This is a genomic window from Renibacterium salmoninarum ATCC 33209 (genome assembly GCF_000018885.1).
Lineage (GTDB): Bacteria > Actinomycetota > Actinomycetes > Actinomycetales > Micrococcaceae > Renibacterium > Renibacterium salmoninarum.
On record NC_010168.1, the window covers coordinates 2,679,117 to 2,734,912 of the forward strand.

Sequence of the window (55,796 nt, forward strand, 5' to 3'; positions counted from 1 at the left end):
AGGCAGCGAAATGTCGCGGATCGCCGGTATCGGCGCCGGAGCGGTCGTGCTAGCTCTTTTAATTGCCTTAGTAACGCCTGGATTCAGCTCCGGCACGTTTCCCCAAGGTTCAAGATTGACTCCGTTCGGTCAGGTTGCGGGCCTTAGCCCGTTCCTGTCGCTGGGCAATGACTTGCGCAATCCGAGTGGTACCGGTGAGATCAACTACGCAACGACCGCAGCCAATCCGCCCTATTTACGCACGCTCACCATTGAGAGCTTTGAAGGCGACAGCTGGCAGCCAACGGATCGAAATGCGGAATACCAGTTGAATCCGGACATGATCCAAAATGACTTCATCGCGAGCGGAACCCAGTCGCAGAGCGTTCTTACCCAGATCAATCCGCTCAATTTTTCTGGCGATTGGCTTCCGGCGCCCTATGCACCGCAGCGAGTCACCGGGCTCAGCGGACGTTGGGTGTGGGACCCGAAGACCCTGGTGATTAAGGCACTTGAGCAAGGCGCGCTCGGCCAAAACTACCAAGTTCAAAGCATTGAACCAGTTCTGACCCCAGCAGTCCTTGAAACTGCAATCACGCCACCACGACCAAGTTTGGACCCAATCTTCATGGCGCTGCCGGCTAACACGCCGTCGATCATCCGTGAGACCGCACTCGATGTCACTGGGCGCTCGCCTACTTACTACGACAAAGCAATGTCGATCCAGCAATATTTGCGCGGCACTGACTTCAGCTACTCATTACAAGCTCCCGTTTCTGGCGGCTATGACGGCAGTAGCATGGACGCCTTGGCCAAATTCTTGCAGGTCAAGAGCGGCTATTGCGTGCATTTCTCGGCAGCGATGGCTGTTATGGCCCGCGAAGCAGGAATACCGAGTCGAATCGCAGTCGGCTTTGCGCCAGGTACGCCTACCGGTCAGACGGTGGAGGTAAATGGCGAGAAACTCACGCAATATCAGGTCGATGGCCGTTCCGCCCATGCCTGGCCCGAGCTCTACTTCGAAGGTATGGGCTGGGTTCCCTTCGAGCCCACGCCTTCTCGCGGCCAAGTACCCAGTTACGCTCAGTCTCCCCTCACACCCGACCCTGCCGATGCGCCGGAGCCAGAGCTCAGCAAGAAGCCGACAGCCACACCGCAGCCCAGTAATCTGCGCGTGCCGGCACCGCAGAGCGGCTCTGGGAATGCCGGGGGCACAGGCTTCAATGTTTTCTGGCTAGTTATTCCGTTGCTGGTCTTGGCAGTATTGGCGGCGCCAAGCCTCAGCCGGAACGCAGTCCGTAGGCGTCGGCTTTCCGCAATGGCAACCGCACATTCTGCTTGGTCAGAAATGCGTGATACCGCCTTCGACTTTGGCCTAGAACCGATGCGCAGCGATACGCCCAGGCGCTTTGCAGCACGCTTAGATCATTCGGGCTTGGCCGGAACCCCAGGCCCAGACGTGCATGCATTGGTCCAAAGCTTTGAACGTGCCATTTATGGACCGCCCGCGACGAAATCGCCGTTAGCAATTGACAGCGCGGAACTCGCAGAAGCGCGCTCCGCAATTTCGGCGCTTCACAAGAACGCGCCGTTCTGGGTTCGCCTCCGCGTTGCGCTCTTCCCCAGAACGTCAATTCGCCGACTGGCGAATTTGCTGTCCAAACCACTGAAATCGCAACCGGTCCGCCGTTTCAAAGCGTGGTTGGCTCGGGTGGGTGCCCGGTTGCGAAATCCGTTCCAAAAAACCTGAGCTACTTGACGCCTAGGCCTGGTTCTTGATTAGAGCTGAGCTGGGTCTGCGATGCCGATGTACTGGGTGTAGAGGTATTCTTCGATGCCCTCAAGCCCGCCTTCACGGCCCAGGCCGGACTGCTTAATTCCGCCGAACGGCGCTGCCGCGTTGGAAACTACCCCAGCGTTCAGACCGAGCATTCCGGTTTCTAGCTTCTCGCCGATCCGCAGACCTCGATTCAGATTCTGCGTAAAGACGTAAGCGACCAGACCGTATTCAGTGTTGTTCGCCAAACGAACTGCTTCATCCTCATCGCGGAAGGTCACGATAGGAGCTACCGGGCCGAAGATCTCTTCGGCCAAAATTCGCGACGACGCCGAAACATTGCTGAGCACTGTGGGCTGGTAGAAGTAGCCAGCACCAGACTCTGGTTCCCCACCCGTCAGGGCAACCGCGCCCTGCGAAACGGCGTCGCTGACCAGTTCATGAACTTTATCGCGGCTCTTCTGATCAATCAGTGGGCCAATTTTGGTGCTGTCTTCGATGCCTGGACCAGTTGTCATTTCGGCAACTTTAGCGGCGAACTTCCGGCCGAATTCTTCAGCGACCGATTCATGCACAATGAAACGGTTTGCGGCAGTGCAGGCTTCGCCCATATTACGGAGTTTCGCAATCATGGCACCGGCAACGGCGGCGTCCAAATCAGCGTCGTCGAAGACCACGAATGGTGCGTTTCCGCCCAATTCCATCGACGTGCGCAGCACGTTCTCCGAAGCATCAGCCAGCAGACGTCGACCAACTTCAGTCGAACCAGTGAAGGAGAGTTTACGTAGCCGGGAATCCTTGATGAGCGCACCCGTAGTGGCTCCGGCCGTCGTGGTGGGAATGACATTGAGCACGCCGGCCGGCAGCCCAGCCTCTTGCATGACCTGCGCAAAAAGCAACGAGGTTAGCGGCGTGAGATTGGCAGGCTTAAGCACCATCGTGCAACCAGCAGCAACTGCGGGCGCAATCTTGCGGGTGGCCATCGCTAGCGGGAAGTTCCACGGCGTAATCAGCAAACACGGTCCCACCGCCTTCTTGGTCACCAACAGCCGCGACTTACCATCGGGAGAAATCGAATAGCGGCCGAAGGCCCGGACGGACTCTTCAGAGAACCAGCGTAGGAACTCGGAACCATAGGTTACTTCGCCACGGGCCTCAGCCAGCGGTTTGCCCATTTCCAAGGTCATCAGTAGCGCGAAATCGTCGGCGCGCGCAGTCACAGCGTCAAAGGCGCGACGCAGAATTTCGCCGCGTTCGCGCGGCGCGGTCGCTGCCCAGGATTCTTGCGCGGCAACTGCGGAGTCAAGCGCCGCTGCGGCATCTTCAGCGCCTGCGTCCGCAATGTGCAACAAGATTTCACCTGTTGCCGGGTTCTCAACCCCAAAAGTCTTACCGCTGGCTGCCGGACGCCATTGCCCGTCGATGAGCAAGCCGGTAGGTACCGAGCCGAGAATTTGTGCAATCCGTTCAGCGGAAACAGCCATGGGACTTCCTTGTCTAAAGTGACTCATACTCAATGGCTTCACGCTATTGCGCTGCGTGGGCAGTGTCTATGCACTAAATGCAGCAGAACCTGTCTAGGTAATGTGCATTCGCACAATAGGTCAACGAGCTGTCCGCGCTGCAAGCACTGCTTCATACAATTCGCGTTTACTCACTGACGACGTTTCAGCCACCGCAGCAACGGCATCTTTGAGCCGCATCCCCTGGTCCGCGAGCGCTAATACGGCCAGTACTTGCTCTTCAGCGGAGCGAACAACACCGGTGCTTCCGCCAACGACGACGGCGATCTCGCCGCGGACTTCGTTCGCACCTGCCCATTGGTGTAGCTCACCAACGGTTCCCCGAAGCACTTCTTCATAGGTCTTAGTCAGCTCCCGAGCTACCGCGGCTTTGCGCTCGGCGCCAAAGCCTTCAACGAGCGCGGCCAACATCGTTTCCAGCCGGTGCGGGGCCTCAAAAAACACCAAAGTACGTGGATCAGCGGAAAGCTCGCGCAATTTGCTGGCGCGCTCCCCCGCCTTTCGCGGCAAGAACCCTTCGAAAGCGAATCGGTCAGTTGGTAAACCGGAGAGCGCGAGCGCGGTGAGTACCGCGGAGGGGCCAGGCGCCGCTGTCACTCGGACACCGGCAGCAATTGCAGTTTCCACCAGACGATAGCCAGGATCGGAGACGGCCGGCATACCGGCATCAGAAACCATCAAGAGATTTGCGCCCGCACGAACCTGCTCAATTAGTTCGGCCGTTCGGGAGGCTTCATTGTGCTCGTGATAGCTGAGAATCCGGCCTGGTACTGAGATTCCTAAAGCGGAGGCCAGCTTGAGCAGCCGCCGGGTGTCCTCCGCAGCAACTAGATCTGCCGTGGTTAGCCATTCAATCAACCTCGCCGAAGCATCAGCGTGATTGCCAATTGGCGTAGCGCCCAAAATAATCTGGCCGGCTGAATCGGCTTCCCTCGAGGATTGCATGCAACTAGCCTACGGGCAGCAAGGCTGCGATGCCGACGTCGAATGTCATTCTGTTGCACCGCGCACCAAGCGACCCCCGGTAGCATGGGCAGAATGAGCCAGCATCTCGACGACCGCGTGCCAGCAGCGCAACCAGCTGAAGCCCGGCCAGTCACCCGCGGCAGCTGGCTTGCCCGCCCGAGCACGGTCTACGGTTTCCGTGCCCTGCAAAGGCGTCTACAGGGGCCACGCTGGCGCTTCCTTGAGACTCCGCTTTCACTGCGGCTCTGGTACTGGTTGGCGCCCGCGCTGATGGCTGCGATTGGCGGAGTGCTCCGGTTCGTCCGATTGGGTGAGCCAAAGAGTTTGGTCTTTGACGAAACGTACTACGTCAAAGATGCCTATTCCTATCTGATCAGCGGTTATGAGCGCTCCTGGGATAAAGACCCGAACCCGCGTTTCAACGTTGGCGATTTCTCTGGGCTGCAGAGCGGACCAGAATTCGTTGTGCATCCACCAGTAGGCAAATGGTTGATTGCCGCTGGCATGCAACTTTTTGGCCCAGACAGCACCTTCGGCTGGCGCTTTAGCAGCGCCGTCGTCGGTACGCTGTCCATCTTCATCGTTGCCTTATTGGCGCAAAAGCTGTTCCGGTCCACCATTCTCGGCGCTGTCGCGGGGCTCTTTATGGCGGTAGACGGCCACGCAATTGTGCAATCGCGGACCTCGCTATTAGACAACTTCGTGATGTTCTTCGCGCTGCTGGCCTTCGGTGCGTTGGTGATGGACCGCGACGACGGTCGAAAACGACTCGCGCGCCGCCTCGCCCGAAAAATGGCCGATGAACCGGACAAGGCTGGCTCACGGCATCTGCTCTATGGGCCTTGGCTCGGCATCCGCTGGTGGCGGATCGCCGCCGGCGTGGCGCTAGGTCTCTGCCTGGGTAGCAAATGGTCCGGATTGTTCTTTATTGCCGGTTTTGGTCTGCTTACCGTGTTTTGGGACATCAGCGCGCGACGAATCGCTGGCATTCGCTACTGGTTCACCGGCGCCTTGCTCAAAGACACTCCGATTGCCTTTGTGACGATTATTCCGGTGGCTTTGGCAACGTATGTGGCGAGTTGGACCGGCTGGTTGCTCTCCAGCGATGCGTACAACCGAAACTGGGCAGATTCCAATTCCACACCCGGTTGGGACTGGGTACCGGGGCCGCTACGTTCGCTCTGGAACTATCACCAAGCGATGTACTCCTCAGGGCTCAGTATTGACTCAGACCATCCTTATAAAGCGAATGCTTGGTCGTGGTTTGTGATGGGCAGACCCACCTCTTTTTTCGCCGAATATCCCGATAATCAATGCGGTGCGGCCAAATGTGCCCAGGTGGTAACTTCGCTCGGTAACCCCTTGATCTGGTGGGGTGGTGCGGCTGCTTTGGTGTTCCTCATCGGTTACTGGATCCTGCGCCGGGATTGGCGTGCGGGCGCAATCCTTTGCGGATGGGCCGTTGGCTACTTGCCTTGGATGATGTACCCCAGCCGGACGATTTTCTTCTTTTACGCGATTGCCTATGAGCCTTACATGATCTTGGCATTGGTGTTCTGCCTCGGACTCGTCCTTGGCAAGGCCGAAGATCCGCCCTGGCGAAGGCAACAGGGCATGGTGTTAGTCGGATTCTTCGTGGTCTTAGTAGTCCTTGTCAGCGCCTTTTTCCTGCCGTTGTGGACCGCTCAGACCATTAGCTACGACGACTGGCGCTCGCATATGTGGATGCCAAGCTGGATCTAACTGTTGAATAGAAACATGCACGCAACAAACCGTGAAGCCAGTACCGAGCTCCTCATCGATCTGCCCGCTGAGTCTAATGTGACAGATCTGCTCCTAGAGCGGGTTGCGGCAGATGCCGATGCCATTTTGTACGAACGAAAAGTCGACGGCGTCTGGACTCCGGTGAGCGCTGGCGAGTTCAGCGACCAGGTTCGCGGGTTGGTCATAAGGACTAATTGCTTCGGGCATTGCCCCCGGCGACTCCGTCGCGGTGATGTCCAGCACCCGTTATGAATGGACGGTGCTGGACTTCGCGATCTGGTTCGCTGGTACCATTACCGTGCCGATTTATGAGACGTCTTCCGCGAGCCAAGTGGAATGGATCTTAGTTGATTCTGGCGCGCGCCTCGTGGTGGTTGAAAATGCTGAAAAACTTGAACTCGTCCGCACGGTTGTGGGCGAATCGGCCCTTTTGGTCCAGGGCCCTGTTTCGCTGTGGTGCATTGACGACGACGGCGACTCCCCGCACCTGGGCGGCCTGACCGCCGTCGGCCGTGGCGTCTCCGACGCCGAGCTGGAAAGCCAGCGTAGCGTCGCTGAGCTCGGTTCTGTGGCGTCGATGGTCTATACCTCTGGCACTACCGGTCGGCCGAAAGGCTGCCAAATTACGCACGGCAATTTCGCTTTGGTAGCTAAAAATGTGATTCCGTTCTTGCCGGAGGTTCTGGCTGCGGGGCCCTCGCGAACTTTAATGTTTCTGCCGCTAGCCCATTTATTGGCGCGCGGTTCAGTTGGTTTGTCTGACCGCTGGCACAACGTTAGGTCATACCGCCAGTGTGAAGGAGTTGCTCGTTGACCTGAGCAGCTTCCAACCCACCTTCTTGCTTTGCGTGCCACGGATCTACGAAAAGGTCTTAGAAGGTGCAGAACAAAAAGCTCAAGATTCCGGTCGAGGCAAGGTATTCGAGGTTGCCTTGCGCACCGCCATCGACTACTCCCAGGCGCTCGATGCGCAGGCTCGTCAAGCAGGCAGTGGCCCCGGGCTGGTGCTGCGCCTGAAACACAAGGTTTTTGACAAGCTGGTCTACGCGAAGCTTCGGCAAGCTTTTGGTGGAAAAGTGCACTACACCGTCTCCGGTGCCAGTGCGTTGGGACTACGCCAGGCGCACTTTTTCCGAGGTGCTGGCGTGATGGTGCTTGAAGGCTACGGGCTGACCGAATCAACGGCGCTGTGCACCGCTAACACCCCAGAACACACCAAAATTGGCACCGTGGGAATTCCGTTACCCGGCACCACTATCCGCATCGCGGACGATGGTGAAGTACTCATCAAAGGAATCGGCGTATTCGCTGGCTACCACGCTAACGAGGCAGCAACGGCTGAGGCTTTTGTGGACGGATTCTTCCGCACCGGCGACCTTGGCACACTTGATGAGGATGGTTTCCTCACTATTACGGGAAGGAAAAAGGACCTCATTGTTACCGCCGGCGGTAAGAACGTCTACCCGGCTCCGCTCGAGGATGCCCTGCGCGAATCGCTGCTGATCTCGCAAGCCGTTGTGGTGGGCGAGGGTCGGCCGTTCATCTCGGCACTGCTCACACTCGATCCGGACGCGCTGGATCGCTGGAATGCACAGCACGGCAGCTCGGTATCAGCCCAGGCCGCGATGGATTCTGCCGAGCTATGTGCTGAGCTTCAACTCGCCGTAGACAAGGCAAACCAATCCGTATCAAGGGCGGAATCGATTCGAAAGTTCAGCATACTGCCAGAAGATTTCAGCGTCGAGTCCGGGCAGCTGACGCCTTCACTAAAAGTTAAGCGCAATGCCGTCATCAGCGATTATGACGGACTGATTGACGAGCTATACCGCTGAGACAGCACTGAACCGAACCCTTAGAGGGCGGCGCGGCGGCCTTGCGGACGACGCTTGGCCGCGGCGGCCAGCTCACGACGGCGTTTGGTTGGCCAACTAAAGGCGAACGTCAACGAAGCCACCAACAAGACTAGGACTCCGATGGTGCCGCCGGAATCTGTCCAGAATTGTTCTGGAAAGAGTCTGATCAAAGTATCTGATAGCCGGAACGTCCAAGTGCCATTGGCGAAGAACAACTGGTGGAAGTCGGTAAAGAAACGCTCCCAGCCGAGAAGCGCGAAGACTCCTAGGCCAATAATGATGACTAAAGTCGCCGCGGATCCGGCAAACAAGCTCCGGCGTACCCCACCGACGCTGCGTTTCGCGAGATAAATAATGCCGACGATCATGGCAATCAGCAGCACCAGGCCGGCAAGCATCGCAATCATGTAGACGCCTTTGACATCCACCATATGGCTGACTTCGCCGGAGCCGAAGAGCGGACGACCATCGCTGCCTACTAAACCGGCCAAATACTTAGGGCCGGTAAAATTGTTGAGGTAATCAACTGCGTAAGAACCGTAAGTAACTCGTTCTTCGGTGTTAAAGCCAAAACTGTCCGCAGGGAATCCGGGGCGGTTGTATTCAATCCAGGCGAAAAGCGGCATCGCAATAACGCGGATGGCTAGCAACAACAAAACAAATGGAAAAAATACCGCGACCAGAATCTGCCAGAATCTCGGCAAAATCGCCTTGGTTTCAGCAGCTTGCGCCCGTTCCGCGTGCCGACGATCAACCTCGTCCTCGGGCGGTCGAACCGCCAACATCGTTGTCTCGGTAGGGACTTCCGTTTTTAGCGCCGCCGGTAAAGTGCTTGCCGGGCGCATCGGTTCCACGGGCTGGCCCGGCACTGGCGGTTTCATCTTGACTGGCTCAGCAGGAGCGACTGGCTCAGTGAGCTGATTTGAAGCAGGTACTTCCGCTGGTTTGGCGGCCTTTGACAGGCCAGCGCTCATCCAGTCAAAAGCCGGCTCCGGCTTTTGTGCAGTATTTTCCGCGGCCAGATCTCGCGCCAGTTCTTCGGCCGAAGGCACTGCGGCTTTCGACTTTTCAGGCTGGTCGGATGTCGGCTTTGCTTTTTCACTCACACTGCGAGGTTACCGCCAGGCGGCTTAACGACCTGGTTGCCACCCCGCAAAGAGCCAGATTCCCTACCGAGTGGGCAGCACTGCTCCAACGTCTTGCTGCGCCAAATCGCCGCGAACGCCCGCTCTGAAGGCTCGTCTGCCCAGAATCAGCGTATAGCACCAATACCCGGCCAACACTAACGCTCCGATAGTGATTTTCGCCCAAACTGGCAATGACGACGGCGTCACGAAGCCTTCCACAATGCCCGAGACCAGGAGCACCAATACCAGGCCGAAAGCCACGGTCATAAGCGACCGTCCTTCTTGGGCAAGCGCGGTCAGCCTGCGCTGCGGGCCAGGGGCAACCCACGACCAGAAGATCCGCAACCCCGCCGCAGCAGCAATGAAAATCGCGGTAAGTTCCATCAGACCATGCGGCAGAATGTAGCTGAAAAAGACGTCTCCCCGGCCGTAGCTGAACATCACGGCCGCGGCCATACCGGCGCTTTCGGCGTTGCCGTAAATCGCATAAGGCACCCAAAGCCCCGTGACACCAAAGGCAACACATTGCGCAGCAATCCAAGCATTATTAGTCCACACTTGTCCGGCAAATGATGCCGCCGGGTTATTTGAGTAGTAGTCTACAAAGTTCTTTTCGGCGTATTGTCGCCACTGCGCATCGCTGCCCATGGCACGCAACACATCGGGATTACTACCCGCCCAAATGCCGTAGAAGGTCGCAATCAAGAGGAAAACAGCAGCTACCACAAGCGTGAGCCAGCGAATCCGATAAAAGGCTGCGGGAAGGGTTGCCACAAAGAACACAGCAAGGTCTTCCAGCGCGTTGGAGTGCGCTCCGGTGAACTTAGTCCGCGCGCTGGCCAGTAGCGTCGACAGCGACGCAGAGAGCGCACCCTCGGGTGCCACTGAGCGCACCAGCGAGAGCTGGCTCGAAACGGATTGGTAAAGCCGTAACAATTCATCGGCTTCTTCGCCGTTCAGCCGTCGCTTGGCACTGAGCTGTCTAAGCCGCTCCCACTCTTGGCGGTGTACTGCGGTGAAGGCATCAAGATCCACACCCCTACCCTACTGGCAGAGTCCCAGCTCGCTCCATCATGGAATGCGGCACGCTGTTCACATAGGCTGGTGCTCATGACATCAATCGTCACGGGCGAGGCCGTGGTTCTAGAACTACGGCCAGCGTCTTTTGCTGCGCGCGCGTTGGGCACCATTATTGACATGATTGGCTCGATTATCGCACTGTTGTTGACCGTGTATCTGGTTTTCTGGGCGTTTCGAAACATCGATCGGGCCGCGGCAACCGCGATTGTGCTGAGCTTAATGGTGTTATTCATGGTGGTAGTGCCAGCAAGCGTCGAGACCATCACGCGCGGAAAGTCATTGGGCAAGTATGCAATGGGGCTGCGGGTTGTGCGCGACGACGGCGGCGCTATCCGATTCCGGCACGCATTTATTCGCAGCATCGTAGGTTATTTGGAGCTGTACCTCACGATTGGTTCAGTCGCGTTTTTATGCTCACTATTCAACGAGCGGTCGAAACGCCTCGGTGACATGTTGGCGGGCACCTACGCAATGCGCGAACGAGTCCCCTCGGCGCCAGTGTTGCAACTCAGTACGCCAGGCTATTTGCTCACCTGGGCAGAGCACGCTGATATCGGCCGCCTTCCGGACGGTCTTGCGCGGAGGATCTCTCAGTTCATGTATCAAGCGGCAAAAATGGCACCCGCATCGCGAGAGCTGCTTGCGCGGAACCTGGCCCAGGAGGCCTCAGCCTTTGTTTCGCCGCCACCGCCGGCCGGCACGATGCCGGATGCTTTTTAGCCGCGCTCAGCGTGCAGCGGCGGGATCGAGACTATCGCCGAATGATGACGTCAAAGGCGCGTGCCCAAGTTCTGAGCACGCGCCTCAACAGATTGCCTTTTGATTCCTAAACCCGTTTCTGGGCTGGCGAGATTATTGGTTTAGCCGCGGAAGGCGTACTGCGCCCACGGGATATTCCAGTCACCAAAGCCGTCATCCAGATCAGTCTGAGGGCCTTCGGTATTTATTACCTGAACCGGGTCACCGGTTGTCATGGTGTCAAAGAGCCAGGCTGCGTCATCTGGGCCCAACCCAACGCAACCATGTGAAATATTAGCCACGCCCAAACTGGCGTAACCACCAGGTGCCGTCTGATGCACGAATTCACCACTGTTGCTGATGCGAATTGCATTAGAGACGTTCAGCGTGCCGTAGTAGGCCGGGTTACCGGGCTTCAAGCCGATGGTGTCAGCTTTGAATACTGCTTCTTTCTGCTTGTCCATCATCACCAAATAACCTGCAGCAGAGGGGAAGCGAGTGTCGCCCATAGTCACTGGCATGGTTCGTACCAATTGGTCATTGATGAAAAGGTTTGCCACATGGTTGGTGGCGTCGGCAACGAGAACGCGCTTATCGCCAACATTCATGATCATCGTCTTATTAAAATTGCCAATTTGACCGTTGCCAAAGTCCACCCCGAGCAGCTTAATATCGATCGTGACTACGCTATTTGCGGTCCAAAACGCCTCAGGGCGGAATCTCACCACCTTGTCACCGATCCAACGGAACGCGCCAACCTGCCCTGCCGAGGTGGTGATCTTAATGGCATTCTCGACGGCGACTTTATTGAGCACCGGTTCGCTGAAGGTCAATTGGACAGGCTGGCCCGCCCCGATGTTGCCTCCGTCGCGGACGTAACTCACCGCGTCTGCCTCATTCGCGGCCGGCACTGTGCTGAAAGACTGGGTTTTGGAAGTCTCTCGGTCCGCGGCGTCAACACCGGTAAAGGTGTAGTTGTAACTAGTGTCGAAATTCAGCGGACCGGTGGCGGTCCAGGTGGACTTATCTGCACTGAGCGTGCCAGGTACTGCGAGACCGGTCTTATTGTCGATCAAGCTAACTGTTTTGATCGTGCCATTGATCGCTTTGATCACGGCAGGAGTTACTGGATTAACTTGAACTGCACCGTTAGTCGGCGTGGTACCCCACTCAATCGGTTTCGCGTCTGCCGTTGGCTTTGCCGATGTGTTCGCGGAAGAGTTTTGCTCGCTGGCATTGATTTTCGCATTAGCCCACGGCACAGCAGCCACGGCACCAATGCCACCTGCACCTACAACGGCGCAGATCGCTACGATGACACCGATCTTCCAGCCCTTGCGGCTCTTTTTGCCTTGTTCAGTGTTACTCGAATTCCCTGAACTTTCCGACATCCTGGCTCCCAGCTTTTCCCACCTCGATTGCCCGACTAGCGCGTCGCACAAGTACCTAACTCAGTCGATACGACTATTTGAGCAGCCGAACGATGCAACTATTTTATCCTGCAGATGGATCTAATAGTGACAACAGCAGGCTCAGACCGGCAACGAATTCCTGTGCATCCGCTGTGAAGCTTGAGCTACGGCTTAGTAGCGGTACTGGTCCGCTTTGTATGGTCCGGCAACATCAACGTCAAGGTATTCAGCCTGATCCTTGGTCAGCTCACTCAGCTCGACGCCGAGCGCGGCCAAATGTAGTCGAGCGACTTTCTCGTCCAAAATCTTCGGCAGGACGTAGACCTGTTTTTCATACTCGCCGTCGCCATGTTTAGTGAAAAGCTCAATTTGCGCAATCGTCTGGTTTGCGAAGGAGTTACTCATAACAAAGGATGGGTGCCCCGTAGCGTTACCCAGATTAAGCAAACGACCTTCCGACAGCACAATGATTGAGCGCTCGTTCTCGCTACCTTGCTCAAACACCCATTCGTGCACTTGAGGTTTGATCTCAACCTTCTGCACGTTGGCAACCCGGGCTAGGCCGGCCATATCGATCTCGTTGTCGAAGTGGCCGATGTTGCCAACAATTGCTTTGTTCTTCATCGCTAACATCTGATCCGCCATAATGACGTCCTTGTTCCCGGTAGTGGTGATGAAAATATCGCCCACCGTGAGAACCGAATCGAGTTTCGCCACTTGGTAGCCGTCCATCGCCGCCTGGAGTGCGCAAATCGGATCGATTTCAGTGACTATTACCCGAGCCCCTTGGCCCCGGAGCGCCTCAGCAGCACCCTTTCCGACGTCGCCATAACCGCAAATGACCGCAACCTTGCCGCCGATCAAAACATCCGTTGCGCGGTTGAGGCCATCCGGAAGCGAATGCCGGATACCGTATTTGTTGTCGAATTTGCTTTTGGTCACGGAGTCATTGACATTGATCGCCGGAAAAAGAAGTTTGCCTTGCTCCGCGAGCTGGTACAAGCGATGTACGCCAGTGGTGGTTTCTTCGGTGACGCCTTGGATTTCTGCCGCCAACCGGGTCCACTTCTGCGAATCTTCTACCTGTGCTGCCCGCAGAACATCCAGAACGATGCGCCACTCTTCGTTATCGTCCTCGGTTGCCGACGGAACTCCACCGACTGCCTCGTATTCAACGCCTTTATGCAGCAGCATCGTTGCATCGCCGCCGTCGTCCAGAATCAAGTTCGGGCCAAGCTCCGGATTCTCCGCCGCGCCCGGCCAGCTCAGAATCTGCTGAGCAGTCCACCAGTATTCTTCGAGCGTTTCACCTTTCCAGGCAAAAACTGGCACTCCAGCCGGAGCGTCAATGGTTCCGCTTCCCACCACGGTGGCTGCTGCAGCCTCATCTTGGGTGGAAAAAATATTACAAGAAGCCCAACGAACTTCAGCTCCGAGAGCCACTAGCGTTTCAATGAGCACTGCGGTCTGCACAGTCATATGCAGTGAGCCAGCAATCCTGGCACCCTTGAGCGGCTGGCTCTCGCCAAACTCGGTGCGCAATGACATCAAGCCAGGCATTTCGTGCTCAGCAAGCCGAATCTGATGCCTGCCGGCTTCGGCAAGTGAAATATCGGCAATCTTGTAATCGAAAGACATGTTCTTCCTTAGGCCTTGATGTTGCTGGTCTGTTGACTCGGAGCGTCGTTTTCCGGGAGCTGTCCCGGGAGTAGGATCGCGATGCCGTCTTCAATCCGATAATGCAAAGGAACCCCCTCTGGGCCCGGGGAATCGCTAACCAGCTCATGCTGCCCCTGCTGCAACCGGGATCCGGTCACCGGGCAGCGCAAGATGCTCAACAACTCTTTTTGCAGGTGGGACATCTGGCTCCTCGGGGCGCGACTAACTCTTCGTCGTTTACAGCCTACTGCGCGCGTGCTGGTGGCTCAGAATCGAGACGGTCAGAGTCGAGTCTGCCGAAATATTGCCGCGCCAGCTCAGTCGCGCAAAATCCGTAAATGACCGCGTCGGTTCGCGTGGCTCGGCCGCTCTTGACCCGCTACCGGCGGTTCAAGCGGAGCACGATTGGCACGTTGAAATGAGGCTTGCTCATCTTCAGTTGGCTTTGCCGCTTCACGGACGGCATCTGCCAAGGCCAGTAAATCATCAGTATTTGGCGGCGGCGGAGTATCCGGCATAGCTAGTCGGAGAACTTCCCATCCCCTTGGCACGGTAAGCCGGCCAGCGTGCTCGGCGCAAAGGTCGTAGCTATGCGGCTCGGCGAAGGTGGCTAATGGACCCAGAACCGCAGTTGAATCGGCATACACGTACGTCAAAGTAGCTACCGCTGATTGCTGGCAGCCGGACCGTGAACACTGACGCATCTTTCCCACGAATAGGTAGCCTACCGCCCCGCACCGACACCTGGCGTCATCAAGCCGCTTTACACACAATGTCGCCTTCACCGGCACCAAAGGACTAGCATCGAATTATGCAGCAAGGATGGCAGTTCAGGCTCTCTGAAGAAGCCGGTAAGGCCGCGGTCGGAAAGAGCTTCAGGTCTCGACGGCGAGACCGGCACGGGCGCGGACTTCGCGGCCGACTGGTGTTGCCGCCATTACCTGGTGCGCGCACCCGTTCCGAACGATTCGACGACCTTGTGGTCGAATCTGCCGATCGGCTGCAGGACATTTGGGGTGGCACGCTGGATCGGGTTCAGTTTGCGGTCGATGAGATTCCGGGTGGTTTAGAGGAGCTTTTAGCTTTGCGACAGCCAGCGCCGATGGCATCGCTTCGCTCCGCAGACAAAGACAGTCCAGTAACGATCACCGTTTACCGCAGACCAATAATGCAAGCCACTGAAGGCGATGAGGAGCTGCGCGAAGCGGTTCACGATTCCGTTGTTGAACAAGTAGCCGTGCTGTTGAACCTCACGCCTGAATCAGTGGATCCCGCCTACGGCCGAACACGCCGATTCTGAATCCAGCTTGGACCTCAATAACCCAGCGCAACCTTAAGGCTTTGCGCGCTGGGCGCGCTGCGTGGCAGCCCTAAGATCGCTAAACCGTTGCCGTCAGTCTGGCTCAGTACCTGTGCACCGTAAACCGGATCTCCACTAGCGGAGACTAAGAATCCAAGCACGGGTCCACCGCTAAGCTGCGCCGGATCTACCACCACGGTGCTGCCACCAGGAACATCTAGGCTCTTTGCTGGCTGAAACGTTCCATCGGTGCCGATCGGGGTCAGCGAAAGCTGACCTTTACCGGCTGGAGCACCAAAGCTGATTTTGCTCGGCGCGCCAGCTGGGAGCACCAATAATTGGTTATCTGTCAGCTTCAACGATGCGCCGGCATTCGCAATATCAACAGGGTCGGCAGCTTTCGAGCCGCGAACACTACGAACCGTCGCGGTAATCGCCGTTTGCGCGCTGACTTGCACCGTATAAGTGCCAGCGGGCAGTCCACTCAACGGCAGTTCAGTCACTGAACCTGCCTTTGCGGTAAATACGCCACCATTGGGTAGGTTTGCTTGCCCGCCCTGACTAAATACCTGCACTTGAACAACTGAGTCGCTGGCACCGGGGACTGCTACTTGGAGCGCCGTCTGGGCATCTTGATAACCTGCTTGCCCGGCGATATCGCTAGCCACCGTCGGGTCCAAAGTCTGCACTCCGGTAATGACTTGGGCTTGGTTCGGTGCGGCCACCGGCGTCAAATAATCCACGCCGCCAGGCGTTAGCCCGCGCAAGACAGATTGCTGGATTACTGCCGAAACCGGCCCACCATTAGATTTCGCATGAACCGCCAGATCTTTTTGCCCCGCGGCTAGACCAGCAAGGACTATTGAACGTGAGCTGCCCGCCGGTACCAATAAGCCCTTGCCGCCGGCCGCCTGCACCACGCCGTTGCTGCCAAACAGGTCTAAATTGACGGTAGCCGCCGTTGCGGAAGAATTTGCCAAGGTCAGAATCGCGGTACGGCCAATATCAGTGCTGGTACCGACCAACCACAAGTCATTTGCCGGAACCTGACAACTGGCCGCAGCAAGGCCGCGCAAGTCGCCGTCGTTCGAGGTGTAAACCTGCACCGCGGCGGCAGGGGTTCGCTGCTTAGCGACCGGATCTGCCCGAAGCACTGTAGGCCCGGAAACATCAAAAGAGCCCAGTATCGCTGCCTTGCCAGGGCTTGGTGCCGAGCCCGGCTCCGGAGTTGGAACCTCAGCAGGCTGTTGCGAGATCGAACTCAACATTGTCGATCCAGGATCAAGCTGAGTCAGGGCGCTATTGGGCAGTATCGCTTGTGGGTTCGCACTTACCAATGCGCTGATCTGAGTTTTCGCGGTGGTTGATGCCGGCGAGAATTGCGGGTCGGTGCCGTCACTGCTGCCTTGCGGAAGTTGTGCTGGTCCTGGGCAGTGGGAGATTGACTGACCGGCTGGCAGGTTCGCGGATTGAGGTTCAATGGCCACACTTGCCGAATTCCCGGGCGCAATGGTTCCAGCCGCTACTACCGCGCCGGCGACAACAACAATGCCAACTCCGGAAAGCACCCCGAATACGGTCCGCAGGCCAGAGCGCTTGCCAGATTTTACTTTGCTTCGGTCAGCGCGCCTTTCGGTTTTCGCTTCAGAGGCGGATTTAAGTGGTTCTTCTGGAGTTTCAATCGGAGCGTTACTCGGCTCAGTCATCGTCTTCATTCCCATCAAAGGCTCTGCGACCTTTTCGCGATTTCGAGCTGGACTGGTTCGCGGACCGTTGGACGGTGGCGCTCTGAGCCGCTGATTCCCGCTTATTGGCGTTTTGCACTACGGCAGCCCGACTGACAGCAGCGCGTGAGACGCCACTACGACCCGCGGGCAAGGGAATCGCCAACAACAAGGTCAGCGCTAGCAGCGCTATTTGCACGACTGCCCACAACGGTGCCCAGGGTTGTTCATAGCGCACCTCAAGTTGGCCGCCCTCGGCAGGAAGTTGGAACGCTTGTGCCCAGCTACCAGCGATTTCCGGCGCCGCAGCGGAGGAAAGTTTGCGTCCGTTGAGCCACGCTGTCCAGCCAACATCAGCACGCTCGGCGAGGATTAACAGCCGCCCTTGTTGCCCAGCCGCTATCGTCGTATCGATGCTGGTAAGCCCAGACGGAACGAAACTTAGTGTGCCGCCCTTGCCGTCATCTATCCGAACTCGGGCAATCGTTTCGGCCGCTGGCGCACCACTCAGCAGTGTGGGAGTAACTCGCCATAACCAGCCTTGATCGGTTGGACCTACGGTAGCCAGTCCTGGAACCCCATCTATCTGGCTAGCGAGGAGCTCGGCTTGAGTGTCGCCACGGTGCAAGACGATAAAGCCCACGTCTAGGCTAGTCAATATTGGCCTCGGATCGACCCCAGTCCCGGCCACAATTGTTGCTACCGCAGCCCGAATTGATGCGTTTACCGGATCATCACCGGAAATCTTTTCAGCCCCGGGCAGCCCGCTAATCCCTTGCGCGGCGGCAATGCTAGACAGCGAATCCATTGAAGTGCCTGCGCCGCGAACCAACGCCGCGTCCACGCTGCCGTCTTGATTCGCATCGATTACCAATGACCGGCTTCGATCCGGGCCCAAGCCACGATCAGTCGCCGTGGCTGGCAAGCTGCGCACAGTAGAACTTTGTAGCTCGGTACCGCCATTCAGATTCTGATAAACCCACATGCTCAGCGAAGCTATCGGCGAAATGATGAGCAAAACTGTCAAGATGCCAGCAACAGTCCGAGGCAATGCCCGGCCCTTAGTGGGGTTACCGGAGACGCTTGCCGATCGCCAGCCTTGCACGGCATCGAGCGCAATTGTTGCCGAACCGAGCAAAGCGAAGGCCAGCACTGACAACGCTGGCCCGCTAAACGGGGTGACTAGCGCGTCTTTTCCGGTCGACGTGCCAATATGGCCTACTAGATAGCCCAGCACAAGCGCAAAGATGCCAACCAGCCAAAGCACTCTGACCGTGGCGGAACGCTTATTTGGCCAGACCAACGCGCCAACCGCAAGCAAGACCAGCGGCGCGCCAATAATCAGCACGGCCAACCAAGCCCACGGAATACCCGCTGGCAACCAACTCATTCCCGGCAAAGCCGCATCTGAGCCGATCACCAGTGGTTGACCCAAGAGCTGCTGCCAACTAGGTGCAATGTTGAAGGCCAACGGCACACCAGGATCTGCCAAAATCGCTCTGGGCCTGTCCAAAGTGGAAATAATGAACGGCACAAATAGCGCCGCGGTGGGCAACAGCGTCCACCACAACGTTCTAGCCCGCCGTCCGCCAAAGACCATGAAGAGCACAACTAAGATGATGGCCAGCGGCAAGAGGCTTGGCGCACTGGCCGTCAACACGGCCAAACCCAGACCGGCTGCAGCGGCCGCGGTCCAAGAGATCCGGCCAGCAATACCGGGTTTGCCAGTAGGTAGTGCCGCAGTTAGCGCTGGATCAGCGCCCCGGCGGCTTTGCGCGGCACCCATTGCACGAATGAAGCCGAAAAATACCCACGGAATAATGACATGGGCGATTAAAGCGCCAAGCCGCCCCTGACCGAGCGCCAGCAGAAACATCGGCGCACCAGCCCAGACAAACGCGGCCAAAACTCGTGGCCAACGACTGCGAATCAACGCGCCGGTGCAAAACCAAGCGCCTAGGCCGGCCAGTGGCAGAGCTAAGAGAATCAGCCAGCCAACCGCGGCTGAGCCGTTGCCCAAGCCCAGCACACCGAGTACGCCAAGTACGGCGTCGAAGGGCTCGCCATGGCCGGGCCAACCGCCACCTAGACCAATCCACCAACTCACGGCGTTATGCCAAATATCGCTCAGCGCACTCGACAGTGGGAGCAGTCCGCCACCGCTGATCGCTTCAGCTCCGATAAATCGGAACATTGACACAACGGAAATTGCGGCCAAAACGATGACTACCAATACAGCGCCAGCGCCCGCCCACAATCTGCGCGAAGTTGCTATTGCGACAAAATCATCGTTTGCATCACCGCTGGGCACGTACTCGCCCGCGCTATCCAGCAGATCCTCGTCACGGCTTTGACCAGCGCCGGTGAGCGCTTCGAAGAGCGAACGCCGATAACTTCGTACGTCTCGACTATCGATCTGCAGGCTTTGAATAACTGATCGGGAGACTCTGCGGGTGCGGTTAGCACTGGAGCGTCCGCGAATGATCGCTCCTGGCCGCAGCAGCGCGGCAAGGGTAGCGACAAACTGTCTGCCGCCGTGGCCAGGATCTTTGAAGAGAATCCCGGCGAATAGCCGATACAAACCGCCTAATAATGCGCCAATCCAGAGGAAAGGCACCTTCCACCAGCTGGCATGTTTTAGCCGTAGGTGTACTTCTGCTTTACGCGCGGCAATATCAGTACTCAGACTTGCTGGCCGATTCCGCACGTGCGACATCACGGCGCCAGGAACTACTACCACTCGATGCCCGGCAAGCCGGTTGCGCAAGCAAAGGTCAACGTCGTCGCCAAGGCCAGGTAACGCTGGATCGAAGCCAGCCAATTCTTCCCAAACATCACGCCGCACCAACATGCCGGCGGAATTTACCGCGAAAACGTCGCTACGCGCGTCGTATTGGCCCTGATCTTGCTCGTCCAGCTCGATCATGGTGAGGCGTTCGCCCCAGCGGCTAGTGCTGAGGCCAACGTCAATAAGGCTGCGGGAATCATCCCAATCAACTTGCTTACAACCCGCAATAGTTACCGACGGCGCTCGTTCGACGGCGTGCAATAGCTCCGCGAGCGCCTCAGGGGCCGGTGCTGAATCATCATGGAGAAACCAGAGAAATTCGGTTTCCGCGGCCGGGTTAGCTGTCCGATCGCGAGCGGTGGCTCCAGCTAAAGCAGCACGAACCGCTGCGCCGAAACCGCCTCTAGCTTCAGTCGAAATTGTGTTCTCAGTGCCAAGCGAGCCGCTCAGAAGCTGTACCGAATTATCTGAAGAGCCTGCGTCCACACCGATCAGCCGATCAGCTGGCCGAGTTTGGCCCTGCAAAGCAGCTAAGGTCCTGGGTAAATACGCCGAGCCGTCGTGGCTTACCACGACGGCTGTGACGCGCATTGCTTCAGAAATCAGACTGCTCGCTTCCGCAACCGACGACGCTCTCGCTCGGACAGGCCGCCCCAGATACCGAATCGTTCGTCATTGGACAGAGCGTACTCGAGGCACTGCGCCCGAACGTTGCACGAGACGCAAACTTTCTTCGCGTCGCGAGTCGAACCACCCTTTTCTGGGAAAAATGCTTCAGGGTCAGTCTGCGCGCATAGCGCGTCAGTCTGCCAGGAAAGTTCCCCCTCATCGGCCGGGTCAACCATGGGTATGCCAGGAAGGCCGATCCAAACGGCCTGATTTGCGGTCCCGGTAACTTCGGCTGGTCGATCAAAGCTCAGCTCGGTCTCTAGGGCCTGCGAATCAAGTGCCTCGTGCGCGGCAAGAAAAGCCGTTGCGGTGTCCTCGAGGGACTCAGCCTCGGCGCTTCGATAGCTTTCGGCAGCCTGCGGATCCGCTGGATCAACGTACCAGTCCCCCGGTACGCCACGGGAGCGATACAGAGATGCTGCCTGCGCTTCCAGCGCAGATTCTTCCTCGAAGGCTCCGGATAGCCCATTCGGAGAGGTATTACTACGCTCCGCTTGTCCCATGATGGTCCTCCTGGTTTCGCCACGGCTGTGTTGCTTGGTGATGCTTTTGGTATGGCTTCGGTGCTATTTGCTGAAGTTCTCTACCGTGGCTTTCGTACTCTAATTACAACGGTGTAATACACTGCCCGTCAAGCGGAACTGGGAATTTTATCCATAACTCGGAGCTTTTCGCTTTCACGCCACGCCCGGGAATTTCTCAGCTAAGCGGCGTGTTGCCAGTGGCTCGGAACCTCAGTTCGGCGCAATATCCTTGATCAAGACCCCATAAAAACTCTGCTGCAGATGACGAAAGAGTCAGCCATGAACAACATTGATACCTTGCTGCATGCTTTCCGGAGCCAGGATCCAGGATCCCCCCGACTGACTTGGTACGGGCCAGATAGTGAGCGAATCGAGCTTTCGGGCAAGGTATTGGACAACTGGGTTGCAAAAACGGCGAACTTCCTCACCGAGGAATTCGACGTCGGCCCAGGGACCAGTTCCGCCCTAGAGCTGCCAGCGCATTGGAAGTCATTAGTCATCGCGCTGGCCGCCTTGGCTTGTGGCAGCACTGCTCAGTTCATCGCCCCCGCCAATGAGGGTGCACGAACTGGCTCATCAGAGACTTCAGTGTGGTTCGTCACCGAAGAAGCCCAGCTCGCTAACGCACAGGATCAGGCCGACGTCGTCGCCGTCGCACTGCCGGCCCTCGCGATGGCATGGCCGAGCGATTTACCGGATGGGGTTTACGACTTTGCCGCCGAGGTCCGGATGTTTGCGGACGCCTTCAACCGGTTCGACGACCCGGGACCTGGCCAGCCGGCGCTCCGAAGCGAGGCCGAGACCTATAGCTTTGCGGAACTGTCTGGTTTCGCTAGCACGGCCGAAAAGCTCGCTGGAAACAGAATCGCGCTCTTTGCTTCCGCGGGTCTGGCAAAGACTGCAGTCGCGGCGCTCGGTATCTGGCTGGCCGGCGGATCAATTGTGTTGTTCTCGGATGAAACCTTGGCAACTGAGAAAACACTGGCCAGCGAACAAGTAACCAATCAAAAATAACGCTGTAGCTACACCGCAGCTACACCGCACCAGTAAGGCGCTGCTGGTTAACTGGTTTTTCGAGGTGTCGGGCTATTTTTTGGAGTTGTTAGGGCTGGCGGTAGTTGAGCCGGAGACTTCGGCGTGGTGCCCTTCGATCAGTTCATGATCATTCGCGAACTCGGGATCTTCGTCGAGCTCGGCAGTAAAGACCCAGAATCGATAGGCGAAGAATCGAAAGATTGTGCCCAAGATCAAACCGACCACGCTACCGGCGATAAACAGGCCGACTTTACTATCAACGCCAAGCCAGTATTTGGCCACGAAAACGCACCCGGAGGCAATCAGCAGCCCAACGCCGTTCATAATCGCGAACAGCACCGCTTCGCGAACAACATTCGCTTGTTTTCGGTGCCGGAAAGTCCAGTAACGATTGGCAACCCAGGAGAAGACACTGGCGACAATTGTTGCGATTGCTTTGGCCCAAACTTCGCTGCCATGCAGCGGTCCAGAAAAAAGCCAAATAAAGATTGCCGAGTCAATGACAAAAGCTATGCCGCCGACGACGCCAAACTTAGCAACTTCGCGCCAGAATAGGCCTACTAGACCACGTAAGAGCTGCATTATTGATTGAAGCATGACCCTCCACGGTCGAGCGAAAAACAGCCCGACTTCTTGGGCCAACCTCCTATTCTACCTTGAATCCGTGCCAACCCGACCTGGAGTAAGAGGTTCTAGCCCGTCGTTCGTGGCATTTCCTTCGATCAGTTCTCGGTCTTTGGCATACCCAGGTCCCTGATCAAGTTCCTCTTTGAAGACGAAGAATCGATAAGCGATGAACCTAAAATGGTGCCTAAAATCAGTCCGATCACGCCACCGGAAATCAAATCTGCAGAATAGGTCTGAAACCCTAAAACGTAACGGGAAATAAACTGGCAGGCCACCGCGATACCCATCCCAATGAGGCTCATCAAGATGAAGACTGCGAACTCTCGCCAAGGCTGCTGCCCACGTCGGTGCCGAAACGTCCAGTACCGATTAGCAAACCAGGAAAAAGTATCGCGATTGAGCTGGAGATGACTCGCGCCTTGATCGTGCTGCCATTCATCGGGCCAAAATGCAGCCAAGTTAAAGATGCCGTTGTCGACGACCCAACCAAGTCCACCGACAACGCCGAATTTCGCAACTTCACGCCAAAGCAGCGCAACGAGGGCGGCGCCCCGTTGGAAGATGGAACTTTTCATGACCCTCCATGGATCTACAGTCCGAACCGTTGAACTGTTCGGACTCCCCAGGATCCGCCCGACATACTAAACGCCAATATTACTCGCGAACCCTTGTCCAAACTGTGTAAAGACTGTTGAACTTGAAGCAAATCAGCTACATCGACGCGCCGAAAAACGTCTCCGCCGAACATACTCGGTACTCTTTACCTTGTGACTTTTCCAGTAATCGGTGTTGTTGGCGGTGGCCAATTAGCCCGAATGATGGCCCCAGCGGCAATAGAACTCGGTATTGAACTTCGAGTGCTCGCCGAGGCTTCAGACGTCTCTGCAGTGCCAGCAGTCAAGCAGACCCCCATTGGCGATTACCTAGATATCGAACAACTTCGAGCCTTCGCGCAGGGTCTTGATGTACTTACTTTCGATCATGAGCATGTGCCTACTGAGCATTTGGCCACCCTTATCGCCGAGGGCGTCAACGTCCAGCCCGGCCCTGAATCTCTCATCCACGCACAGGACAAGCTCGTCATGCGCGCCGCAATCGACAAGTTGGGCTTGCCCAATCCGGCTTGGGCCGCCGTCGAATCAGTACAAGAAATCGTCGACTTCGCTGAGCTGCACAGTTGGCCCGTCGTGCTGAAAATGCCGCGCGGCGGTTACGACGGAAAAGGCGTCAAAATCCTTGATTCGGCTGCGGACGCAAGTGGCTCGGCAACGTGGTTTGACGCGATGAGTCCGTTGTTAGTTGAAACCAAGGTGGCCTTCAGCCGAGAACTATCTGCGATGGTCGCTCGCCGGCCCAGCGGCGAAGCTGCCGCTTGGCCAATCGTTGAATCGATTCAGGTCGATGGCGTCTGCGATGAGGTAATCGCCCCCGCCCAGGATCTGGACCCAGAAATTGCCGAACGCGCCCAGCACACTGCGCTTCGGCTTGCCGACGAACTCGGGGTCACCGGAGCAATGGCGGTTGAACTTTTTGAGACCCCTGGCGAAGGCCCCGGCTTTGTCATCAACGAATTGGCCATGCGACCGCATAATTCTGGCCACTGGAGCATGGACGGAGCTCTGACCGGTCAATTTGAGCAGCATCTACGTGCAGTAGCCGATCTTCCGCTGGGCGATCCTCGACCACTCGCTGAGCTCACGGTCATGAAAAATATCCTCGGAGGAGCGAATCTGGACTCTTTCAGCGCTTATCCTGCGGCGATGGCCGCGCAACCGGGCGTCAAAGTGCATCATTATGGCAAGGCGGTAAGACCGGGTCGCAAAATTGCGCATGTCAACGCGCTGGCCTTACCCGGGGAATCATTAGCATCCGTGCGGGCACGAGCAGAATCAACCGCATTAGCGATTAGAGATGGTCACGAGTCAAGGAAAGCGAGTTCCTAAATGGGCCAGATTGAGCAGGCCAATTCGGCAGCTTTGGTAGGACTCGTTATGGGTTCAGATTCAGATTGGCCGGTGATGGAAGCAGCGGCAGCGGCGTTAGATGAGTTTGGGATTCCCTTTGAAGCTGACGTCGTCTCAGCTCACCGAATGCCGTTAGAAATGATCGAATACGGCCGTTTAGCGCAAGAACGGGGGTTGCGAGTGATCATCGCAGGTGCAGGTGGGGCGGCTCACCTGCCCGGGATGCTTGCCTCTGTGACTACTTTGCCCGTCATTGGGGTACCGGTGCCGTTGAAAACCTTAGATGGTATGGATTCACTGCTATCAATCGTGCAGATGCCGACCGGAGTGCCAGTTGCCACTGTATCGATCGGTGGTGCCAGGAACGCGGGTCTGCTTGCGGTCCGAATTTTAGCTAGCGGACGAGACGCACTTGCTCAGCGCTTGCAGCCGAAATTAGCTGATTTCGCCCTGGATCTGAACCAGCAGGCAACTGCAAAGGGCGCCGCTTTACGGGGACGGGTTGCGCAAGCATCTCCGTCCGCTAGGTCCGCGGCGGAAGGTACCGAATGAGTTTTTCCTCACCAGGAGTCAACAAGAGCTCCAAACGCCCGCCGGTACTGACTAATCCGGTTCGCTACCCGCAATCGGCCAACGCTCCGATGCGTGCCAAGCGGGCATTTTTACTCTTGATATTGAGTCTGTTTATTCCGGGCAGTGCTCAAGTTGTTGCCGGAAACCGAAACCTCGGTCGGCTCGCCCTGCGCGTGACCTTCACGGTATGGACGTTGGTCATAGTGGCCATCATCCTTGCCTTGACCAATCGCGCGCTGGTTTTTAGCATTCTGACCAACCCCTTTGGCTCGCTATTGCTGATCGCCATTTTGGCGCTCCTTGCCATTGGCTGGGCTTACGTCTTTGTCGATAATCTTCGGGTCATTCGACCGGTGCTTCTTGCCCCCGGTATGCGGATCGTTGTCGCGGGCGCCGTCGCGGTCCTCATGGTGGTAACTTCTGGCAGCCTGGGCTACGCCGTCTGGCTGGTGAATTCTGGTCGAAGCGCAATTGGCAATATCTTCTCGGCCTCGGGCCCAGATATGTCTCCGGTTGATGGCCGTTACAACTTCCTCGTGATGGGCGGCGACGCTGGCGCGGATCGCGAAGGTCGCCGTCCAGACAGCATCATCGTGCTGAGCATAGATGCGCAAAGCGGCAAGACCGTAACCATCTCGATTCCGCGAAATCTACAAAATGCGCAGTTCAGCCCCAATTCCCCCATGCGTTCGGTCTACCCGAATGGCTACGACTGCGGAAATGACTGCATCATTAACTCGCTCTACACCGAGGTCGCACAGAAATATCAAAAACTCTATCCGGGTAAAAAAGATCCTGGTGCCCAGGCCATGATGGATGCGTCTGGCGGCACTCTTGGCCTCACCATTCAGGGTTATGTACTGATTGATATGGACGGGTTCTCGGAACTTGTTGACGCGCTGGGTGGCGTCAAAATTAACGCCGGTGGTTGGGTGCCAATCAGCGGCGCGGCAACAGATGACAACGGCGGCCATTTGCCGCCAGAAGGTTGGATTGCGCCGGGATTACAAACACTCAATGGCAAGCAAGCGCTCTGGTACGCCAGGTCTCGACAATGGGTAACTGATTACGCACGAAGCCAACGTCAACAATGCATTCAGCAAGCAATTCTGAAGCAAATGAACCCGGCAACCGTGTTGACTAAGTTCAACGACATTGCAAATGCTGGCGCTCAAGTGATCGAGTCAGATCTGCCCCAGCAACAACTGGGTAGCTTCTTGGACCTTGCGATCAAAGCCAAGAACTTCCCGCTCGATCGCCTGACAATTGGCCCGCCTGACTTCGACACTAATTTCCCGACCTACCCGGATTTCCCGGCGTTGCAGAAGCGAGTAAAAGACTTGATCGGGGGCAAAGCCGCTGAATCCGTTTCTAGCGACGTCAATGCACCACCGGCCGCACCTGATCCCGGATCAGCGCAACCTACGGCACAGCAGCCGCCAGCGCAGCAGACCCCTGCCGGGCCAACCTTGACGGAAGATTATCTACAACGTCTAGCTAAAGCGGGAGCCGAAGACACCCTGGTCTCGCTGCTGTCTAATAATGGCAATTGCTCACCCGGATAGGGAGCCTTCATGTATAAATTGGACAATGTGCTCCGACCCTATGCTTGGGGTTCGACGACGGCGATTGCTGAGTTGCTTGGCCGCCCGGCCTCTGGCGGGCCTGAGGCAGAACTCTGGTTCGGCGCTCATCCAGGAGCGCCGTCCATTGCGAAAACTCCGCAGGGCGATATTAGTTTGGGCGAGCTCATCAATGCCGACCCAGCCGGCACCTTAGGGGCCCAGTCGCGTGCAGCATTTGGCGATCGACTGCCCTATTTGATGAAACTCCTTGCTGCGGGCCAGGCATTATCTCTGCAGGTTCACCCGAGTTTGGCGCAAGCCCGACTGGGGTTTGCCGCTGAAGAAGCTGCTGGCGTGCCGCGCGACGCTGAAAATCGCAATTATCGCGACGACAACCACAAACCTGAGATGATCTTTGCCCTCACGCCGTTCGATGCGCTCTGTGGCTTTCGGCCCGCCGCCGAATCGGCGTCGAAATTTGACTTACTCGCCAAGGCAACGGCGAACTCAACGCTGGCGGAAATTGCCTCGATTCTGGACTCCTCGGCCGCGGATGCCTTGCACCAGGCTTTTGAACTGCTGATCAACGGTGGGCTGGCTGTTACCGAAGCCTTGGCGGCCGCGCTAGCTTGGCTTTCGGACCGGGACGACCTCGATCCCGCGCTGCGTACTGTCGTCAAACTTTCCGCTGGCTACCCGGGCGACCCCGGAGCACTTATCTCGTTGCTGCTCAATTTGGTTCATTTAGAACCCGGCGAGTGCTTTGCAATGCCGGCCGGCAATGTGCACGCGTATCTGCATGGCCTAGGTGTTGAGGTGATGGCCGCTTCGGATAACGTGTTGCGCGGCGGACTCACTTCCAAGCACATCGACGTCGCAGAGCTACTGCGCACTATCGATTTTCGCGCTTTGCCCGTGCCGCTTGTTGAAGCAACAGAGACCTCGTTGGGCCAGCAAATCTTTGCGGCTAATTTTGCCGAGTTCCAATTGCAAAGGATCTCGATGGCCGCCGGTGCAGCACCGGTGCCACTCGCTCAAAACGGACCATTATTAGTTTTGCTTGTGGACGGCTCCGCACTACTAGATTCGCAGCGCGGCGACCTTGCCTTAGGGCGGGGCGAAAGTGCTTTCGTTTCAGCCGTCGAGGAACCGGCGATATTGCATTCCAGCGAGGGCTGTTTGGCCTTTGCTGTCAGCACAAGTTTGCGGGGATAGTTCGCGGTGGAATTCTTTGTACAAAGTCCGGCTTGGGTCGTCTTTCAGCGCAGCTTGGGCAGATCCGTGCACGAGCTACACGGCGAGGGCTGGCGCTTCCTGGCTATTGAGGAGAGCAATCCCGCGGGTAAAGTGCTCTACCTGCCTTATGGGCCAGTGGCGGAGCGTCTCGACGCCCTGGACGCCGCACTAGCGGCGCTGCGACCACTTGCCAAAAAAGTCGGAGCTGTTTTCATCAGGCTTGAACCAGCAACGTTGACCTTACTGCCGGAGCAGGCGCGAGCGGCTTTACGCGCGCGCGGAATGGTGCCGGCACCGGCCAATCAACAACCTGAGCTGACCAGCATTATCAAGCTTGGCTCCGATTTATCGCCAACGTTGGCGCAGATGAAACCTACCAATCGCAATTTGTATCGAAACATTGCCAAAAAAGGTGTGACTTTCAGGTCCTCGCAGGACCCAGCGGAGATCTCAATCCTGCTCGGCTTCCTCCATGAGACAGCACAGCGCAATGGCTTCAAGCCACAAAGCGATAGCTATCTCACCCAGGTTGCGGCAACTCTGATGCCCCTTGGTGCGGTCACTCTCTATTTGGCAGAGCTCGACGGCGCGCCAATCGGGGCCGCGCTGGTTTACGATTCGGCAGACACCAGAGTGTATGCGCACGCCGCCCTGGCCCATGAACACCGTAAGCTCAGCGCAGGAATCCCTCTGGTGGTGACTCTTATCGCGGAAGCACAGGCAAAGGGGCTTAGCCAGGTCGATCTCTCCGGCGTGGCTCCTGAAGGGCAGCCTGAGCATAAATGGGCGGGCTTCACCGCGTTCAAAAATTCCTTTGGCGGGGAGCTCGTTGAATTCCCCGGAACCTGGGATTTACCGGTAAATAGACTGCGTTACAAGGGTTACCAGCTTGCCAGAAAAGCTCGCAACAAGATCAAAAAGCTGCGCGGCTAACCCAGCCAATCTGGCGCTCTTGATGCTGTTTAGCCGCGGGCGTAGGCGTCCCATTTGCTAGCGTGGTGCTCGGCATCGACAAATCGAACCGTGCCCGATTTCGAGCGCATCACAATTGACTGGGTAACTACCCGGTCTTTGGTGTAGCGCACGCCGCGGAGCAAATCGCCGTCGGTAATGCCAGTAGCTGCGAAGTAGCAGTTATCACTGGTCACCAAATCATTAGTGGAGAGCACTCGGTCCAAATCATGCCCGGCGTCGAGAGCTTTCTGCTTCTCATCGTCCGAGGTCGGCCATAGCCGGCCCTGAATTACGCCGCCGAGCGCCTTGATAGCGCACGCGGCCACAATTCCTTCCGGGGTGCCACCGATGCCCATGAGCGCGTCGACGCCGGTGCCGGAGCGGGCCGCAGCGATTGCACCGGCCACGTCACCATCCATGATGAAACGCGTGCGTGCCCCAGCTTCGCGGATCTCCTCAACAAGCGGCTGGTGCCGGTCTCGGTCCAGAACCATCACGTTGAGTTGGTTGACCTTGACGCCTTTAGCTTTGGCAATCAGATGCAGGTTTTGTTTGACCGGCAAACGCAGGTCGACCATGTCTGCGGCTTCCGGACCGGTGACCAATTTCTCCATGTAGAAGACCGCGGAAGGATCAAACATCGTGCCGCGCTCAGCAACTGCTAATACCGCCAGCGCGTTGTTAATACCCAGGGCCGTCAGCCGGGTGCCGTCGATCGGGTCAACTGCAACATCGCATTCAGGACCGGTGCCGTCGCCAACTCGTTCGCCGTTGAAAAGCATCGGAGCTTCGTCTTTTTCACCTTCGCCAATGACCACGACGCCGTTGAAGTGCACGGTATCTAGGAAGGAACGCATCGCGTCAACCGCGGCGCCGTCAGCTTTGTTTTTGTCGCCGAATCCGACCCAATGACCGCCGGCGATCGCCGCGGCTTCGGTCACCCGGACTAGTTCCAAAGCGAGATTGCGATCCGGCTCATCTTCGCCCACGGCCAATGAACGGGAAAGTGTCGAGTACTGGGCTTCTTCGGGCAGAACAGTCACGGTGCATCCTCATCGTTGAGCTCATCGTTGAGCAGGTTCATCGTCAAGTCGATACCTACAGCATATTTTGCTAAAGCTGCTACGGCTAACTGAAGTGACGAGCGATACCTCACACTCTGGTCGAAAAACTTGCTGAGACGGCCACAAACGAGGACCGAGCTAGACCAAGGTTAAATGGTGTTTCACCGCATCAATGCGCGACTATAGAAGAATGAACCAAGCAGGCCAGCAAAGCGACACTCCGGAAACCGACGTTCCTGCCCCGGACGGCGCCCCGGATCCGGCCTTTAAAACCGTGCTCAAACCGGCTGCGGCAAAGCGCGCAAATGCCACCGTAATCGGCATGCTGATGGCGCTTGGCGTGAGCTTGGCAATTGCCCTGCTGCTGCCCCTGCTCAGCCCACCCCCGAATACCCAGTTCAAGCCCCAGACCGACGTCAGTGGCGCCGCAACTGAGGCCGCCGGCATTGCAGGTTTCGCCCCGGTTGCACCGGCCTTACCTGCTGGCTGGAGTGCAAATTACGCGCTTTGGAACGCGGCCGGAAGTGACGGCGTCGCCTTCTGGGAAATCGGCTTTGTCACCCCGGCTCAGCAGTTCATCTCAGTAACCCAAACCGCGCAGGCGAACCCCACCTGGCTTGCTGGCCGCACGGATAACGCCCCGGTGACTGGCGACCGCCCAGTGGCTGGCACCAGTTGGCAGCTTCGGGACAAACCCGGCACCTCGACGTCGTACATCTCGAATCCGGTTAGCCCCACCGCGCCGACTAGTCCGGGCAGCACTAGCATTGTGATCAAGGGCGAAACCAAAAGCGGTAGCTTCAGCCTCAATGATCTAGACACCGTTGCCGCAGCAATCGTTGCTTCACGAACCAATTCGCAAAGTTCAGCTACGCCTTCCGGGAGTGGAAAATGAGCAATATCAAGGCAACTGGACCGCATAACGCTTGGCTCAAACTGCAAGAAGGCAACGAGCGGTTTATTCACGGCACTTCGATGCATCCAAACCAGGATTCGGCGCATCGAGAGTCCTTGGTGGATCAGCAAAATCCGTTTGCGGTAATTTTCGGTTGCTCTGATTCACGGCTTGCCGCTGAAATCATCTTCGATCTCGGCTTAGGCGACGCCTTTGTGGTGCGGACTGCGGGGCAGGTCATCGATCTGTCTGTCTTGGGCTCGATCGAATACAGCATCGCGGTGCTTGGCGTGCCGCTCATCGTGGTGTTGGGCCACGATAACTGCGGTGCGATCACCGCAACTCAAGATGCCATCGATTCGGGCGAAATGCCGGGCGGATTCTTGCGTAATTTGGTGGAACGGATCACGCCTTCGGTTCTTGCTTCTCGTCGCGACGGCGGAAAAGTGGTCAATGACTACATGGTGGAACACATCAAACAAACCGCAAATCGGCTCACCGAAGCGTCCAAAATCATCTCAGCGGCGGTGGAGCAGCGCGAAGTAAGTATTGTCGGGCTGGCCTATCGATTAAACGAAGGACGGGCCGAGCTGGTCAGCAGCATCGGCGAGCTGTGAGTCAACCCACCTAAGCTCGGATTCCAGCTTCGCCGCTAGGGCCGATATTCTGGTCTCATGACTGAGACGTCCGCTGCTTCCGGCACATTCGAATCCCCAAAATCGAACTACAGAATTGAACACGACACGATGGGTGAGGTCCGGGTTCCGGTCAAAGCCCTTTATGGCGCGCAAACCCAGCGCGCAGTGGAGAATTTCCCCATTTCTGGCACCACCCTGGAACGGGCCCACATTGAGGCTCTGGCTCGAATCAAAAAAGCTGCAGCTACTGCGAATGCAGAGCTGGGTGTGCTCGACGGCGAGCTAGCCGCGGCAATCGAGGCGGCCGCCGATGAGGTAATTTCCGGCAAGTACGACGGCGATTTCCCGATCGACGTTTTCCAGACCGGTTCAGGTACCTCCTCAAATATGAATACCAACGAGGTACTTGCCGCGCTTGCTAACCAAGCGCTTGAGGCGGCTGGTAACGAAAAGCGTGTCCACCCGAATGATCACGTGAACGCTTCGCAGTCCTCCAACGACGTTTTCCCCACCTCGGTGCACGTCGCCGCGACCTCGGCTTTGACCAATGATTTAATCCCCGCACTGAATTACTTGGCAGCTTCACTCGGTCGCAAAGCCGAAGAGTTCGCTGCCGTGGTGAAGTCCGGCCGCACGCACTTAATGGATGCCACCCCGGTGACTTTGGGTCAGGAGTTTGGCGGCTATGCAGCTCAGGTGCGCTACGGCGTCGAGCGCATTCAGTCCGCCCTCCCCCGCGTTGCCGAGGTACCGCTGGGTGGCACCGCCGTCGGCACCGGCATCAATACCCCAGCCGGTTTCCCGCAGCGCGTTATTGCTTTACTGGCCGCCGATTCGGGCCTGCCACTTACCGAGGCTCGCGATCACTTTGAGGCGCAAGCTAACCGTGATGGGCTCATTGAGGCTTCCGGCCAGCTGCGTAACATCGCTTACTCGCTCATGAAGATCAACAACGACCTCCGCTGGTTGGGCTCCGGCCCCAACACCGGTCTCGGTGAAATAGCGATTCCAGACCTACAGCCAGGCTCCTCGATTATGCCAGGCAAGGTGAACCCGGTCATTTGCGAAGCGGCCATCATGGTTTGCGCTCAGGTCATCGGCAACGACACCACGATCGCGTTGTCTTCAACCAATGGTTCATTCGAGCTCAACGTCGGCATCCCGGTCATGGCATCGAACCTCTTGGAGTCGATCCGCTTGCTCACCAACACCACTCGGGTGATGGCAGACAAAATGGTTGACGGAATCACCGCCAATGTAGAGCGTGCGCGCTTCCTAGCTGAGGCCTCGCCGTCGATCGTGACACCGCTGAACAAGTTCATTGGCTACGAGAACGCTGCCAAGATTGCGAAGAAGGCCGTTGCCGAGGGCTTGACCGTTCGCGAAGCCGTCATCGCTTTGGGCTACCTTGAGCGCGGCGAGCTCACCGAAGAGCAGCTGGACAAGGCGCTCGACGTACTTTCGATGACTCGACCGCCGCAGTAACACTCGTCGCAGACTCCACTTGGGTGCAGTTGTGCAGGGTAATTTACTCATTTACCCTGCACAACTGCACCCAAGTCGTTTAAGTAACCAAGCTCACTACGATGCAACTTGCACTCATATTACTTAAGTGCAAATATTTACTCTATGAGCAATAGTGCAATAATTTCCGGCGAAGAGGCACCTGGCCTCCGCGAGCGCAAACGCGCCGCGCGCTGGGAAGCAATCGTCAACGCGGCGCGTGACTTGGCCGAGGAACATGGCTTGGTCGGCTTCACGGTAGAACAGCTCTGCGAGCGAGTCGGCGTCTCTCGCCGGACGTTTTTCAATTACTTTGCTTCGAAAGAAGACGCCGTCCTAGGCCGAGATAATGACAGCGTTCCCGCTGATCTCATTGATCCGTTCCTCGAACGAGGCTCAAGCGTGCCGGGCGAAATTTCCAGCACCTTGCTTTCCGATGTCGTCGATCTGATCGTCACCATGGCCGATCGAATGACTTTCACCATGAAGCAGTATCGACAGCTCACCGCAATCATCAATAACGAACCACATCTGCAAGCCAAGCTCTTCGGCGAAACGGATTTCCGCGAGCGCCAATTCGCCATGCTGTTGGCCCGCCGCGAAGGCTGCGATCCCGAGGATCCGCGCATCGTGATGGCGACGCTGATTTGTTCGGGCGCCGCACGGCAAGCAATGAAAATCTACTTCACCGAAGAAAATACCGAACGGCTCGAAGACCTTTTGAACCGTTATATCAATGCATCGCAAGAACTCATCGAGACATCCCGTCCCGTGATTGGAGGACAACCATGAGCGCCGTGTCAACAGCTGCCTCACAACCCTTATTGCTGACCAAACGAAGAATTTGGATCATCTTCTCCGCGCTCATCGCCGGCATGCTACTTTCCAGCTTGGATCAAACCATCGTCTCTACCGCGATGCCCACCATCGTGGGTAAGCTCGGCGGCGTTGAAAACCAGGCCTGGATAACCACGGCATATCTGCTCGCGACAACCATCGTGATGCCGATCTACGGTAAGTTCGGCGACGTCTTGGGCCGGCGAAATCTGTTCCTGATCGCCATCGCCTTGTTCACACTTGCCTCGGTGGGCTGCGCTTTCGCTACCGACTTCTGGATGTTCGTCGTCTTCCGCGCGCTGCAGGGCTTAGGCGGCGGCGGTTTGATGATCCTGTCCCAAGCGATCATCGCGGACATCGTGCCGGCCAAAGAGCGCGGTAAATACATGGGACCGCTAGGCGCCATTTTCGGCGTTGCCGCTGTTGCTGGACCACTGCTTGGTGGCTTCTTCGTAGATAGCCTGACCTGGGAATGGTGCTTCTACATAAACATTCCGGTTGGTATTGCTGCATTCACCATCGCATTCTTCACGCTAACTTTGCCGAATAAAAAGGCCGAAAAGAAGATCGACATTCTTGGCGTCGTCCTGCTTTCGCTTGCTACGGCTTCATTGATCTTCTTCACCGACTTCATTGGCAAGTCCGATCAGGGCTGGGGTTCTGGCTGGACCTGGTTGTTTGGTGCAGCAATGGTTGCCGCGGCTACCGCTTTCGTTTTCACCGAACTCAAAGCAGAAGATCCGATCATCCCGATGAGCCTGTTCCGGAATCGGATCTTCATCAACTCAACCGCGATCGGCTTCACGCTGGGTCTGGGCATGTTCTCCGCGCTGGCCTTCGTGCCGACCTTCCTGCAGATGTCCTCTGGCACCTCCGCAGCCGCATCCGGTCTGCTCATGCTGCCGATGATGGTTGGCGTGATTGGCACCTCGATTTACTCCGGTATTGCGATCACGAAGACCGGCAAGTACAAGATGTTCCCCATCATTGGCACCATCGCGACAATTGGCGCAATGCTCTGGATGACCACACTCTCTGCTTCAACACCGATCTGGGTCATCTGCATCCAGCTGTTTATCTTCGGTGCCGGCCTGGGCTTGATCATGCAGGTCATCGTCCTGGTGGTACAGAACGCAGTTCCGGCCACCCAGATTGGTACCGCGACCAGCACCAATAACTATTTCCGCGAGGTTGGCGCGTCCTTGGGTGTGGCGGTGTTTGGCACACTGTTTACCTCACGATTGGCAGACTCGTTGAAATCAGTATTCGCCGGTTTCGGTGCCAATGCGCAGCAGGCTTCTTCAGCATCAGCGAGCATTGATCCGGCCACACTCAGCGCCCTACCCGGACCGGTGAAGGAAGCCGTGGTCAATGCTTACGCAAATTCGTTGGCACCGGTGTTCTGGTACTTGATCCCGTTCCTCGTGATCGCCTTGGTACTCGCCTTGACGCTCAAGCAAATTCCGTTGTCAGATACATCCGGCATGGTGGAGCGCGGTGAAGCCGTAAGCGGTGAAGAGGCTGAGCGACTAGAGGCTGAACTGCTAGCCCAGGCCGCCTCGGACAAGGCATTGTCTAAGTCCGGCGCGGCACCAAAGGACAGCGCTACAAAGCCCGACGGCGATGCTGGCCCCAGCAGCGAAGACGCTAAAGTCTGAACAAATTAATCAAGAAGAGCCGGCGTCGTTATCTCCTTTGGATGACGACGCCGGCTCTTCTTGATTAATAGCTAGCACTATTCGGCGGCGACGGACAGCACTATTTTGCCCAGTACACCACCCTGTCCAACCCGTCGAATGGCATCGGCTGCCTGCTCGAGCGGGTAGACGGCGTCGATCACGGGATTCAGTTCGCCCCGTTCAACCAACCGATGCAGCGGGGCGAGTAGTTCCGCATTTGAGAATGCCATCAATCCCTTGACAGTTTGCTTCAAAAAGGGCGACTGAATGGATGCGGCCAGCACCCGACCCATCGGGCCAATCCACCGTCCACCTTTTCGGATCCAACCAAGATCAGCGTCCCTTGCGGCGTAAGCGCCTGTCGCAGTCTAGAAAGTGTTCTGCCTCCGCCGATGTCCACGATGAGGTCGAAGTCGGAGCGGGTCGAAATTTCTTCGCGACGGTAATCGACTACGTGGTCGGCCCCCAAGGAACGGACCAGTTCTAAACCGTGCGGTCCGCAGACTGCAGTCACCTCAGCTCCGGCGGCCTTAGCAATTTGAATCGCAAAACTTCCCACACCGCCGGATGCGCCAATAATAAGAACCTGCTGCCCCTGGACCACGCCGCCGACGTCGTGTAGCCCTTTCCAAGCGGTGACTGCCGACGTCGGAATGGCAGCTGCGGCTTCGAAGCTGAGCCGATCCGGCTTGAGCAACAAGGAGCTTTACCTTAGCCAGCGCGTACTCCGCGAAGGAACCACCGCAAGTGCCGAAAACCTCGTCTCCCACGGCGAACTGCCGGACGTTGTTACCGATCTTCAGCACCGTTCCAGCCACGTCTAAACCCGGCGCACGCACTGAAGGTTTGCGCAAACCGTAACCACCGACTCTCATCAAGTACGGTTTACCCTCGGTCAGATGCCACGTTCCGCGGTCAACGCCAGCGGCGTGAACCTTGATAAGAACTTGATTATCAGCGGGCTCTGGCCGCTCAATGTCACCCAGATAAAGGACCTCGGCGGGCCCGTATCGGTCTTGGATGATGGCTTTCATCTGGCTTCCCCTTCGAGTTGCGTTCCTGGGTAGTGAAAGACATCCTCGAGCCGCACTTGAAGGATGCCGGCAATTTGAAATGCGACCTCAAGCGAAGGCGAGTATTTCCCCTGTTCAATCGCAATGATGGTTTGCCTGGTGACGCCAATTCGCTCGGCCAACTCGGCCTGGGTCATTTCGCCGTGTGAAAATCGCAAACCTCGAATGGAGTTACTAATCCTGGTTGGCTTCACCATGCGTGGAAGCCCTTACGGTAGCCGACAATTTTTGCCATTGGACTCAGCACGGCAGAGCAGACAAAGGCCAGGTACAGCGAGTTCGCAATCCAAAAATAGCCAGCCTCAAACATGGCCAAAACCAGTGCGCCGACGCCGCCAAGCACCAGAAAGGCTTGACCCGTGTACTCACCAAAGCGGCCGATCTCGCGGTCCCGAGCGTCCTTTTTGCCGCGGTCTTGCGGTGAAAAGATGCCAACCACAATGTGCAATAAAATTGACACGATGATCGAGCCGCCGATGGCGCACAACATGATTGGCACATACTAGACCTCGACCAGCGGAGCCCGCGCCGAACTAGCAAACAAGATCACCAGGTAGCTCACATAGCCGAGCACCGCGGTGAGTACCATAATCCAGGCACTTTTTTCTTGATAAGCCACTGCCAAACTCCTCACCCTTAGCCAATGTCAAAAATTACTGACACTGAAAAAGTAAGGTTAATTTGACTTGATGTCAAATATTTTTTACATAACGGGTTCGGGCTGACCGATAAACCAAGCCGCACCCTTAGGCTCTTGAGCCAAGGCGATCGCGCGCAGATGCGCCTCATTGAGCTTTGGTAGCTCCTCGAGGGTAAACCATCGCACCTGAAGTGATTCGTCATCGTTCACTCTGGCCTCCCCACTGAGATAACGGCATCGAAAGCTTTGGTTCAAAAAACTACAGACGTCACCATTGGGGAAGGTTACTGGCCCCACAACATTGGTCGCGACTAGTCGCTCGACTTGGACTATCACGCCGGTTTCTTCTAAAACTTCCCTAGCCACACCAGCTGCGGGCTCCTCGCCGGGCTCCAGCATTCCAGTAATAATCGCCCACTGAGCATTATCTGAGCGCTGCCCCAACAACACCCGACCTTCGCCGTCGAGCACCACCGCGCCGACGCCGGGTAACCATAAAGGAGCGTGACCAATCTTCTTGCGCAAATCAATCACAAAGTCAGGTGAAGTCATTTCGCTAGTCTGCCACGAAGCTCCGGCATCGACTCGAACCGTGATTAGGCGTGCAGGTCCGGTGCTGGGCCAATAATAGTGATGCCAAATTGACCGGAGAAATCTAAATGCTCCTCGTCACGTCGCTCCTCTTGCGCACCCAGACCAGTGAAGTAGCCCTCAATCCCACCCGGTGTATTTCCGATCAGCACTTCACTGTTCTCCGTGACGGTATCAAAAGTGTGGGCAACTCCCCTGGGCCCATAAACGACAGCTCCGGGACCGGCGTCGTGCGTTGTACAAGTCTCCAGACTGTCACCACCCACCCAGAACCTGACTTTTCCGGACAGCACGACCCAGAACTCATCCTCATTGCTATGAACATGCAGTGGCGGCGCATTGTGCGGTGTCAGCTTGCTACGCATTATGGTCAAGCTGCCACCCGTTTGGGCGGTGCTAATTGACTGTTCAAAACTAGTCGCTTAGTAATCGTGCATTACCCCGTCACCAGGATTGCTGACAATGACCTCGTTGCTCATGAAACCTGCTCCTTCTTTCTTCTTGAAGCCGCTCAGCACAACCTGAGACGGGCCTCAGCAATTCCCGCTAAGCCACACCGCACGGCGCTACTTTCGGTTATTCACGCTGGAATCAACAACGCCAGAATGGTGCCCGCGAACATGAACGGTCCAAAGGGTATTGCCGATTTTGCACTGCCTTTACGGCTCAGGATTAACACGATGCCGGTCAAGCCGCCCAATAAAAAGGTCAGCACAGTGCCATAAAAAAGATGTCCCCAGCTCAAATAACCTAAATAGGCGCCAAGTACCACCGCGAGCTTCACATCGCCAAGGCCCATCACCACCGGATAAATCAACCGGAGGACCAAATGCCCGCCGCCAAGCGCCAATGCAGCAAAAATCCTACGGAGTAAGGAGCCGAGATCTGCCGCAGTCCAAGATGCCATCGCCAGTAGCAACATGGCAAGCAAAATTGACGGGTAGACAATCCGGTTTGGCAGCAATATGGGAGCGTAAATCGATCACGCTAAGCCACACGGCGATCACGAGAAGATACGCACAGGCTACGAGTAGCAAGACGACACTCAGTGGAGAGGCGGCTGCGAGTGCCGTGAGTCTGGAGAGCATGTTCGGATGTTACTGGATTGTTCAGTGCAATGCGGCGGCTGCGGCGTAAGCTCTGGATATGTCAGAGGAAAGCAGCCCGATTAGCACAAACTCATTCCGTGCTTTGTACCGTTCATCGCCCTGGCGTTGGCAGAGCTTGCGCTTCACCTTGCGTTCCGCTGCTGAAAACGCAGAAACCGTCAGCGCCTGGCTACGTCGGCCCCTGGCGCTACGAGTTGAAGCCGCCGACGGTACATTGTTGCGGAGTACCGCCGGGCTCAACGACTCGAAGGATTCACTGTTCACCTCTGGCTCCCGCAAACCATGGCTATTGCCACCACATCTTGTGACGCCAGTGTATGACGAACAGGGCTTGGTGCGTCGGCGCCCAGAGGCCGCCTACGGTGAGCCTGGCTTCGGAATCGAGACTATTTCCGCGGAGCACTTTTCGGCGTGGCTTGACCCGGTTGAGCTGGCGGGGAAAGCGCCGGTTCCGCTGGACTTTCCGTTCTCTAATATGACCGAGCCAGGCCCAATCGCGCTAGTTCAGCATGAAGGACGCCCAGTCTGGGAAAGGGTGTTAAGCCCCAATGCAAGCTACCAACCAACATTTGCACAGGCGCCGATTCTCTTTGCCGTCCGAACCGCGATCCGAATCGACCTTGCTACCGGCGTCTGCGTGGCAAGCCAGTCTCTCGACGGCGAAACTACTGGCTCGGGCCATTGGCTGACCATCCTGGCGGTAGACGAATACATGTTGGATGACCTCTTGACCCAAGATTCTTCGCTGCTGACTGACGTCCGTGATCACATCGAGTGGGAATTACCCCAAGCCCAGTAGCCAGACAGCCCATCTCTCCGCCTCTCCCTCCGCCGAGTGTCGAGTTGTGGCTGGTTTTTCTCGTTCAAATCAGCCACAACTCGACACTCGGCGCGGGAGTAGCAGGGGATTAGATTTCTGCACCCTCAAGAAGATCGGTAACCAGCGCGGCAATCGGCGAGCGCTCGGAGCGAGTCAACGTGATGTGCCCAAACAGCGGGTGCCCTTTGAGCGTTTCGACGACGGCGGCAATACCATCGTGCCGGCCAACCCGGAGATTATCTCGCTGCGCAATGTCGTGCGTCAGCACGATCTTTGAGTTCTGACCGATCCGGCTCATCACGGTGAGCAGCACGTTCTTTTCCAAGGACTGCGCTTCGTCGACGATCACAAAAGCGTCGTGCAAGGATCTACCGCGAATGTGCGTCAGCGGAAGCACTTCGAGCATGCCGCGGTCCATGACTTCTTCGACCACTTCCTGGGAAACCAAAGCCCCCAGGGTGTCAAAGACTGCTTGCGCCCAAGGGCCCATCTTTTCCTGCTCGCTACCGGGCAGATAACCGAGCTCTTGACCACCAACTGCGAAGAGTGGTCGGAAGACGACGACTTTGCGGTGCTCTCTGCGTTCTAGCACCGCTTCCAGGCCAGCACACAAAGCCAGCGCAGACTTACCGGTACCGGCTCGACCACCAAGCGAAACAATGCCAACCTCAGGATCCATCAACAAATCAATGGCTAATCGTTGTTCTGCCGAACGGCCATGCAAACCGAAGACGTCCCGGTCGCCGCGGACAAGTCGGACTTGCTTATCTGCACCAACCCGCCCTAGAGCTGAGCCTCGATTGGATAGCAAGATCAGCGCGGTATTAGTTGGCATTTCCGCCGCAGCTGGCACAAAAACCGGTTCGTGACTATAAAGCGCACCAATTTCATCTTCAAGCACATCGATTTCCGCAACACCGGTCCAGTCAGAATCCTTCACCAGCTCGTTGCGGTATTCCTCGGCGCGCAACCCCATCGCCGAGGCTTTAACGCGCATCGGCAAATCCTTGGAGACTACCGTGACGTCGTGGCCTTCATTGGAAAGGTTCTTGGCCACCGCAAGAATTCTGGCGTCGTTATCTCCGCTGCGGAATCCAGCGGGCAACACTTCGGTAGAAATATGGTTGAGCTCAACTCGTAGCGATCCGCCCTCTTCCCCGAGTGGGATCGACTTGTTGAGCCCGTCATGTTCTATCCGTAGGTCATCCAGCAGGCGCAAAGCTTTCCGCGCAAAGTAACCAAATTCCGGGTCATGCCGTTTACCCTCCAATTCGCTGATCACCACAATCGGCAAAATCACCTCGTGTTCGGCGAACCGCAGAATTGCGCGCGGATCGGAAAGCAAAACTGAAGTGTCCAAGACATAAGAACGGCCGGCAGCGATTTGCTTCGCGGTACCGGCCTTGCTCGACTTAGTGGTGTTGGCTCGCTTGCTGCGAGTGGTTGTTTGCTTTGCTGCGCTCTTGGTATCTTCCGGAAGACTGCCGGTCAGCGCATTGTCAGTCAGTGCCACGAGACTCCAGACCCTGGGCCGGAACCCGGTTCCTATGGTGCGGCGGTAGGTCCAGGAGACGCGGCGCAGGACCAGTCTCCTTTGTGTTCAATGCGACGAACTTCGCATTCGATGGCCCTCCCGACCGGTGCTCTGGGCGAGCGCCGATGAGACAAAATCTACGCCTGGAATCCTAGCGCTCCGGTACCCAACAGACGGCATGTCGGTTAACTATTTGTGAACAGTGCTTATCTCAAAAACTAAGCTCAAAATCCGTAACGCCGGTGCCGGCCCGCGTAGTCGCGAAGGGCCCGGAGGAAATCGACCTTACGGAACGCCGGCCACAGCACTTCGCAGAAATACATCTCGCTATACGCGCTCTGCCAAAGCAAGAACCCGGACAGCCGTTGTTCGCCTGAAGTCCGGATGAAAAGATCCGGATCTGGCTGGCCCGAGGTGTACAGGTAACGGGAGATATCCTCGACGTCGAGTTCTTGGGCAAGTTCGCCAATGTCCTTGCCTTCGGTCACCGCCTCGCGAAGCAGACCGCGCACGGCGTCGACAATTTCTCGACGCCCACCATAGCCGACGGCGAGATTGATGTGCAGCTTTTCGCTCGCCGGCTTGTGCTGGGTCAGCCGAATCAGCCGCTCAGCTAAGTAATCTGGCAGTAGCTCGGGTGCTCCCATGGCGCTGACGCTAATTGCTTTATCAGATTCAAGCCGGTCCATCAGTGTCGCAATGATGCCCAGAAGCTCGTCGAGCTCCTCTTTTGATCGATTGACGTTCTCAGTGGACAGCATATAAATCGTCAGGGTTTTGACGCCGAAGTCTTGGCACCAACCAAGAAATTCATGAATCTTTTCTACGCCGGCCTGATGTCCATGCCCGGTTGTGGCATTGAACTGCTTGGCCCAACGTCGATTGCCATCCACCACGATCGCGACGTGCGCCGGAATTTTTTGGCCTTTGAGCGATTTTGCTAACCTGCGCTCGTAAAAGTTGTACAGCAGATGCGGCAGCTTCACGGGCATTGCTGGCTTCCTGCCTTCCTACGATGCGGCAGTGAGCGATCCCTTCGTTCACACGCGCCGACTCTAGATTACCCGCCATCAGCGCCAACTCAGCGAACTCAAATGTTACTCCCCAGTAACCTACGAATCCGTAAGCTAGAATTTAGCTATGAGCCGTACCGCCCACGCCCCACTAAACGGCAGCACCAACGAGCCCGAAATTGTGCCGGCCCTGGCCAAGCCCAGCTGGCGCGGCTGGATCCATTTGGGCGCAACTCCACTAGCAATCGCGGCGGGAATCGTCTTGATCTGCGTAGCCCCCACCTTCTGGGGTAAGGTAGCGTCCGCGATATATGCCTTTACTGGAATACTATTATTTGGCGTCAGCGCCACATATCATCGTGGCAATTGGTCACCCAAGGTCAAGGCGGTACTCAAGCGCCTGGACCACACCAACATCATGCTGGTGATTGCTGGCACCTACACCCCTTTGGCAGGGCTCTTGCTACCAGAGGGGAAAGCCGCACTCCTCCTCTGGTCAATCTGGATTGCCGCGGTAGCTGGCGTAGCCTTCCGGGTGCTTTGGGTGCATGCACCACGCTGGCTCTATGTGCCCATCTACGTCGCCATGGGCCTAGCCTCATTGTTCTTCATCCCAGATTTCTTCGCCGCCAGTATCCCAGCCGGTATTTTGATCTGCGTTGGCGGCGCCTTTTACATCGCTGGCGCAGTTTTCTACGGCATCAAGAGACCCAACTTCAGCAAGGCGCATTTCGGTTTTCATGAGTTTTTCCACACCTTCACCGTGGTTGGCTTTACCTGCCACTTCATTGCGATCATGTTCGCGGTCTTCACTCAGCCCTGAACCAGCTCGTTAGCGGGGAGCCGCCGCTAATTCAGCGGCAAGCTCGGCAGGCCCCGACGTCGGCCGCTGGCAGACCATCCCTTGGCACAGGTACGCCGCGGCTTCGCCAGCAGGACCAAGGCCACGGCCACGAAGTAGCGGCACAAGCTCCTCGTCCGCTAACACTGTTCGCCCGGAGGGCGCAATGACCAAGCCGGGCAACGGGATCATTCGAGCAACTTTGAGCAGCTCGGCAGCGCCTTGTTCGCCAACAACGGCGACTTCCCACGGCTCCGAATCAACGGCGAGCAAGGTTCCCAATACCGCCCCCATAGCACGCGGCACTCGCTCGGCTAGCGGGCTGAGCTGAGCGAGGATCTTTTCAGTAAGCTCTCGATGCTCGAATGATCCGCTGAGCGCAGCGTAACGAACGAGCACTTCAGCGAATGCCGCAACACCGCTCGGGGTGGCATTGTCCATTGGATCAGCACCCTGTACGCCGCCCTGGGCCCGAAGTAGTTCGGCAGATACTGGGATGGCATCAATAACCCCGTTTGCGCTAACAAACGCTTGGCTGGCCGCGAGCAGGATATCTTCGGCGATTTGGTACCAGCGCGGATCTCCGGTTGCTGAGTAAAGAAGAAAATATCCTTCAGCGCACCAGGCGTAATCCTCCAATAGTCCCGGCCGGCTGCCGCCAGTTAGCCGAGTAAGCACCCCGCCCCGCCAGTGTGTCTGCAGCAATGTCTCAGCTGCCCGGATTACCGCAGCTAGGTAGCGCGGTTCATCAGTTACCGCCCAGGCTTCAACTAGCGAGCCGACTGCCAAGCCATTCCAGCCGGCAACAGCCTTTTCATCAAGGGCAGGCTGCGGTCGGCTGGCTCGGTTACTCAGCAAGGTGGGCCGAATGGCATCTAAAAATTGCCGATCCAAGCGGCTAAGTTCGCGACCAGGGTGCAATGGCGCCTCGGTTTCCCCGATGTTCATCAGGTCCGCTAGTCGCACACCGTCGTCCTGTCCTAACGCCTCGATCAAAGCCGCCTTCGTCCAGGTATACGCAGCGCCTTCGTGCAACGCGCCAGAGGCACCAGAGATGGAATCCGCATCGAGCGATGAAGCGAAAGCGCCGTCTGCACGCAGCAGCTCAGCGATCATGAAATCGGCGGTAGCTCGAAGCACCTGCTGGGCTTCTACCGGCGGGTAATCTGCGCCCTGCGGCAACTTCAGCCATTCGGCATAGCGACGCAAAAGCTGGGCATTGTCGTAAAGCATCTTTTCGTAATGCGGCAACGACCAATCCGCGGTCACTGAATAGCGGGCAAAGCCGCCCGCTAGTTGATCTTGCAACGAAGAGTTGGCCATCGCAGCTAAGGTCCTTGCCGCCATTGCGCGCGCTTCGGTAGCGGTCAGGCCTTGATCCGCAGTAGCTCTTAGCCGAAACCCTAAAACGGGCGATGGCGGAAATTTTGGTGCCCGGCCAAAGCCAGCAAAATCGGGGTCTTCTTGTTCGGCCAGTTTGCGCACCGAACTGTGCAGAAGTTCGACGGCGTCCAGCTCGTCTGACTTGCCAAGAGCCACCGGGCGGCCAGTCAAGGCAGTAGCTAATTGGCCAGCGGATTCGTAGACTTCCGCTCGGCGCTCTGTCCACACCTCATTGACCGCGGCCAAAACTTCACGGAAAGACGGTCTACCGGCTAGCGGCCGGGGCGGGAAATAGGTCCCAGCGTGGAAGGCCTGCCCCTCAGGGGTCAAGAAAACACTCATCGGCCAGCCGCCTTCGCCGCTCATCGCTTGCGTGGCCGCCATATAGACCGCGTCGACGTCGGGGCGTTCTTCTCGGTCAACCTTGACCGAGACAAAGTGCTCATTGAGGTATTCGGCTAATACCGGGTCATCGAAAGATTCGTGTGCCATCACATGACACCAGTGACACGCTGCATAACCAACGGACAGGAAAATTGGCACGCCGCTTTGTTGGGCGGCAGCGAAGGCTTCGTCGCCAAAAGGTTGCCAGTGTACGGGGTGATCGGCGTGCTGGCGCAAATAGGCGGATTCTTCACCCGAAAGCGCGTTAGTGCCGGCGCGAGCCATGCTGCGGCTGCTGGTTTTTGGTCTGAGCCTCCGGGTCCGAGGCTGGCTGGCTCGGATCAGTTGGCGCTCCAGCGTCGAGCTCGGCATCGGTGGGACTGTTGGCCTCAAGATCACCGGCCACCTGGGCGCGGTAACGCACGCGCCGAATCCGCCGCACCATATCCACGATCAAAAAGGCCATGATGCCCACCACAAAAAACGTAAAGAGGAAGCCCAGGAAGCCTGGGCTGACCTGATCCGCGCTCAATCCGGGCTTGAGCGAAGAGGAATCGCTGGAGCTGGAGGTGGCGTCGAGCAGCATGATCAATGGCAGCATCTAGCCATTATCCCGCGTCAGGGCACTAGTTTGGAAATCCAGCTAGCCGAATCTCGACAACTTTTCGACAAGCGGTAGAAAATAAGCGGGAATCAGCACAGGCCAGCGAATAAATCATGCTCGGGCAATTCGGTCTGCACTCGCGATTCGATGAGTGAATAGTCCTCCCAAGGCCAGACTTTGCTCTGGAATTCCGTGGAGACTCGGAAGAAGAAGCCTTCCGGGTCCACCTGCGTGGCATGGGCCTTGAGCGCACGATCGCGCAGATCGAAATACTCGCCGCAATCGACATGGCTCGTGGTCGGGTGTAACTCCGGCGGCATACCGCTGCCGTCTGCAGTAGATTCCTGCTCTGCGGCAATGAACTGCGCATAGGGTGATTGCAAACCAGCTTCTACCAAAGCAAAGTGCAGCGCCCGGAATCGTTGCTGGTTGAACGCCAAATCGTAGTAAAGCTTGGACGGCTCCCAGGCCGCACCGGTGCCTGGGTAACGCTCAGGATCTCCGGCGGCGTGAAACGCCTCTACCGCGAGCAAATGCGCCATGATGTGATCCGGATGACCGTAGCCACCATTTTCGTCGTAACTGACAATTACGTGCGGCCTGAATTCACGTACTAGGCGGATCAAGGGCGCGGCAGCTTGCTCCAACGGCAGCGTGGCAAAGGCACCAAAAGGTAGCGCCGGCAGCGGGTCGCCTTCAGGTAAGCCCGAATCGACAAAGCCTAGCCACCGGTGTTCTACGCCCAGAATCTTTGCAGCCGCAGCCATTTCCAACCGTCGCGCCCCAGCCATATCTCGTGTTGAATGCGCATCGCCCTCCATCGCAGGATTCTGAATACCGCCGCGCTCTCCACCCGTACAGCTAGCAACCATGACGCGGACGCCTTGGTTGAGATAGCTGGCCATCATTGCGGCGCCCTTACTCGACTCGTCGTCGGGATGAGCGTGGACCGCGAGCAACCGCAGACCGGTTTCCGATGCTGCTGTTTCAGCCATGCCAGGCATTTCCTTCACTTCTCTTGGGATTATTGCGAGCCAACGTGTGGCCCTCGAAGCGGCGGCCAATGCGGACAGCTGCTCTGCTGCGAACTAGACTGGACATTACCGCCTGCTTGTCCAGGAACCAACTGAATCAATCACAGAAGAGGCCCGAGGTATTCCCAATGTCGTCTCCGAACTCGCCGACAGCTGAGAATTTAGCCAACCGTTACGGTCGCACCCGCAACAAACTCAGTCGCCGGAACAAGATCTGGTTGATCAGTGTGGCTGCAGTGCTGGTGGTGTTATTCGTCAGTTGGCTCACTTTTGGCCGAGGCCCCGGGGCGGACAATAAATTATTGGGTTACTCAGTTACGGACGCAGCTCAAACGGTTGTCGAGTTTCAGGTCACTAAGCCCACAGAAGCTACCGCTCAGTGCGCTGTTCAAGCCCTAGATAACTCATTTGCCGTAGTTGGTTGGCAGATAGTCTCAATTCCGGCAGATACTGCAGGTCCGGCAACCTCGAACCAAAAAGTCGCGCTGCGAACCGATTCGTTGGCTGTCTCGGCAACAATCGACAGCTGCTGGATCGCGAAAAGCTGATTGATTTTTTCCCTTGGATCCGTCTCGAATTCAGCGGAGAAGACACGCTGAGGGCGAACAGGTCTTGGGTTATTCCAACGTCTTGCCTACAATTAATCAATATCTTCTCCCCGCTTAGCGGGCTGTCACGAATCACTGACAGTCACTGCAGGCGGGGTATTTGCTTGTAGACGCAAGCATCTAGCAACCACGAGGAGGACATCCGTGTCTACCCCTAGCGCTCCCACCGCCTGGCTCACCCAGGAAGCTTTCAACCGTCTACAAGGCGAGCTGGAACAGCTTTCCGGACCCGGACGGGCTGAAGTGGTTAAGAAGATCGAGCAAGCTCGCTCAGAAGGTGACCTGAAAGAAAACGGCGGCTACCACGCGGCTAAAGAAGAGCAGGGCAAGATCGAGGCCCGCATCCGCCAACTCACCGAACTGTTGCGTGACGCGCACGTTGGTGAATCGCCGGAAGATAACGGTGTTGTTGAGCCGGGCATGCTGGTCGTCGCGAAGATTGCCAACGAAAAGACCACTTTCTTGCTCGGCAGCCGCGAAGTAGCGGGCGATACCGATCTCGATGTTTTCAGCGAGAAGTCACCGCTGGGTGCCGCGATTCAAGGCCATAAAGCTGGCGATAAGATCAGCTACACGGCACCCAACGGCAAGGACATCAAGGTTGAGGTCATCTCCGCCAAGCCTTTCCTCGGCTAACTCGCCAGCACACATTTCTCCCAGAGAAATTAGTGCACCACAATCGGCTGGAATCCTTCAGCGCGTAGGTTCAGCAAAACTTGTTCACAATGCTCATGGCCTTTTGTCTCCATGTTCACCGTGATCGAGACATCACCCATGCTGATTGCGCCGCCCACCCTGGTGTGATCAACTCCGGTGACGTTCGCGTCAGATTCGGCGATGATTCGCGAAATTGTGGCCAAGGAACCAGGGCGATCATCAAGCAGCATTCGAACCGTCATGAATCGGCCGGCTGCCGATAGTCCGCGCTGAATCACTTTGAGCATCAGCATTGGGTCGATGTTGCCTCCGGATAGCACCACTGCAGTGGTGCCCGGCTTCGCACCGTCCAGGTTAAGCGTGCCGTCCAAAAGTGCCGCGACGCCCACCGCGCCAGAGGGCTCAACGACCATTTTTGAGCGTTCAAGTAAGAAAATTAACGCGCGGGCCAGCGAGTCTTCACTGACGGTAACGACGTCGTCGACCAGTTCCCGAATGATCGAGAACGGAATTTGACCGGGCCTACCGACGGCGATGCCATCGGCCATGGTGGAGACCTTTGTCAGCGGAACTAACGCGTCAGCAGCAAGCGAGGGCGGGTAAGCGGCAGCATTTTCTGCCTGCACACCAATGATTCGAATTTCTCGGCCCAACTCACGCGCGCGACTCTTGATCGCAACCGCGACACCAGCAAGCAACCCGCCGCCGCCGACGCCCATCACGATGGTTTCAACGTCGGGAATCTGTTCCAGGATTTCGAGCCCAATGGTGCCCTGGCCAGCGACGACGTCAACATTGTCGAATGGATGCACAAAGACTGCGCCGCTTTGTTCGGCATAACGTTGCGCCTCGGCTAGTGCTTCGTCAACATTGTGACCGTGCAGAATGACCTCTGCACCATGCCCCCGGGTAGCAGCCAATTTGGGTAGCGCGACACCAAGCGGCATGTAAATGCGGGCTTTGATATTCAATGCCTTTGCCGCCACGGCCACACCCTGCGCATGGTTGCCAGCTGAGGCCGCGACTACCCCACGAGCACGATCCTCAAGACTAAGCCGCGCCATTCGGACGTATGCGCCGCGGACTTTAAACGAGCCAGCACGTTGCAGGTTTTCACATTTGAAAAAGACATCGGAGCCAATAATTCGCCCGAGCGCTCTTGAGCTTTCCACTGGTGTCTTCTCGGCAATGCCGAGAAGAAGCTTTTGGGCCTGATAAATATCATCAAGACTCACCGGGGACTGCGAAAGCACTGTTGTCGGTTTCACACGTCCTGCTCTTTCTGCTTTTCCACTCGCATTTTAGGAAGTGGTTCGGCTCAGGAGACCGTTTTGAAGCTGGTCTTCAATAGTGGCTCAATCATTCCGCAGTAGGCATCAATGACGAAATTCGTGTTCACCAGGTGGTCTTCATGACGGCTTAGAGCTGTGAATCAATGCCCCAGTCGATACTGAATCTTGCCCCTGATTCGAGGCAAAAAAGCCCGTAGCCAGTGTTAAAAGCGTTAGCTGGCGCACTCATTGGCTCAATTGCCACCGCTTTATTCCGACCAGGGAATTCAGCGGTGACAAATATATGCACAAATTGGCATGTATTGTTCTGATGTAGGCTCACCCAGCGACCATCAGAGTCAGCTAAGGTGCAGCGGGTCTCGCCATCAGCGTTGAACTCTAAGGCCGTGTAGGCGGTATCCATATCCAGGTGCGAGACTGGCACACCGTCACGAAGATCATTATCAGCGCTAACCGCCTCGTGACTACGCGGGATCAGTCCCGCATCGACCGAGAGGTATTTTGCCGCGGGCACCCGCAGGGTCAGATTCTCGGTTGGCACTTCACCTAGCCGCAAATACGGATGCGCTCCCAGCGCAACGGGGGCAGGCAGATCCGACTCGTTAATCAAGGTTTGTTTCACGGTCAGCGAGCCCTGCTCAGTGAGTGAAAATTCCACCTCGTGAACAACTTGAAACGGGTACCCGTGTTGCGGGTAGATGCGGGTAGATGCGGGCAGAAAGTAGCACCGATTCGTTGGAGCTCGCCAAAACTTGATACTCCTGATTGCGCAGTAAGCCATGGATCGCGTGCCCACGCGGAACCTCGGTGATATCTAACTGCTGCCGAACCCCGTTGAGCATCCATTGCCCATTTTCGACGCGATTCGGCCAGGGCGCCAGCATCAGTCCGGCACCCATCGGTGGAACCGGACTATCGAGCGCTGGCTCAGTCAGCTGCACCCCGTTACGCGAATAACTTCAGAAGTGCGGCGGCCAGGCGAGAAACGCTCGCCTGGCCGCCGCCGTTTGATAGCTGGATTAGGGCATCTGAGGTTCCGGTCATGCACCCACGCTACAACCCCTATCAAGCAGATCAAGCCCCAAGACTGAAAGCGAGGTTTTTGATATTTTGTTTGAATAACTTTGAATTTGGTTGATGATTGGAGAAGGCGTGTTGCCGGGCTTGCCGCTGCCTTAGACGTCAGCGAAATGACTGTCCGCAGGGATATAGAAATCCTCGACGAACAGCAACTGCTCAAGAAGATCCATGGTGGGGCCAGCCGAATCAATGCTTTGACCTCGGTTGAACCAGGGTTCGCCTCTAAGGCGGATCGGCAACTCGACGCGAAACGCGCCATCGCCCGAGAAGCGCTTAGCCTGGTTGAACCCGGTATGACCATCGCGCTGGGAGGCGGCACGACGACTTACCATCTAGCTACCTGCCTGGGCCAGATAGATCAGCTAACTATCATCACGAACTCGATCAAAGCTGCTGAAGCTCTCCATCAGTTGCCTAGCCAGCCAGCGGTTATTGTCACCGGCGGTGAACGAACGCCGTCGGAAGCACTAGTTGGCCCGCTAAGCGTCGCGGCAATCAACACTCTTAACGTCGATATTTGCTTTCTTGGCGTGCACGGCATTCATATGCGAGGACTCAGCAGCCCAAACCTTGCCGAGGCGCAGACGAACGCAGCTTTCATTGAATTTTCGGGCCGGCTGGTGGTGCTGACAGACCACAGCAAATTCGGGCTTCGTGCACTGGCAAGTTTTGCCCAGATTGACGAGGTTGACGTTTTGGCCACCGACGACGGCGCCTCCGCGGCAACACTGGAAACTTACCGCCCGCTCGTCGCCGAACTAAGGATCGCGGCAGCGTCTGCACAAACACGACGATCGGACTTAGCTCGATGAGCACTTTAATGACCAGTATTCAGCTGGCCGATGGCCGAGAACTTATCTATTTCGACGAATCAGCTCAGCCGCATCCAGAGCACGATGAACGACCGCTGCCGCTGCGACCTGATTCAGAGACCGGCCAAATCCGCTTTGACGCGCTCACCGGGGATTGGGTAGCTGTCGCCGCCCACCGCGGCAGCAGAACCTATTTACCACCAGCTGATCAATGCCCGCTCTGTCCAAGCCAGCCCGGTAGGTTCTCAGAAATTCCAGGCGGCAGCTACGACGTCGTGGTCTTTGAAAACCGATTCCCTTCACAGGGCCCAGCCGTTGGCGTGGCACCGGATCAGCCCGAGTGGGGAACCTCCGGCGTGGGGTTTGGCCGCTGCGAAGTGGTCGCGTTCACTTCCGAACATGAAGGTTCTTTTGGAACCTTGAGCCCGCAGCGGGCCCGGACGGTTTTGGCAGCCCTAGCGCAACGTACGCAATGGCTCAGCGCACTGCCGGGAATTCAACAAGTCTTTCCTTTTGAAAACCGGGGCAAAGACGTCGGGGTAACGCTAAACCATCCGCACGGCCAGATCTATGCCTATCCCTACCTCACGCCCCGCGCGCAGGTGATGGCCAATGCGGCGCTCAAACACCACCAGCTGCACGATGAGATCTTGCTGGAGCATATTCTACAATCCGAGCGAGATTCCGGTGAACGGATGATCGCCGAGGGCACTCATTTCAGCGCCTATGCACCTTTTGCCGCACATTGTCCGTTAGAAGTTCATTTGGTGCCACATCGCCAGGTTGCGGATCTCTCCGAGCTCAACGACGCAGAACTGGACGAACTAGCACCGATGTATTTGGACCTCTTACACCGCCTCGACACGGTTTATGACTCCCCCACACCGTATATTGCCGCCTGGCATCAAGCTCCGATTGCGACGCAGCTGCGCTCAGTTAGTAGGCTCCATCTTCAAATCACCTCGCCCCGCCGAGCCGCGGATAAGCTCAAGTTCTTGGCTGGCAGTGAAGCAGCAATGGGCGCTTTTATCAATGACAGTACCCCTGAGCGCATTGCAGATCAGCTGCGCAACGCAAGCCGTCGAGGTGCCGGATCATGACCATTCAAGAAGCTTTCAGTACCGAGTTCGGCTACGCGCCAGATGGGCTCTGGCAAGCCCCCGGTCGGGTGAATTTGATCGGCGAACACACCGATTACAACCACGGTTTTGTGCTTCCCTTCGCCATTGACCGGCAAGCCACTGTTGCGGTGCGACTTCGCCAAGATTCAATAATCAACCTGATCTCCTCGAGTCCTGGCACTGAACCGGTCACCAGCACGGTAGAAAATGCTGGCCAGGCAACCGGCTGGACGGCTTATCTCTTGGGCGTCGTGTGGTCGCTTCAGGAACAGGGAATCCGCGTTCCGGGCTTCGATGTCTATCTGGATTCCACCGTGCCGACTGGGGCAGGGTTGTCTTCCTCGGCAGCGTTGGAATGCGCCATCGCGCTAGCACTCAATGAATTACTCGAGGCAGGACTCAGCCGAGAAGAGTTAGTTCTCATCGGTCAGCGGGCAGAGAACTCTGTGGTTGGCGCGCCTACCGGAATCCTGGATCAGTCCGCTTCCTTGCTAGCCCAAGAGGGTCAGGCGGTCTTTCTGGATTGCCAAAGCCGGGAATCGGGGTTGGTGCCCCTCGATTTAGCCACGACCGGATTGACCCTCCTGGTCATGGACACGAAAGTCTCACACGCCCATGCAGACGGCGGCTATGCCGACCGGCGTAAGTCTTGCGAGCGAGCGGCTGCCGAGCTGGGATTATCATCCTTACGCGAGTTGACCGTGGCCGGGCTGGATCGAGCCGCAACAGTTCTCGATGAAGAGACCTTTCGGCGAGCGCGACACATTGTGACCGAAAACCAGCGCGTGCTGGAAACGGTGGAATTGTTGCGCGCCGGATTGCCGGAACAGATTGGTCCGATCCTCGATCAGAGCCATCTTTCAATGCGCGACGATTTTGAGATTTCCAGTCTTGAGCTCGATTTGGCCGTAGCTACGGCAATGGCAAACGGCGCAATCGGAGCACGGATGACTGGTGGCGGCTTCGGCGGCTCAGCGATTGATTTAGTGCCGCTCCAGGAAGCTGATCGGGTCCGTGCGGCAGTTAACGCGGAGTTTGCGGCCGCAGATTTTGGCCAGCCGAATACTTTCGACGTCGTGCCAGGGCCGGGCGCGCGAAGGCTTTGAGCCTCGCTCGGCTCAATCTAGTTTTGCTTCTTCACGCCGAAGCTGACGAATTCGCAATTGCAGAAACTGGATGAGCAGCACCGAAATCCAGCCGCCCAATATGATCGCCGCGACAATCAGCACAATATTTAGGATTGAAAACGCGGTCACCATGAACATGAATTGTCGCTCCTCTAACGCCTGTTACTAGATATTTTCCTCAGCTTAGCCGGGCAGCAAGATTCTTCACGGCTCCAGATACAAAAGTGGCCTTGTTGCCAGTGAATACTTCACTGGCAACAAGGCCGCTTCTAGATCTTGCGGTGTTCGCTAGCTGCCAAGCCTAGGCAGCTAGTTATTACCTCTTAGTAAAGCCAAAATCCGAATGATTTCCACGTAGAGCCAGACCAAAGTTACGGTCAGACCGAACGCTGCGGACCAGGAGTATTTTGCCGGAAGCTGGTTTTCCACGCCCTGTTGAATCGAGGTGAAATCAAGAACCAGCGAATACGCAGCCAAGCCCACGGCCAAAATACCAATAATGACGCCCAGCGGAATGCCAAAAATCACAATGCCACGAGCACCCCAAGGGCTTGCCATGCCGGCGAACAGCATCAAGCCAAGGTTCACCAGGCTGAATATGGCGTAGCCGCCCAACGCGATCATAAAGAAACGCGTCATCTTGGGCGTAGCGCGGAACTTGCCACTCTTGTAAAGCGCCAGCGTCAAGCCGAAGACAATCAAGGTGCCAAGAACGGCCTGGATGACGATGCCGCTGAAGCGCGATTCCAATAGACCGGAAAGGCCGCCTAGGAAGAATCCTTCGAACAACGCATAGCCCAGGATCAAAATCTTGGACGGTTCGCGCTTGAACGAGTTCACCAGACCAAGGACCAGTCCAACGATGACGCCGGGCAGCATCAGGATGGGGAAAGCCCAACCGATAGCTGCACCAATGACGACTAAGCCAAAGCTCACGAGCGTTTTGATCAGCACATCGTCATAGGTCATCCGACCCATCTGAGCATTCGACGCTGGCGGCTGGTTGTACATGCCCTGCAACTGCTCGGGTGTGCACACCGGCGGCGGCGAAGCATAGCCAGTCTGACCAAATCCTGGTTGGCCGTATCCTTGCTGAGCATAGCCCTGAGGTGCCTGCGGAACCGGGGGCTTATTGCTGAAGTTTTTGTTGTTGGCAAAGACCGGGTTTCCACCGTATGCCATATTCGTCCTCCATTTCGGGCGAGTGATCTTTCCACCCTAACAAGGGGAACGATGCTAATGCAGTCAAAGTTCCTCACAATATGGCAAATATCCCGGAAAATATCGCTACCAAGGTGCACAATCTGAGATAACTGAAACTGTTCCGATTTGACTGCGGCGGCAAAGGAGCCGAATTGTGAAGACCATACCTTGGTTACAAAGATCTCGGACCATCGCACCCCCTGGATTTAATCGCTGGCTTATTCCGCCCGCCGCCCTTGCAGTTCACCTTTGTATTGGCCAGGCTTACGCCACCAGCGTGTACAAAACAGCGTTAGTTAAGCATGCTGCGGTCAGTCAGACTGAGATCGGCATTATCTTCTCGATCGCGATTGTGATGTTGGGCGTCTCTGCCGCAGTGTTTGGCACCTGGGTGGACCGAGGCGGGCCGCGGCAGGCGATGGCGACCTCGGCAGTGTGCTGGGCAGTGGGCTTTCTTGTCGGCGCGTTGGGCATCTTTACTGGCCAGCTCTGGTTGGTCTATCTGGGCTACGGCGTTATTGGCAGTATTGGGCTTGGCATCGGCTACATATCGCCGGTATCGACTCTGATCAAGTGGTTTCCGGACCGGCCCGGCTTGGCTACCGGAATGGCCATTATGGGTTTTGGCGGCGGTGCGCTCATCGCAAGTCCGCTATCGAGTTTCCTCTTGCAAGCTTACGATCCGAATTATTCGACGGCGGCAAGTTGGATTCCGAGCGGCGCCGCCGTCGGCTTGTTGTTCTTGACCCTGGCCGGAATCTACTTTGTCTACATGATGCTGGGCGCCTTCTTTATTCGAGTTCCCGCTGACGGCTGGGTTCCCGCCGGGTTCAAGCCAGAAAAACTCAAGCAACGACCGTTAGTTAGCAACGCCAATGTTTCTGCCAAGAACGCCATCAAGACCCCCCAGTTTTGGCTCCTTTGGGTTGTACTCTTTTGCAATGTCACGGCTGGCATTGGCATCTTGGAGCAAGCCTCACCGATGATCCAAGACTTCTTCCGGGGCAGCGCCGGCAATTCAACGGTTTCCGCGGCGGTCGCCGGTGGCTTTGTCGGCTTGCTGTCGTTGGGCAATATGCTCGGTCGATTTGTCTGGTCATCCACTTCGGATGTTGTTGGCCGCAAGGGAATCTACATGCTTTACCTGGGTTTGGGTGCGATTCTTTACGTCTTACTAGCCACAGTCGGATCTTCAGCAACCTTGGTCTTTGTTGTGCTGGCGCTTATTATCTTAAGCTTTTACGGTGGCGGGTTTGCCACGATACCCGCCTATTTACGCGACCTGTTTGGCACCTTTCAAGTGGGAGCAATCCATGGCCGACTATTGACGGCATGGTCTGCCGCCGGAGTGGCCGGCCCGCTCATTGTCAACGGGATCTTGGACGCCCAAGGAAAACCTGGAACTTTGCATGCCGCG

At 56.9% G+C, this 55,796-nt stretch carries 56 protein-coding genes and 2 pseudogenes (2 of these 58 cut by a window edge); 26 read left to right on the forward strand and 32 right to left on the reverse strand.

Annotation, left to right across the window (positions count from 1 at the left end; translation table 11 throughout):
• Positions 1 to 1,729, forward strand: partial view of a transglutaminase TgpA family protein gene (locus RSAL33209_RS13205; protein WP_012246366.1) — the 3' portion only. It extends 569 nt beyond the left edge of the window; 1,729 of the gene's 2,298 nt are visible here — the last part of the coding sequence; its start codon lies off the left edge, out of view; its stop codon occupies positions 1,727 to 1,729.
• 29 nt (positions 1,730 to 1,758) lie between these two features.
• Here RSAL33209_RS13205 and RSAL33209_RS13210 read toward each other — a convergent pair whose 3' ends face one another.
• On the reverse strand, positions 1,759 to 3,240 hold the full coding sequence (locus tag RSAL33209_RS13210) for an NAD-dependent succinate-semialdehyde dehydrogenase (RefSeq protein ID WP_041684814.1): 1,482 nt from the start codon (positions 3,238 to 3,240) through the stop codon (positions 1,759 to 1,761).
• A 120-nt stretch (positions 3,241 to 3,360) separates the two neighbouring features.
• A complete protein-coding gene (rsmI, locus tag RSAL33209_RS13215; RefSeq protein WP_012246369.1) occupies positions 3,361 to 4,224 on the reverse strand; it encodes a 16S rRNA (cytidine(1402)-2'-O)-methyltransferase in 864 nt (287 codons plus the stop codon).
• A gap of 84 nt (positions 4,225 to 4,308) precedes the next feature.
• On the opposite strand from rsmI, the gene RSAL33209_RS13220 reads away from it, so the two are divergent.
• The 4 genes and pseudogenes from RSAL33209_RS13220 (at position 4,309) to RSAL33209_RS20110 (ending at position 7,841) form a co-directional block, all read left to right on the forward strand.
• The gene (locus RSAL33209_RS13220; protein WP_114597654.1) at positions 4,309 to 5,988 is read left to right on the forward strand and encodes a dolichyl-phosphate-mannose--protein mannosyltransferase; all 1,680 of its coding nucleotides are present in this window, start codon (positions 4,309 to 4,311) and stop codon (positions 5,986 to 5,988) included.
• Between the two features lie 15 nt (positions 5,989 to 6,003).
• The gene (locus tag RSAL33209_RS20100; protein WP_411740976.1) at positions 6,004 to 6,261 is read left to right on the forward strand and encodes a hypothetical protein; all 258 of its coding nucleotides are present in this window, start codon (positions 6,004 to 6,006) and stop codon (positions 6,259 to 6,261) included.
• Positions 6,242 to 7,268, forward strand: a pseudogene (locus RSAL33209_RS20105) (AMP-binding protein); the annotation flags it as partial. The gene RSAL33209_RS20100 and the pseudogene RSAL33209_RS20105, both read left to right, overlap by 20 nt.
• A gap of 90 nt (positions 7,269 to 7,358) precedes the next feature.
• A complete protein-coding gene (locus RSAL33209_RS20110) occupies positions 7,359 to 7,841 on the forward strand; it encodes a hypothetical protein (protein ID WP_425313888.1) in 483 nt (160 codons plus the stop codon).
• Positions 7,842 to 7,861: 20 nt separating this feature from the next.
• Here RSAL33209_RS20110 and RSAL33209_RS13230 read toward each other — a convergent pair whose 3' ends face one another.
• Together RSAL33209_RS13230 and RSAL33209_RS13235 are read right to left on the reverse strand one after the other, a co-directional pair.
• Positions 7,862 to 8,968 (reverse strand): TIGR01906 family membrane protein, encoded by a 1,107-nt coding sequence (locus tag RSAL33209_RS13230; RefSeq protein ID WP_012246373.1) that lies wholly within the window; start codon positions 8,966 to 8,968, stop codon positions 7,862 to 7,864.
• 63 nt (positions 8,969 to 9,031) lie between these two features.
• Positions 9,032 to 10,024: a stage II sporulation protein M gene (locus tag RSAL33209_RS13235; RefSeq protein ID WP_012246374.1), complete on the reverse strand. Its 993-nt coding sequence runs from the start codon at positions 10,022 to 10,024 to the stop codon at positions 9,032 to 9,034.
• A 75-nt stretch (positions 10,025 to 10,099) separates the two neighbouring features.
• On the opposite strand from RSAL33209_RS13235, the gene RSAL33209_RS13240 reads away from it, so the two are divergent.
• A complete protein-coding gene (locus RSAL33209_RS13240) occupies positions 10,100 to 10,789 on the forward strand; it encodes an RDD family protein (RefSeq protein ID WP_012246375.1) in 690 nt (229 codons plus the stop codon).
• Between the two features lie 140 nt (positions 10,790 to 10,929).
• Here the strand turns inward: RSAL33209_RS13240 and RSAL33209_RS13245 are convergent, their stop codons facing one another.
• The 4 genes from RSAL33209_RS13245 to RSAL33209_RS13260 all read right to left on the reverse strand — a co-directional run bounded on the left by RSAL33209_RS13245 (position 10,930) and on the right by RSAL33209_RS13260 (position 14,591).
• Positions 10,930 to 12,198: a L,D-transpeptidase gene (locus tag RSAL33209_RS13245; RefSeq protein ID WP_049758999.1), complete on the reverse strand. Its 1,269-nt coding sequence runs from the start codon at positions 12,196 to 12,198 to the stop codon at positions 10,930 to 10,932.
• Positions 12,199 to 12,390: 192 nt separating this feature from the next.
• Positions 12,391 to 13,857, reverse strand: coding sequence for an adenosylhomocysteinase (ahcY, locus tag RSAL33209_RS13250; RefSeq protein WP_012246377.1), 1,467 nt, complete (start codon positions 13,855 to 13,857; stop codon positions 12,391 to 12,393).
• A gap of 8 nt (positions 13,858 to 13,865) precedes the next feature.
• Positions 13,866 to 14,081, reverse strand: a complete 216-nt coding sequence (locus tag RSAL33209_RS13255; protein WP_012246378.1) for a Trm112 family protein — start codon at positions 14,079 to 14,081, stop codon at positions 13,866 to 13,868.
• A 114-nt stretch (positions 14,082 to 14,195) separates the two neighbouring features.
• Positions 14,196 to 14,591, reverse strand: a complete 396-nt coding sequence (locus tag RSAL33209_RS13260; RefSeq protein WP_169305783.1) for a DUF3499 domain-containing protein — start codon at positions 14,589 to 14,591, stop codon at positions 14,196 to 14,198.
• A 98-nt stretch (positions 14,592 to 14,689) separates the two neighbouring features.
• Here RSAL33209_RS13260 and RSAL33209_RS13265 point away from each other — a divergent pair, with 98 nt between their 5' ends.
• A complete protein-coding gene (locus RSAL33209_RS13265) occupies positions 14,690 to 15,178 on the forward strand; it encodes a metallopeptidase family protein (RefSeq protein WP_012246380.1) in 489 nt (162 codons plus the stop codon).
• Positions 15,179 to 15,192: 14 nt separating this feature from the next.
• On the opposite strand, the gene RSAL33209_RS13270 is transcribed toward RSAL33209_RS13265, so the two are convergent.
• Genes RSAL33209_RS13270 through RSAL33209_RS17220 form a run of 3 tightly spaced genes read right to left on the reverse strand, consistent with a single transcriptional unit; the run spans position 15,193 to position 20,862 of the window.
• Positions 15,193 to 16,884, reverse strand: a complete 1,692-nt coding sequence (locus RSAL33209_RS13270; protein ID WP_012246381.1) for a DUF5719 family protein — start codon at positions 16,882 to 16,884, stop codon at positions 15,193 to 15,195.
• Positions 16,877 to 20,281: a glycosyltransferase family 2 protein gene (locus tag RSAL33209_RS13275; RefSeq protein WP_012246382.1), complete on the reverse strand. Its 3,405-nt coding sequence runs from the start codon at positions 20,279 to 20,281 to the stop codon at positions 16,877 to 16,879. The genes RSAL33209_RS13270 and RSAL33209_RS13275 overlap by 8 nt, the downstream gene beginning before the upstream one ends.
• A gap of 11 nt (positions 20,282 to 20,292) precedes the next feature.
• Positions 20,293 to 20,862 (reverse strand): WhiB family transcriptional regulator, encoded by a 570-nt coding sequence (locus tag RSAL33209_RS17220; protein WP_012246384.1) that lies wholly within the window; start codon positions 20,860 to 20,862, stop codon positions 20,293 to 20,295.
• 300 nt (positions 20,863 to 21,162) lie between these two features.
• Here RSAL33209_RS17220 and RSAL33209_RS13285 point away from each other — a divergent pair, with 300 nt between their 5' ends.
• Positions 21,163 to 21,897, forward strand: a complete 735-nt coding sequence (locus tag RSAL33209_RS13285; protein WP_041685810.1) for a TIGR03089 family protein — start codon at positions 21,163 to 21,165, stop codon at positions 21,895 to 21,897.
• 72 nt (positions 21,898 to 21,969) lie between these two features.
• Here the strand turns inward: RSAL33209_RS13285 and RSAL33209_RS13290 are convergent, their stop codons facing one another.
• Entirely contained in the window at positions 21,970 to 22,515 is a 546-nt protein-coding gene (locus RSAL33209_RS13290) for a GtrA family protein (protein WP_041684816.1), read from the reverse strand.
• A 125-nt stretch (positions 22,516 to 22,640) separates the two neighbouring features.
• Complete coding sequence (locus RSAL33209_RS13295; protein ID WP_049759000.1) at positions 22,641 to 23,120, reverse strand: GtrA family protein; 480 nt, start codon at positions 23,118 to 23,120, stop codon at positions 22,641 to 22,643.
• Positions 23,121 to 23,312: 192 nt separating this feature from the next.
• Between RSAL33209_RS13295 and RSAL33209_RS13300 the strand changes: the two genes are divergently transcribed.
• The 5 genes from RSAL33209_RS13300 to RSAL33209_RS13320 are packed head-to-tail and all read left to right on the forward strand — an operon-like array spanning position 23,313 to position 28,816.
• Entirely contained in the window at positions 23,313 to 24,488 is a 1,176-nt protein-coding gene (locus tag RSAL33209_RS13300; RefSeq protein ID WP_012246389.1) for a 5-(carboxyamino)imidazole ribonucleotide synthase, read from the forward strand.
• Positions 24,489 to 25,061 carry a 5-(carboxyamino)imidazole ribonucleotide mutase gene (gene purE, locus RSAL33209_RS13305; protein WP_012246390.1) on the forward strand — a complete coding sequence of 191 codons (573 nt, stop codon included), beginning with the start codon at positions 24,489 to 24,491 and terminating at the stop codon, positions 25,059 to 25,061. It begins immediately after the preceding gene.
• Positions 25,058 to 26,647, forward strand: coding sequence for an LCP family protein (locus RSAL33209_RS13310; RefSeq protein ID WP_012246391.1), 1,590 nt, complete (start codon positions 25,058 to 25,060; stop codon positions 26,645 to 26,647). The genes purE and RSAL33209_RS13310 overlap by 4 nt, the downstream gene beginning before the upstream one ends.
• Before the next feature lie 9 nt (positions 26,648 to 26,656).
• Complete coding sequence (gene manA, locus RSAL33209_RS13315) at positions 26,657 to 27,862, forward strand: mannose-6-phosphate isomerase, class I (RefSeq protein WP_012246392.1); 1,206 nt, start codon at positions 26,657 to 26,659, stop codon at positions 27,860 to 27,862.
• A gap of 6 nt (positions 27,863 to 27,868) precedes the next feature.
• Positions 27,869 to 28,816 carry a lipid II:glycine glycyltransferase FemX gene (locus tag RSAL33209_RS13320; protein WP_012246393.1) on the forward strand — a complete coding sequence of 316 codons (948 nt, stop codon included), beginning with the start codon at positions 27,869 to 27,871 and terminating at the stop codon, positions 28,814 to 28,816.
• A gap of 29 nt (positions 28,817 to 28,845) precedes the next feature.
• Here the strand turns inward: RSAL33209_RS13320 and glpX are convergent, their stop codons facing one another.
• A complete protein-coding gene (glpX, locus tag RSAL33209_RS13325) occupies positions 28,846 to 29,880 on the reverse strand; it encodes a class II fructose-bisphosphatase (RefSeq protein ID WP_012246394.1) in 1,035 nt (344 codons plus the stop codon).
• Between the two features lie 211 nt (positions 29,881 to 30,091).
• On the opposite strand from glpX, the gene RSAL33209_RS13330 reads away from it, so the two are divergent.
• From RSAL33209_RS13330 to RSAL33209_RS13350, 5 genes are all read left to right on the forward strand, one after another.
• Complete coding sequence (locus RSAL33209_RS13330; RefSeq protein ID WP_049759001.1) at positions 30,092 to 30,796, forward strand: DUF4245 domain-containing protein; 705 nt, start codon at positions 30,092 to 30,094, stop codon at positions 30,794 to 30,796.
• Positions 30,793 to 31,413: a carbonic anhydrase gene (locus RSAL33209_RS13335; RefSeq protein ID WP_012246397.1), complete on the forward strand. Its 621-nt coding sequence runs from the start codon at positions 30,793 to 30,795 to the stop codon at positions 31,411 to 31,413. Before RSAL33209_RS13330 ends, RSAL33209_RS13335 begins: the two co-directional genes overlap by 4 nt.
• Positions 31,414 to 31,470: 57 nt before the next feature.
• Positions 31,471 to 32,919, forward strand: coding sequence for a class II fumarate hydratase (locus RSAL33209_RS13340; RefSeq protein ID WP_012246398.1), 1,449 nt, complete (start codon positions 31,471 to 31,473; stop codon positions 32,917 to 32,919).
• A 144-nt stretch (positions 32,920 to 33,063) separates the two neighbouring features.
• The gene (locus RSAL33209_RS13345; RefSeq protein WP_041684817.1) at positions 33,064 to 33,729 is read left to right on the forward strand and encodes a TetR/AcrR family transcriptional regulator; all 666 of its coding nucleotides are present in this window, start codon (positions 33,064 to 33,066) and stop codon (positions 33,727 to 33,729) included.
• Positions 33,726 to 35,432, forward strand: coding sequence for an MDR family MFS transporter (locus RSAL33209_RS13350; protein ID WP_012246400.1), 1,707 nt, complete (start codon positions 33,726 to 33,728; stop codon positions 35,430 to 35,432). Before RSAL33209_RS13345 ends, RSAL33209_RS13350 begins: the two co-directional genes overlap by 4 nt.
• A gap of 77 nt (positions 35,433 to 35,509) precedes the next feature.
• Here the strand turns inward: RSAL33209_RS13350 and RSAL33209_RS18940 are convergent, their stop codons facing one another.
• The 8 genes and pseudogenes from RSAL33209_RS18940 to RSAL33209_RS13380 all read right to left on the reverse strand — a co-directional run bounded on the left by RSAL33209_RS18940 (position 35,510) and on the right by RSAL33209_RS13380 (position 38,721).
• Positions 35,510 to 35,683, reverse strand: a complete 174-nt coding sequence (locus RSAL33209_RS18940; RefSeq protein WP_411740977.1) for a zinc-binding dehydrogenase — start codon at positions 35,681 to 35,683, stop codon at positions 35,510 to 35,512.
• Between the two features lie 20 nt (positions 35,684 to 35,703).
• Positions 35,704 to 36,150, reverse strand: a complete 447-nt coding sequence (locus RSAL33209_RS18945) for a zinc-binding dehydrogenase (protein ID WP_233496562.1) — start codon at positions 36,148 to 36,150, stop codon at positions 35,704 to 35,706.
• 58 nt (positions 36,151 to 36,208) lie between these two features.
• Positions 36,209 to 36,487: pseudogene (locus RSAL33209_RS18950) on the reverse strand (alcohol dehydrogenase catalytic domain-containing protein); the annotation flags it as partial.
• Positions 36,484 to 36,723 (reverse strand): helix-turn-helix transcriptional regulator, encoded by a 240-nt coding sequence (locus RSAL33209_RS13360; RefSeq protein ID WP_012246403.1) that lies wholly within the window; start codon positions 36,721 to 36,723, stop codon positions 36,484 to 36,486. The pseudogene RSAL33209_RS18950 and the gene RSAL33209_RS13360, both read right to left, overlap by 4 nt.
• Entirely contained in the window at positions 36,717 to 37,025 is a 309-nt protein-coding gene (locus RSAL33209_RS13365; RefSeq protein ID WP_012246404.1) for a hypothetical protein, read from the reverse strand. The genes RSAL33209_RS13360 and RSAL33209_RS13365 overlap by 7 nt, the downstream gene beginning before the upstream one ends.
• A 204-nt stretch (positions 37,026 to 37,229) precedes the next feature.
• A complete protein-coding gene (locus RSAL33209_RS13370; RefSeq protein WP_012246406.1) occupies positions 37,230 to 37,718 on the reverse strand; it encodes an NUDIX hydrolase in 489 nt (162 codons plus the stop codon).
• A 44-nt stretch (positions 37,719 to 37,762) separates the two neighbouring features.
• A complete protein-coding gene (locus RSAL33209_RS13375; RefSeq protein WP_114597656.1) occupies positions 37,763 to 38,122 on the reverse strand; it encodes a cupin domain-containing protein in 360 nt (119 codons plus the stop codon).
• Between the two features lie 215 nt (positions 38,123 to 38,337).
• On the reverse strand, positions 38,338 to 38,721 hold the full coding sequence (locus tag RSAL33209_RS13380; RefSeq protein WP_012246409.1) for a prepilin peptidase: 384 nt from the start codon (positions 38,719 to 38,721) through the stop codon (positions 38,338 to 38,340).
• Positions 38,722 to 38,903: 182 nt separating this feature from the next.
• On the opposite strand from RSAL33209_RS13380, the gene RSAL33209_RS13385 reads away from it, so the two are divergent.
• Positions 38,904 to 39,665 carry a hypothetical protein gene (locus RSAL33209_RS13385; protein ID WP_012246410.1) on the forward strand — a complete coding sequence of 254 codons (762 nt, stop codon included), beginning with the start codon at positions 38,904 to 38,906 and terminating at the stop codon, positions 39,663 to 39,665.
• A gap of 109 nt (positions 39,666 to 39,774) precedes the next feature.
• Here RSAL33209_RS13385 and phoH2 read toward each other — a convergent pair whose 3' ends face one another.
• Both phoH2 and RSAL33209_RS13395 read right to left on the reverse strand, forming a co-directional pair.
• Positions 39,775 to 41,070 (reverse strand): RNA 5'-3' helicase PhoH2, encoded by a 1,296-nt coding sequence (phoH2, locus tag RSAL33209_RS13390; RefSeq protein WP_233494341.1) that lies wholly within the window; start codon positions 41,068 to 41,070, stop codon positions 39,775 to 39,777.
• A gap of 374 nt (positions 41,071 to 41,444) precedes the next feature.
• A complete protein-coding gene (locus RSAL33209_RS13395) occupies positions 41,445 to 42,212 on the reverse strand; it encodes an isoprenyl transferase (RefSeq protein ID WP_012246412.1) in 768 nt (255 codons plus the stop codon).
• A gap of 148 nt (positions 42,213 to 42,360) precedes the next feature.
• On the opposite strand from RSAL33209_RS13395, the gene trhA reads away from it, so the two are divergent.
• On the forward strand, positions 42,361 to 43,056 hold the full coding sequence (trhA, locus tag RSAL33209_RS13400; protein ID WP_012246413.1) for a PAQR family membrane homeostasis protein TrhA: 696 nt from the start codon (positions 42,361 to 42,363) through the stop codon (positions 43,054 to 43,056).
• A gap of 9 nt (positions 43,057 to 43,065) precedes the next feature.
• Here the strand turns inward: trhA and RSAL33209_RS13405 are convergent, their stop codons facing one another.
• The 3 genes from RSAL33209_RS13405 to mca form a co-directional block, all read right to left on the reverse strand.
• Positions 43,066 to 45,126 (reverse strand): thioredoxin domain-containing protein, encoded by a 2,061-nt coding sequence (locus RSAL33209_RS13405; RefSeq protein WP_012246415.1) that lies wholly within the window; start codon positions 45,124 to 45,126, stop codon positions 43,066 to 43,068.
• Positions 45,107 to 45,442 (reverse strand): hypothetical protein, encoded by a 336-nt coding sequence (locus RSAL33209_RS13410; RefSeq protein WP_041684818.1) that lies wholly within the window; start codon positions 45,440 to 45,442, stop codon positions 45,107 to 45,109. Before RSAL33209_RS13410 ends, RSAL33209_RS13405 begins: the two co-directional genes overlap by 20 nt.
• Before the next feature lie 92 nt (positions 45,443 to 45,534).
• Entirely contained in the window at positions 45,535 to 46,440 is a 906-nt protein-coding gene (gene mca / locus RSAL33209_RS13415; protein ID WP_041685818.1) for a mycothiol conjugate amidase Mca, read from the reverse strand.
• 167 nt (positions 46,441 to 46,607) lie between these two features.
• On the opposite strand from mca, the gene RSAL33209_RS17225 reads away from it, so the two are divergent.
• Entirely contained in the window at positions 46,608 to 47,027 is a 420-nt protein-coding gene (locus RSAL33209_RS17225) for a DUF4307 domain-containing protein (RefSeq protein WP_041684819.1), read from the forward strand.
• Between the two features lie 204 nt (positions 47,028 to 47,231).
• Positions 47,232 to 47,723: a transcription elongation factor GreA gene (gene greA / locus RSAL33209_RS13425; protein WP_012246417.1), complete on the forward strand. Its 492-nt coding sequence runs from the start codon at positions 47,232 to 47,234 to the stop codon at positions 47,721 to 47,723.
• A gap of 29 nt (positions 47,724 to 47,752) precedes the next feature.
• Here greA and ilvA read toward each other — a convergent pair whose 3' ends face one another.
• From ilvA to RSAL33209_RS19375, 3 genes are all read right to left on the reverse strand, one after another.
• Positions 47,753 to 49,012 carry a threonine ammonia-lyase gene (gene ilvA, locus RSAL33209_RS13430; protein ID WP_012246418.1) on the reverse strand — a complete coding sequence of 420 codons (1,260 nt, stop codon included), beginning with the start codon at positions 49,010 to 49,012 and terminating at the stop codon, positions 47,753 to 47,755.
• 151 nt (positions 49,013 to 49,163) lie between these two features.
• Positions 49,164 to 49,694 (reverse strand): aldose epimerase family protein, encoded by a 531-nt coding sequence (locus RSAL33209_RS13435; RefSeq protein WP_267895906.1) that lies wholly within the window; start codon positions 49,692 to 49,694, stop codon positions 49,164 to 49,166.
• Positions 49,675 to 49,977: an aldose epimerase family protein gene (locus tag RSAL33209_RS19375; RefSeq protein ID WP_267895907.1), complete on the reverse strand. Its 303-nt coding sequence runs from the start codon at positions 49,975 to 49,977 to the stop codon at positions 49,675 to 49,677. Before RSAL33209_RS19375 ends, RSAL33209_RS13435 begins: the two co-directional genes overlap by 20 nt.
• 189 nt (positions 49,978 to 50,166) lie before the next feature.
• Between RSAL33209_RS19375 and RSAL33209_RS13440 the strand changes: the two genes are divergently transcribed.
• Genes RSAL33209_RS13440 through galK form a run of 3 tightly spaced genes read left to right on the forward strand, consistent with a single transcriptional unit; the run spans position 50,167 to position 53,155 of the window.
• Entirely contained in the window at positions 50,167 to 50,928 is a 762-nt protein-coding gene (locus RSAL33209_RS13440) for a DeoR/GlpR family DNA-binding transcription regulator (RefSeq protein ID WP_233494212.1), read from the forward strand.
• The gene (gene galT / locus RSAL33209_RS13445; protein ID WP_012246421.1) at positions 50,925 to 52,028 is read left to right on the forward strand and encodes a galactose-1-phosphate uridylyltransferase; all 1,104 of its coding nucleotides are present in this window, start codon (positions 50,925 to 50,927) and stop codon (positions 52,026 to 52,028) included. The genes RSAL33209_RS13440 and galT overlap by 4 nt, the downstream gene beginning before the upstream one ends.
• Positions 52,025 to 53,155 (forward strand): galactokinase, encoded by a 1,131-nt coding sequence (gene galK, locus RSAL33209_RS13450; protein ID WP_012246422.1) that lies wholly within the window; start codon positions 52,025 to 52,027, stop codon positions 53,153 to 53,155. Before galT ends, galK begins: the two co-directional genes overlap by 4 nt.
• A gap of 12 nt (positions 53,156 to 53,167) precedes the next feature.
• Here galK and RSAL33209_RS17645 read toward each other — a convergent pair whose 3' ends face one another.
• Complete coding sequence (locus tag RSAL33209_RS17645; protein ID WP_012246423.1) at positions 53,168 to 53,314, reverse strand: hypothetical protein; 147 nt, start codon at positions 53,312 to 53,314, stop codon at positions 53,168 to 53,170.
• Between the two features lie 171 nt (positions 53,315 to 53,485).
• Positions 53,486 to 54,358 (reverse strand): Bax inhibitor-1/YccA family membrane protein, encoded by an 873-nt coding sequence (locus tag RSAL33209_RS13455; protein WP_012246424.1) that lies wholly within the window; start codon positions 54,356 to 54,358, stop codon positions 53,486 to 53,488.
• Positions 54,359 to 54,542: 184 nt separating this feature from the next.
• Here RSAL33209_RS13455 and RSAL33209_RS13460 point away from each other — a divergent pair, with 184 nt between their 5' ends.
• Positions 54,543 to 55,796 carry the 5' portion of an OFA family MFS transporter gene (locus tag RSAL33209_RS13460; RefSeq protein WP_041685820.1) on the forward strand. Its footprint extends 123 nt past the window's final position, so the window shows 1,254 of its 1,377 coding nt (coding positions 1–1,254); the start codon lies at positions 54,543 to 54,545; its stop codon lies beyond the right edge, outside the window.

What these genes read in the sequence shown, in the direction of transcription:
- RSAL33209_RS13210 (WP_041684814.1), bottom strand. Translation starts at nt 3,240, where the DNA reads ATGGCTGTTTCCGCTGAACGGATTGCACAAATTCTCGGCTCGGTACCT.
- rsmI (WP_012246369.1), bottom strand. Translation starts at nt 4,224, where the DNA reads ATGCAATCCTCGAGGGAAGCCGATTCAGCCGGCCAGATTATTTTGGGC.
- RSAL33209_RS13220 (WP_114597654.1), top strand. Translation starts at nt 4,309, where the DNA reads ATGGGCAGAATGAGCCAGCATCTCGACGACCGCGTGCCAGCAGCGCAA.
- RSAL33209_RS20100 (WP_411740976.1), top strand. Translation starts at nt 6,004, where the DNA reads ATGCACGCAACAAACCGTGAAGCCAGTACCGAGCTCCTCATCGATCTG.
- RSAL33209_RS13240 (WP_012246375.1), top strand. Translation starts at nt 10,100, where the DNA reads ATGACATCAATCGTCACGGGCGAGGCCGTGGTTCTAGAACTACGGCCA.
- RSAL33209_RS13245 (WP_049758999.1), bottom strand. Translation starts at nt 12,198, where the DNA reads ATGTCGGAAAGTTCAGGGAATTCGAGTAACACTGAACAAGGCAAAAAG.
- ahcY (WP_012246377.1), bottom strand. Translation starts at nt 13,857, where the DNA reads ATGTCTTTCGATTACAAGATTGCCGATATTTCACTTGCCGAAGCCGGC.
- RSAL33209_RS13255 (WP_012246378.1), bottom strand. Translation starts at nt 14,081, where the DNA reads ATGTCCCACCTGCAAAAAGAGTTGTTGAGCATCTTGCGCTGCCCGGTG.
- RSAL33209_RS13265 (WP_012246380.1), top strand. Translation starts at nt 14,690, where the DNA reads ATGCAGCAAGGATGGCAGTTCAGGCTCTCTGAAGAAGCCGGTAAGGCC.
- RSAL33209_RS13270 (WP_012246381.1), bottom strand. Translation starts at nt 16,884, where the DNA reads ATGACTGAGCCGAGTAACGCTCCGATTGAAACTCCAGAAGAACCACTT.
- RSAL33209_RS13275 (WP_012246382.1), bottom strand. Translation starts at nt 20,281, where the DNA reads ATGCGCGTCACAGCCGTCGTGGTAAGCCACGACGGCTCGGCGTATTTA.
- RSAL33209_RS17220 (WP_012246384.1), bottom strand. Translation starts at nt 20,862, where the DNA reads ATGGGACAAGCGGAGCGTAGTAATACCTCTCCGAATGGGCTATCCGGA.
- RSAL33209_RS13285 (WP_041685810.1), top strand. Translation starts at nt 21,163, where the DNA reads ATGAACAACATTGATACCTTGCTGCATGCTTTCCGGAGCCAGGATCCA.
- RSAL33209_RS13290 (WP_041684816.1), bottom strand. Translation starts at nt 22,515, where the DNA reads ATGCTTCAATCAATAATGCAGCTCTTACGTGGTCTAGTAGGCCTATTC.
- RSAL33209_RS13295 (WP_049759000.1), bottom strand. Translation starts at nt 23,120, where the DNA reads ATGAAAAGTTCCATCTTCCAACGGGGCGCCGCCCTCGTTGCGCTGCTT.
- purE (WP_012246390.1), top strand. Translation starts at nt 24,489, where the DNA reads ATGGGCCAGATTGAGCAGGCCAATTCGGCAGCTTTGGTAGGACTCGTT.
- RSAL33209_RS13310 (WP_012246391.1), top strand. Translation starts at nt 25,058, where the DNA reads ATGAGTTTTTCCTCACCAGGAGTCAACAAGAGCTCCAAACGCCCGCCG.
- manA (WP_012246392.1), top strand. Translation starts at nt 26,657, where the DNA reads ATGTATAAATTGGACAATGTGCTCCGACCCTATGCTTGGGGTTCGACG.
- RSAL33209_RS13330 (WP_049759001.1), top strand. Translation starts at nt 30,092, where the DNA reads ATGAACCAAGCAGGCCAGCAAAGCGACACTCCGGAAACCGACGTTCCT.
- RSAL33209_RS13335 (WP_012246397.1), top strand. Translation starts at nt 30,793, where the DNA reads ATGAGCAATATCAAGGCAACTGGACCGCATAACGCTTGGCTCAAACTG.
- RSAL33209_RS13340 (WP_012246398.1), top strand. Translation starts at nt 31,471, where the DNA reads ATGACTGAGACGTCCGCTGCTTCCGGCACATTCGAATCCCCAAAATCG.
- RSAL33209_RS13345 (WP_041684817.1), top strand. Translation starts at nt 33,064, where the DNA reads ATGAGCAATAGTGCAATAATTTCCGGCGAAGAGGCACCTGGCCTCCGC.
- RSAL33209_RS13350 (WP_012246400.1), top strand. Translation starts at nt 33,726, where the DNA reads ATGAGCGCCGTGTCAACAGCTGCCTCACAACCCTTATTGCTGACCAAA.
- RSAL33209_RS18940 (WP_411740977.1), bottom strand. Translation starts at nt 35,683, where the DNA reads ATGGCATTCTCAAATGCGGAACTACTCGCCCCGCTGCATCGGTTGGTT.
- RSAL33209_RS13360 (WP_012246403.1), bottom strand. Translation starts at nt 36,723, where the DNA reads ATGGTGAAGCCAACCAGGATTAGTAACTCCATTCGAGGTTTGCGATTT.
- RSAL33209_RS13370 (WP_012246406.1), bottom strand. Translation starts at nt 37,718, where the DNA reads ATGACTTCACCTGACTTTGTGATTGATTTGCGCAAGAAGATTGGTCAC.
- RSAL33209_RS13375 (WP_114597656.1), bottom strand. Translation starts at nt 38,122, where the DNA reads ATGCGTAGCAAGCTGACACCGCACAATGCGCCGCCACTGCATGTTCAT.
- RSAL33209_RS13385 (WP_012246410.1), top strand. Translation starts at nt 38,904, where the DNA reads ATGTCAGAGGAAAGCAGCCCGATTAGCACAAACTCATTCCGTGCTTTG.
- RSAL33209_RS13395 (WP_012246412.1), bottom strand. Translation starts at nt 42,212, where the DNA reads ATGCCCGTGAAGCTGCCGCATCTGCTGTACAACTTTTACGAGCGCAGG.
- trhA (WP_012246413.1), top strand. Translation starts at nt 42,361, where the DNA reads ATGAGCCGTACCGCCCACGCCCCACTAAACGGCAGCACCAACGAGCCC.
- RSAL33209_RS13405 (WP_012246415.1), bottom strand. Translation starts at nt 45,126, where the DNA reads ATGGCTCGCGCCGGCACTAACGCGCTTTCGGGTGAAGAATCCGCCTAT.
- RSAL33209_RS13410 (WP_041684818.1), bottom strand. Translation starts at nt 45,442, where the DNA reads ATGCTGCCATTGATCATGCTGCTCGACGCCACCTCCAGCTCCAGCGAT.
- mca (WP_041685818.1), bottom strand. Translation starts at nt 46,440, where the DNA reads ATGGCTGAAACAGCAGCATCGGAAACCGGTCTGCGGTTGCTCGCGGTC.
- RSAL33209_RS17225 (WP_041684819.1), top strand. Translation starts at nt 46,608, where the DNA reads ATGTCGTCTCCGAACTCGCCGACAGCTGAGAATTTAGCCAACCGTTAC.
- galT (WP_012246421.1), top strand. Translation starts at nt 50,925, where the DNA reads ATGAGCACTTTAATGACCAGTATTCAGCTGGCCGATGGCCGAGAACTT.
- galK (WP_012246422.1), top strand. Translation starts at nt 52,025, where the DNA reads ATGACCATTCAAGAAGCTTTCAGTACCGAGTTCGGCTACGCGCCAGAT.
- RSAL33209_RS17645 (WP_012246423.1), bottom strand. Translation starts at nt 53,314, where the DNA reads ATGTTCATGGTGACCGCGTTTTCAATCCTAAATATTGTGCTGATTGTC.
- RSAL33209_RS13455 (WP_012246424.1), bottom strand. Translation starts at nt 54,358, where the DNA reads ATGGCATACGGTGGAAACCCGGTCTTTGCCAACAACAAAAACTTCAGC.